49 protein-coding genes, 1 tRNA gene and 2 pseudogenes (1 of these 52 only partly in view) are annotated in these 56,619 nt (G+C 64.9%); 19 read left to right on the top strand and 33 right to left on the bottom strand.

Annotation, left to right across the window (positions count from 1 at the left end; translation table 11 throughout):
• Positions 1-283 precede the first annotated feature (283 nt).
• From FBZ93_RS30805 to FBZ93_RS30845, 9 genes and pseudogenes are all read right to left on the bottom strand, one after another.
• A pseudogene (locus FBZ93_RS30805) lies at positions 284-1,372 on the bottom strand (IS630 family transposase).
• 90 nt (positions 1,373-1,462) lie between these two features.
• Positions 1,463-1,939, bottom strand: coding sequence for a toll/interleukin-1 receptor domain-containing protein (locus tag FBZ93_RS30810; protein WP_433995457.1), 477 nt, complete (start codon positions 1,937-1,939; stop codon positions 1,463-1,465).
• A 255-nt stretch (positions 1,940-2,194) separates the two neighbouring features.
• Complete coding sequence (locus FBZ93_RS30815; protein WP_146991219.1) at positions 2,195-2,380, bottom strand: YjzC family protein; 186 nt, start codon at positions 2,378-2,380, stop codon at positions 2,195-2,197.
• 331 nt (positions 2,381-2,711) lie between these two features.
• Positions 2,712-3,188 carry a helix-turn-helix domain-containing protein gene (locus FBZ93_RS30820; RefSeq protein WP_208764082.1) on the bottom strand — a complete coding sequence of 159 codons (477 nt, stop codon included), beginning with the start codon at positions 3,186-3,188 and terminating at the stop codon, positions 2,712-2,714.
• A gap of 13 nt (positions 3,189-3,201) precedes the next feature.
• Positions 3,202-3,570 carry a DUF4258 domain-containing protein gene (locus FBZ93_RS30825; RefSeq protein WP_167529292.1) on the bottom strand — a complete coding sequence of 123 codons (369 nt, stop codon included), beginning with the start codon at positions 3,568-3,570 and terminating at the stop codon, positions 3,202-3,204.
• Positions 3,571-3,730: 160 nt separating this feature from the next.
• Positions 3,731-4,034 (bottom strand): annotated as a pseudogene (locus tag FBZ93_RS30830) (thiaminase II); the annotation flags it as partial.
• A 353-nt stretch (positions 4,035-4,387) separates the two neighbouring features.
• Positions 4,388-4,464: transfer RNA gene (locus tag FBZ93_RS30835), tRNA-His, on the bottom strand.
• 185 nt (positions 4,465-4,649) lie between these two features.
• Positions 4,650-5,087: a phasin gene (locus FBZ93_RS30840; protein WP_146991221.1), complete on the bottom strand. Its 438-nt coding sequence runs from the start codon at positions 5,085-5,087 to the stop codon at positions 4,650-4,652.
• 259 nt (positions 5,088-5,346) lie between these two features.
• Entirely contained in the window at positions 5,347-5,745 is a 399-nt protein-coding gene (locus FBZ93_RS30845; RefSeq protein WP_146991222.1) for a phasin family protein, read from the bottom strand.
• Between the two features lie 371 nt (positions 5,746-6,116).
• Between FBZ93_RS30845 and FBZ93_RS30850 the strand changes: the two genes are divergently transcribed.
• Entirely contained in the window at positions 6,117-10,169 is a 4,053-nt protein-coding gene (locus FBZ93_RS30850; protein ID WP_246667713.1) for a PAS domain-containing protein, read from the top strand.
• 314 nt (positions 10,170-10,483) lie between these two features.
• On the opposite strand, the gene FBZ93_RS30855 is transcribed toward FBZ93_RS30850, so the two are convergent.
• The 6 genes from FBZ93_RS30855 to FBZ93_RS30880 all read right to left on the bottom strand — a co-directional run bounded on the left by FBZ93_RS30855 (position 10,484) and on the right by FBZ93_RS30880 (position 16,566).
• A complete protein-coding gene (locus tag FBZ93_RS30855; protein WP_146991223.1) occupies positions 10,484-12,199 on the bottom strand; it encodes a vWA domain-containing protein in 1,716 nt (571 codons plus the stop codon).
• A gap of 344 nt (positions 12,200-12,543) precedes the next feature.
• Positions 12,544-13,071: a tautomerase family protein gene (locus tag FBZ93_RS30860; protein ID WP_146991224.1), complete on the bottom strand. Its 528-nt coding sequence runs from the start codon at positions 13,069-13,071 to the stop codon at positions 12,544-12,546.
• 99 nt (positions 13,072-13,170) lie between these two features.
• The gene (locus FBZ93_RS30865; protein WP_146991225.1) at positions 13,171-14,169 is read right to left on the bottom strand and encodes a GlxA family transcriptional regulator; all 999 of its coding nucleotides are present in this window, start codon (positions 14,167-14,169) and stop codon (positions 13,171-13,173) included.
• A gap of 368 nt (positions 14,170-14,537) precedes the next feature.
• Positions 14,538-15,182, bottom strand: coding sequence for a GNAT family N-acetyltransferase (locus FBZ93_RS30870; protein ID WP_146991226.1), 645 nt, complete (start codon positions 15,180-15,182; stop codon positions 14,538-14,540).
• Position 15,183: 1 nt separating this feature from the next.
• Entirely contained in the window at positions 15,184-15,834 is a 651-nt protein-coding gene (locus FBZ93_RS30875) for a 3-oxoacid CoA-transferase subunit B (RefSeq protein WP_074131751.1), read from the bottom strand.
• Positions 15,835-15,858: 24 nt separating this feature from the next.
• Entirely contained in the window at positions 15,859-16,566 is a 708-nt protein-coding gene (locus FBZ93_RS30880) for a CoA transferase subunit A (RefSeq protein ID WP_146991227.1), read from the bottom strand.
• A gap of 245 nt (positions 16,567-16,811) precedes the next feature.
• Here FBZ93_RS30880 and FBZ93_RS30885 point away from each other — a divergent pair, with 245 nt between their 5' ends.
• From FBZ93_RS30885 to FBZ93_RS30900, 4 genes are all read left to right on the top strand, one after another.
• Entirely contained in the window at positions 16,812-18,776 is a 1,965-nt protein-coding gene (locus FBZ93_RS30885) for an AsmA family protein (protein ID WP_146991228.1), read from the top strand.
• Positions 18,777-18,984: 208 nt separating this feature from the next.
• Positions 18,985-20,370 (top strand): ABC transporter substrate-binding protein, encoded by a 1,386-nt coding sequence (locus tag FBZ93_RS30890; RefSeq protein WP_146991229.1) that lies wholly within the window; start codon positions 18,985-18,987, stop codon positions 20,368-20,370.
• 206 nt (positions 20,371-20,576) lie between these two features.
• A complete protein-coding gene (locus FBZ93_RS30895; protein ID WP_146991230.1) occupies positions 20,577-21,446 on the top strand; it encodes a carbohydrate ABC transporter permease in 870 nt (289 codons plus the stop codon).
• Positions 21,443-22,294, top strand: a complete 852-nt coding sequence (locus FBZ93_RS30900; RefSeq protein WP_074131852.1) for a carbohydrate ABC transporter permease — start codon at positions 21,443-21,445, stop codon at positions 22,292-22,294. Before FBZ93_RS30895 ends, FBZ93_RS30900 begins: the two co-directional genes overlap by 4 nt.
• A gap of 229 nt (positions 22,295-22,523) precedes the next feature.
• On the opposite strand, the gene FBZ93_RS30905 is transcribed toward FBZ93_RS30900, so the two are convergent.
• Genes FBZ93_RS30905 through FBZ93_RS30915 form a run of 3 tightly spaced genes read right to left on the bottom strand, consistent with a single transcriptional unit; the run spans position 22,524 to position 25,350 of the window.
• Positions 22,524-23,339 (bottom strand): ABC transporter permease, encoded by an 816-nt coding sequence (locus FBZ93_RS30905; protein ID WP_146991231.1) that lies wholly within the window; start codon positions 23,337-23,339, stop codon positions 22,524-22,526.
• Positions 23,339-24,253, bottom strand: coding sequence for an ABC transporter permease (locus tag FBZ93_RS30910; protein ID WP_146991232.1), 915 nt, complete (start codon positions 24,251-24,253; stop codon positions 23,339-23,341). The genes FBZ93_RS30905 and FBZ93_RS30910 overlap by 1 nt, the downstream gene beginning before the upstream one ends.
• The gene (locus tag FBZ93_RS30915) at positions 24,250-25,350 is read right to left on the bottom strand and encodes an ABC transporter ATP-binding protein (RefSeq protein ID WP_246667730.1); all 1,101 of its coding nucleotides are present in this window, start codon (positions 25,348-25,350) and stop codon (positions 24,250-24,252) included. Before FBZ93_RS30915 ends, FBZ93_RS30910 begins: the two co-directional genes overlap by 4 nt.
• A gap of 428 nt (positions 25,351-25,778) precedes the next feature.
• Here FBZ93_RS30915 and FBZ93_RS30920 point away from each other — a divergent pair, with 428 nt between their 5' ends.
• The 3 genes from FBZ93_RS30920 (at position 25,779) to FBZ93_RS30930 (ending at position 28,354) form a co-directional block, all read left to right on the top strand.
• The gene (locus FBZ93_RS30920) at positions 25,779-26,384 is read left to right on the top strand and encodes a hypothetical protein (RefSeq protein ID WP_146991233.1); all 606 of its coding nucleotides are present in this window, start codon (positions 25,779-25,781) and stop codon (positions 26,382-26,384) included.
• Entirely contained in the window at positions 26,381-26,887 is a 507-nt protein-coding gene (locus tag FBZ93_RS30925) for a hypothetical protein (protein ID WP_146991234.1), read from the top strand. Before FBZ93_RS30920 ends, FBZ93_RS30925 begins: the two co-directional genes overlap by 4 nt.
• Before the next feature lie 237 nt (positions 26,888-27,124).
• On the top strand, positions 27,125-28,354 hold the full coding sequence (locus tag FBZ93_RS30930) for a tetratricopeptide repeat protein (RefSeq protein WP_146991378.1): 1,230 nt from the start codon (positions 27,125-27,127) through the stop codon (positions 28,352-28,354).
• A gap of 153 nt (positions 28,355-28,507) precedes the next feature.
• On the opposite strand, the gene FBZ93_RS30935 is transcribed toward FBZ93_RS30930, so the two are convergent.
• From FBZ93_RS30935 to FBZ93_RS30945, 3 genes are all read right to left on the bottom strand, one after another.
• Positions 28,508-29,974, bottom strand: a complete 1,467-nt coding sequence (locus tag FBZ93_RS30935) for a glycerol-3-phosphate dehydrogenase (RefSeq protein ID WP_146991235.1) — start codon at positions 29,972-29,974, stop codon at positions 28,508-28,510.
• 63 nt (positions 29,975-30,037) lie between these two features.
• A complete protein-coding gene (locus FBZ93_RS30940; protein WP_146991236.1) occupies positions 30,038-31,606 on the bottom strand; it encodes an ABC-F family ATP-binding cassette domain-containing protein in 1,569 nt (522 codons plus the stop codon).
• Positions 31,607-31,930: 324 nt separating this feature from the next.
• Positions 31,931-34,618 carry a sensor domain-containing protein gene (locus tag FBZ93_RS30945; protein ID WP_146991237.1) on the bottom strand — a complete coding sequence of 896 codons (2,688 nt, stop codon included), beginning with the start codon at positions 34,616-34,618 and terminating at the stop codon, positions 31,931-31,933.
• A 258-nt stretch (positions 34,619-34,876) separates the two neighbouring features.
• Here FBZ93_RS30945 and FBZ93_RS30950 point away from each other — a divergent pair, with 258 nt between their 5' ends.
• Entirely contained in the window at positions 34,877-35,980 is a 1,104-nt protein-coding gene (locus tag FBZ93_RS30950; RefSeq protein ID WP_146991238.1) for an NAD(P)/FAD-dependent oxidoreductase, read from the top strand.
• A gap of 92 nt (positions 35,981-36,072) precedes the next feature.
• Here FBZ93_RS30950 and FBZ93_RS30955 read toward each other — a convergent pair whose 3' ends face one another.
• A complete protein-coding gene (locus FBZ93_RS30955; RefSeq protein WP_050422666.1) occupies positions 36,073-36,258 on the bottom strand; it encodes a YdcH family protein in 186 nt (61 codons plus the stop codon).
• A gap of 240 nt (positions 36,259-36,498) precedes the next feature.
• Between FBZ93_RS30955 and FBZ93_RS30960 the strand changes: the two genes are divergently transcribed.
• From FBZ93_RS30960 to FBZ93_RS30970, 3 genes are all read left to right on the top strand, one after another.
• A complete protein-coding gene (locus FBZ93_RS30960) occupies positions 36,499-36,705 on the top strand; it encodes a YdcH family protein (RefSeq protein WP_024583705.1) in 207 nt (68 codons plus the stop codon).
• Positions 36,706-36,886: 181 nt separating this feature from the next.
• Positions 36,887-37,096: a hypothetical protein gene (locus FBZ93_RS30965; protein WP_146991239.1), complete on the top strand. Its 210-nt coding sequence runs from the start codon at positions 36,887-36,889 to the stop codon at positions 37,094-37,096.
• Positions 37,097-37,137: 41 nt separating this feature from the next.
• Positions 37,138-37,389, top strand: a complete 252-nt coding sequence (locus FBZ93_RS30970) for a hypothetical protein (RefSeq protein ID WP_050422668.1) — start codon at positions 37,138-37,140, stop codon at positions 37,387-37,389.
• Positions 37,390-37,487: 98 nt separating this feature from the next.
• On the opposite strand, the gene FBZ93_RS30975 is transcribed toward FBZ93_RS30970, so the two are convergent.
• Entirely contained in the window at positions 37,488-38,234 is a 747-nt protein-coding gene (locus FBZ93_RS30975; protein WP_146991240.1) for a GGDEF domain-containing protein, read from the bottom strand.
• A 145-nt stretch (positions 38,235-38,379) separates the two neighbouring features.
• On the opposite strand from FBZ93_RS30975, the gene purE reads away from it, so the two are divergent.
• Positions 38,380-38,868 carry a 5-(carboxyamino)imidazole ribonucleotide mutase gene (gene purE / locus FBZ93_RS30980; RefSeq protein WP_146991241.1) on the top strand — a complete coding sequence of 163 codons (489 nt, stop codon included), beginning with the start codon at positions 38,380-38,382 and terminating at the stop codon, positions 38,866-38,868.
• Positions 38,865-39,971 (top strand): 5-(carboxyamino)imidazole ribonucleotide synthase, encoded by a 1,107-nt coding sequence (locus FBZ93_RS30985; RefSeq protein ID WP_146991242.1) that lies wholly within the window; start codon positions 38,865-38,867, stop codon positions 39,969-39,971. Before purE ends, FBZ93_RS30985 begins: the two co-directional genes overlap by 4 nt.
• Positions 39,972-40,149: 178 nt before the next feature.
• On the opposite strand, the gene aqpZ is transcribed toward FBZ93_RS30985, so the two are convergent.
• Complete coding sequence (gene aqpZ / locus FBZ93_RS30990) at positions 40,150-40,872, bottom strand: aquaporin Z (RefSeq protein ID WP_146991243.1); 723 nt, start codon at positions 40,870-40,872, stop codon at positions 40,150-40,152.
• A gap of 264 nt (positions 40,873-41,136) precedes the next feature.
• On the opposite strand from aqpZ, the gene rpsU reads away from it, so the two are divergent.
• Complete coding sequence (gene rpsU, locus FBZ93_RS30995; protein ID WP_021078544.1) at positions 41,137-41,433, top strand: 30S ribosomal protein S21; 297 nt, start codon at positions 41,137-41,139, stop codon at positions 41,431-41,433.
• 114 nt (positions 41,434-41,547) lie between these two features.
• A complete protein-coding gene (locus FBZ93_RS31000) occupies positions 41,548-42,207 on the top strand; it encodes a tetratricopeptide repeat protein (protein WP_146991244.1) in 660 nt (219 codons plus the stop codon).
• 25 nt (positions 42,208-42,232) lie between these two features.
• Here FBZ93_RS31000 and FBZ93_RS31005 read toward each other — a convergent pair whose 3' ends face one another.
• The 9 genes from FBZ93_RS31005 to FBZ93_RS31050 form a co-directional block, all read right to left on the bottom strand.
• A complete protein-coding gene (locus FBZ93_RS31005) occupies positions 42,233-43,129 on the bottom strand; it encodes a hypothetical protein (RefSeq protein WP_146991245.1) in 897 nt (298 codons plus the stop codon).
• Between the two features lie 251 nt (positions 43,130-43,380).
• On the bottom strand, positions 43,381-43,665 hold the full coding sequence (locus FBZ93_RS31010; RefSeq protein ID WP_028340624.1) for a cupin domain-containing protein: 285 nt from the start codon (positions 43,663-43,665) through the stop codon (positions 43,381-43,383).
• A gap of 40 nt (positions 43,666-43,705) precedes the next feature.
• Positions 43,706-44,803, bottom strand: coding sequence for a calcium:proton antiporter (locus FBZ93_RS31015; RefSeq protein WP_146991246.1), 1,098 nt, complete (start codon positions 44,801-44,803; stop codon positions 43,706-43,708).
• A gap of 53 nt (positions 44,804-44,856) precedes the next feature.
• The gene (locus tag FBZ93_RS31020) at positions 44,857-45,663 is read right to left on the bottom strand and encodes an alpha/beta hydrolase (protein WP_146991379.1); all 807 of its coding nucleotides are present in this window, start codon (positions 45,661-45,663) and stop codon (positions 44,857-44,859) included.
• A 308-nt stretch (positions 45,664-45,971) separates the two neighbouring features.
• Positions 45,972-47,369, bottom strand: coding sequence for an NAD(P)(+) transhydrogenase (Re/Si-specific) subunit beta (locus FBZ93_RS31030; RefSeq protein ID WP_146991248.1), 1,398 nt, complete (start codon positions 47,367-47,369; stop codon positions 45,972-45,974).
• Positions 47,370-47,414: 45 nt separating this feature from the next.
• Positions 47,415-47,732 carry a proton-translocating transhydrogenase family protein gene (locus tag FBZ93_RS31035; RefSeq protein WP_016841609.1) on the bottom strand — a complete coding sequence of 106 codons (318 nt, stop codon included), beginning with the start codon at positions 47,730-47,732 and terminating at the stop codon, positions 47,415-47,417.
• A gap of 11 nt (positions 47,733-47,743) precedes the next feature.
• A complete protein-coding gene (locus tag FBZ93_RS31040) occupies positions 47,744-48,868 on the bottom strand; it encodes a Re/Si-specific NAD(P)(+) transhydrogenase subunit alpha (RefSeq protein WP_146991249.1) in 1,125 nt (374 codons plus the stop codon).
• 142 nt (positions 48,869-49,010) lie between these two features.
• Positions 49,011-49,163: an aa3-type cytochrome c oxidase subunit IV gene (locus tag FBZ93_RS31045; protein WP_050626031.1), complete on the bottom strand. Its 153-nt coding sequence runs from the start codon at positions 49,161-49,163 to the stop codon at positions 49,011-49,013.
• A gap of 250 nt (positions 49,164-49,413) precedes the next feature.
• Positions 49,414-51,330, bottom strand: coding sequence for a M3 family oligoendopeptidase (locus FBZ93_RS31050; RefSeq protein WP_146991250.1), 1,917 nt, complete (start codon positions 51,328-51,330; stop codon positions 49,414-49,416).
• Between the two features lie 142 nt (positions 51,331-51,472).
• Between FBZ93_RS31050 and FBZ93_RS31055 the strand changes: the two genes are divergently transcribed.
• The 3 genes from FBZ93_RS31055 to FBZ93_RS31065 all read left to right on the top strand — a co-directional run.
• Positions 51,473-52,963 (top strand): sigma-54-dependent transcriptional regulator, encoded by a 1,491-nt coding sequence (locus FBZ93_RS31055; protein WP_146991251.1) that lies wholly within the window; start codon positions 51,473-51,475, stop codon positions 52,961-52,963.
• Positions 52,964-53,271: 308 nt separating this feature from the next.
• Positions 53,272-55,566: a L,D-transpeptidase family protein gene (locus FBZ93_RS31060; protein ID WP_146991252.1), complete on the top strand. Its 2,295-nt coding sequence runs from the start codon at positions 53,272-53,274 to the stop codon at positions 55,564-55,566.
• A gap of 265 nt (positions 55,567-55,831) precedes the next feature.
• A protein-coding gene (locus FBZ93_RS31065) for a DUF882 domain-containing protein (protein ID WP_146991253.1) crosses the window boundary here: on the top strand, positions 55,832-56,619 show its 5' end (the start). 823 nt of this gene lie beyond the right edge of the window; the window shows 788 of its 1,611 coding nt (coding positions 1-788); the start codon lies at positions 55,832-55,834; its stop codon lies beyond the right edge, outside the window.

A 56,619-nucleotide genomic window follows, 5' to 3' on the forward strand; every position in this document is an offset into this window, starting at 1 on the left:
GCTCTTGCGTGCCATCATCCGAGCCTTCCTCGAGACCATCCCGGCGCCAAATATCGCCTGAGCCCGGCGGCGCGCCGGTTCTTCACGAACGACTTGGAAGGACACTTCCACGTCTCCGGGGTCTGGCAGGCTGCAAGTCTCCGCAAGATCAGTTAACCGCCATCAAAGATTGATTACCAAATGACTAATTGGCGTAAATTGGCTCCGAATCGCATGTCGGCATAGGGAGACGAACCCCAACCCCGGCGATAGAGCTAGTGTCCTGAACCAGAAATTCGCAGCATTACGACGGCCGGGCCTGAGAATTGTATAGGCAGAAGCGTTCGATGGAAGCGAGGATGTCGTCGGCGGACTTGATCCATTTGAATGGCTTGGGATCGGCATTGTGATGACTGATAAAGTCCATGATGTCTGCGTGCAGAGCCTGGACGCTGCGATAGATGCCGCGCCGGATCTTCTTGTCAGTGATGAGCGCGAAGAAGCGCTCGACCTGATTGAGCCAAGACGAACTGGTGGGCGTGAGATGGACATGCCAGCGCGGTCGTTTGGCGAGCCAGCTGCGAATCAGTGGGGCCTTGTGCGTGGCGTAGTTGTCCATGACGAGATGGACATCGAGACCGCGCGGGACAGCGGCTTCGATCTCGTTGAGGAACTTGCGGAACTCTGCGGCGCGGTGGCGCGAATAGCATTTGCCGATGACCTTGCCCGTCGCAATGTCGAGGGCCGCGAAGAGCGAGGTCGTGCCGTGGCGCGTGTAGTCATGCTGCGCCGTGTGGGCTGACCGGGGCGCATGGGCAACATGGGCTGGCTGCGGTCGAGCGCCTGGATTTGGGACTTCTCGTCCACACACAGGACGACGGCCCGCTGGGGCGGGGAGACGTAGAGGCCAACCACATCGCGCACCTTGGCCACGAAATCCGGATCGGTCGAGAGCTTGAACGTCTCCATCCGATGAGGCTGCAAGCCGAAGGCTCGCCAGATGCGCTGCACGCTTGAGACCGACAGCCCGCTTTCCTTCGCCATGCCGCGCGAGCTCCAATGGGTCGCATCCTTTGGAAGGCTCTCCAAGGTTCTTACGATGGTGGCTTCGATGCGGGCATCGTCGATCGATCGGGGGGCTCCTGGCCTTGGCTCGTCGTGCAAGCCCTCCAGGCGGTTCTGTACAAAGCGCCGACGCCACTTGCCGACCGTCATCTCGGCCACGCCGAGCTTCGCCGCCACCTCCTTGTTCTGGCGGCCGGCCTTCCGCACAGGCCAGAACGATCCGGGCCCTCAACGCCAGGCCTTGGGCCGTCTTGCGGCGGCCCGCCAGCGTCTTCAGCTCAGTCCGCTCCTCATCGCTTAGGATCAAGGCTGCCAGTTGCCGCGCCATCGAATGCTCCATCGCTGCTGCCTGCAAGCAGATGGCACAGAGATGCGACTCTGACGCGAATCTAAAGATGCGAACTTGTGACTCAGGACACTAGAGGGCGACAAGATCGGCGAGCTTGGCCGCGACGTCAGCCATTGACTCTTCTGCAGTGTCGAGGCCGGTTCGTGAGGCGAGCATAGGGCTGACTTCTCGGAGAGCTTCATACGTCGTCTGATGCACAACGGGAACAAGACGCGCACCAGCGAGGAGTACCGAAAGTTCTTTGTCGGCGATGCCTTCTTTTGGGAGGCGTTGCAGCAACGCAGGGGTCACCAATACAATCCCAATTCGCGAGTTCGCCAGACCCTTGTCGATGGCGCGGAGTAATGGCACGCCAAGGCCAACGTCCTTTTCGCTGAACCATACCTTGACGCCACGTGCCTCAAGCAGATCGTGCAATTGTTTGGCTGCCCCCTGCCGGTCGTCCCACGCATGGCAAAGAAAGACGTCCCGAAGGTCAAGGGACGCTTGCTTCTCGACGGCCTCGCGGACCGGCGTGAGCTCCCGCACCTCGGTTGGCGTGTACATCACGAACGACCCGGGTCGCGACCATCTCGCCCTTACGCGGCTGCCAGATCCGCCGCCACTACTTCGGCCGCCGCCCCCGCTGCTCCCCGAAGAGGAGTAGGACGGTGTGGAGTACGACGGCGAGTAAGAGGGGGTATAGGACGACGGGTATGACCTGAAGCCGCGATAGCGGCCACGGCATGCCGGACAATTCGCCGCAGCGCTCGCTGAGCGATGGCCTTCTACTGGTGCTGTGCATCTAGCCATGATGTCCTCTCACCGTCCGCTGCGATGCTTGGTCGGGTCGACAAGGACGTAGCCCATGCCCGGCGCGGGAGTCGGAGGAAGTGGCTCGCCACGGGTAACGGTGCGCTCCTCTCCGGTCCGTCCGCCACGCGGGCCAACTTGCTCGTATTGTCCCGATCGTGGGGCTTCTTCACCCGGTTTAAATGTCTTTGCCATGCGGCTCTCCTATGCGAGAGCCAGGATTGACCGCGGGCAACGACCTGAAGAATATCAGGTCGCCTTACCAGGCCTGTCCCATGACGGCTCTCGACTACATGGGGCGGTTTTAGAAGCCGTCAGGTCTGATCACCTGGCGGCTTCGTCGTTCAGGCGACATATTAGAAGCTCGCCAACGACCTATAAATATTATAGGTGAAGGAGCGTTTCAAGGCCGCAAAACAGCAAAATTTTTGAAGGCGCCAATGGCGAGCCCGGACAAAAAAAGGGCCCGATAACGGGCCCTCAAAACGCTCATACAGTCAAAATTCGCAATCAGGTGAGCGGAGGTCTACGCCTGCATCTGCTCGAGTTGTGGCACGTGTAACGGCTTCCAGTTGCTGTTATTTTTCTTAAAGCAGGTAGGCCCGTTTTCCTGTCGATCGAGGTCAGCGAGACGCTCGAGCATCTTTCGAATGTGAACGTCACCGCCGACGAACTCTGAATAGAGCGCACGCAGAAGCCGGTCGGCTGTGCCCGGTATGAACTTGCCTCGGTTCTTCTCCCAAAGCCTAAGGGTCTGCTCGGTCGCACCGATGATGCCGGCTAGATCCCGCTGGGTAAGCTCCATCTCGGTCCTGAGAAAGCGCACTTCGGCTCCGTTGAGAGGGATCGGGCGCGCGACCAAATACTTGCCGATAGCCTTGTGAAGACCAGCAGTATTTTGAATAGCCACACCCTCGCCGTACGGCGTTTTGTGAATAGTGAAGCCGTCGAGGAGGTAAATATTATCGAGGCCGCTTTCCGTGTAATGATATCTCCGGGACATGGACTGCTCCTCCTCAGAAGGTGGTGACGACAATCAATCGCGCTGGCCAGTCAATCGCGACAACACAGGTGATCTGCTCACCGGCAGTGAAGCGCGACAGATTGACTTGCCAATTGCCCTTCGCGTTGACGTACGGTCCTTCTGTAATGGTTCCTTTCTGGATGCACCGCTCGATCTGAGGGCGCGTGATGTTTCGTTGTGTTTTTCGCTTTTGGGCATGCCTGATAACGACGATGTTGTTGCTATCGGAAGCAAGCATCCGAATGAGTTTGAGCGCGTCGCCCTCGTTGAGGCGATCCGGCTGCCTCTCCGGCGGGAACGCGCGACGGATCGGAACGACTTGGGCCGAAGGGCGGGTAGATTGCGCTTCGGCAGCCTGCACCTTCTTTGGTCGCCTAGGCTTATCGTCCGGTTCATTCATACACGTATAAATATTATAGGTTACCGCCCTGTCAACACGTCCATTAGGGGATCGTTCCGAAAGACGATAAATTCCTTGCAATGTGACAAGCCAGAGACATGGCTCACAGCCTATTAATCCAAAGATCGCCTCGCATTCCTGTGTCGAGCTCGTGGCGTGTATAGGCCAGCATCTCGACGGCGGGAGGGGTTTGCTCAAGGTCGCTTAGGGATAAACTCCAACCAGCACAGAGCTTCACATGCAGCTTCATCCAGACATCAAGGATGGCCGAAAGGCCGGCCGCTGCGCAGGTAGTCCTGAACGAGGCAGTGACGAAACGCCGGTTCGGGAAGCGAGCCGTCTGCCAATCCGTTGGTGAAGGGATGCTCGGTGTAGGCCTGCCACTCAGCGCATGCTTCTGTCTTTAAACGCTCGAAGAAACTCACGATGCTTTCGCCTGGCTTGCTTTTCCATGAACGTCTTTGGCTCGCTACCGATAGCGCGTTGCGAACCCGGTGGACGCTGACTTGACAGGCAGCCGCGATCAGCCCCGGCGTAGGGGTCCGCTGGCCGCCGGGACTGACTTGCGTTCCCACGTTATCACACCGCGAATAGCGCAAGGACTCGGAAGCAGTTTCATCAGGTCGAGTGATGTCGCAAACGGTACTCGAACCCTATGACCTCGTCATTGCGAATGACTGCTTTTGGAACCAGACCGCGTTTCCATTGCCGCGGTAGCTATATGGTAGCTAGCGGTCGTAGGCGTCGCCTGAAGACTTTCGTAAGTTATTGATTTTACTGGTACAGTTGGGTGGGCTCGAACCACCGACCTCCTGTTCCACAGACAGGCGCTCTAACCAACTGAGCTACAACTGCATCCTGACGCACGGCCCCGCAAAGGGGGCGGCGATTTCGGGCGGAAACTAGGTGCAACGCCCGCCTTTGGCAAGCGCTTAACGCGCCGATTTCCGGTCTTATCTCGGGCCGCCTAACGGTCCACGACAACAAAAAGGCCCGGACCGACAAGGCCCGGGCCTTTCGCTATCTCAGGCAGATCGCGATCAGGCGGCCGGCTGCTGGGTGAACTTCGCGGCGCTGGCCTTGATCGGCTCGGCGGTCTCGCTGGCAACCTTCTGGCCGAGCTCGGCCAATTCCTTGGCCTGCGCGGTGTAGGTCTCGAACTGCTTGCGGGCGTGCGAGGTCCAGAGCTCGACCGCTTCGGTCGGCGACTTCACGCTGAACAGCTCCTGGGCGAAGTCGAGCGACGAGGTGGTGTTGGCCTTGAAGAACTCGATCAGCTTGGCCGAATAGGCGGTGGCGCCCTTGTTCATCGAGGTGAAGACGGCCTCCACGGTCGAGTTGTGGGTCTCGGCAGCGTCCTTGAACTTGGCGTAGCTGTCGCGGGCCTGCAGCACGCCCTTCTCGGCGAACGCGCGGACCTGCTCGGGAACTTCGAACGGGATGATCGAGGCGGAAAACGGATCGGACGGGTTGGTCATACGTGTAATCCTTCGCAACGGGTGAGTAGATGTGACCATTGCGGACGTCCCGGAGCCAGCAGGCCGGGAGCGCTGAAATGGATCACGCTGCCTTGATTCACGGGAGTGCCCTTCGTCGGGCCCGCCTAATAAACACCCATATCATGTCAATTTTGTGCAACGCAACGTAAGATCGCGTGCGACGCCAGATTTTTTATGTGGCGGAATATGGCGTTACCGCGCCCGGGCCGGCCAAAGCCGGCCCGGATCGGCGGTCCGGTCAGCTCTTCGGCTTGACCGCATCCATCGCGGCGCGGCTGACGGCCTGGCCCATCTCGCTGGCTTGCTCGGCGAGCGCGCGCATCTGGCCCTGCACATATTCGCTGTGCAGCCGCATCACCTCGGTGAGGTCCTTGGCCTTGAGCAGGGACTGCGCATAGTCGAGCGACGACTGCACGTTCTGTTCGGCATAGGACAGCGCCTTGGTGGACAGGTCCTTGGCGCCGGCGCGCATCGTGGCGTTGCGCTCCTCGATCTTGCCGGCGGTGTCGCGCGCGTTGGTCACGAACTGCTCGAAAGCCTTGCGGGCCTGATCGAAGCTCGCCTCCGCCATCGACCGCATATCCTTGGGGATCTCGAACTTGGGGATCTCGAAATGGTCACGCCCGTTGTCGCTCATGGTCGCTCTCCCTCGCTTGGTGATTTGGCCCGCCGGTTGGCCCTGCGGGCCAAGGTGGAATACAGGGTAGACTACAAGGTCGAATAGACGGCGCGATATATCGCGGCACTGCAATCGCAGGTGTGACGCGGCACCGCCCTGGTTCCGCAACACGCTGTCGCAGCCGCCTCTGCCGGACAACGCCAATCGGCTGTGGATCGTTCAGCCGGGTTAACGTTATCCCGCCTTTGGCGGGGGCAGTTTCGCCGCGGACATGGACCTGCCGCCCCCCGCTTGCGATACTAACCTTCTGTTAAGGCTGTCGTCCTGCGGCTGCCGGCGCTTCGGCAATGCGAGGAAAAAGCCAAACCTATGCGGTCAAATCTTGCGTGATGAGTGACGCGGAATTCCAGATCCAGGCGCTGGGCGATGTGAGGCTGGCGGACCATGCGACGGGCGCCCTGCCGGCATGGCTGTGGTCGGCCGACGGCGCACGGATTCTCTGGGCCAATCCGGTCGGTGCGCAGGTATTCGGTGCCGCCAATGGCGCCGAGCTGGCGAAGCGCGTCTTCGGTCCAGCCGACCCGCATCGCCGCCAGGTCGCGCGGCTCGGTTACAACCTCGCTGCCAACGGCGCGGTGCGGCTGGAGCGGCTGCGCGGCTTCGGCGCGGCGCCCGGCATGCTCGCGACCTGCGGCTGCGCGCGCATCGAGCTCTCGGACGGCAGCCACGGCATCCTGATGACCTCGCTCAACGCCGGTGGCCGCAGCATGCCGCTCGCCGAGCGCTTGCAACAGCTGGTGCAAAGCTTGGCGCGTCCGGCCGCCGCCTTCAACGGCGACGGACTTCTGATCGCAGCCAATGAGGCCGCGCGTTCGCTGCCGGGTCTGCACGATCTCACCGAAGCCGGGCTCGATGCCGCGCGCGGCGAAGCGCTGGCGCAGGGCCGCGTGGCGGCGAGCGTTGCAGTCGGCCGCGTCGTGCTGCAGCGGATCGGCCGCGGCGCCGATCGGGCGCTGATCGCACTGATCAAGCCCGCCCTGCATTTCGCCGCCAAAGCTGCGGCGCCGATCGTGCCGGAGCCGATTGCGCCTGTGGCGCCCGAAGCATCGGAATCTGCAGCAGCGGCGCCGCAAGAGGCCGCGGCCGTGGTGCCGGCGCAGGCGCCTGCCGCCGTCGAGCAACCAACAGCGCAGGTAGAAGCCACCGCGCCGGTCAGCGACGTGCCGGCCACCTTCACGCTGTTCGATGCGCTGGATCCGCAGTTGGAAGAGCGGGTCGCGATCGAGCCGGTCGTCAGCACGACCGCATCCGAGCCTGCGGACGTTGCTCCATCTCCGGCGTCAGAAGAGAGGCACGCAGAGACCGCGCCCATCGAGACTGCCGCATTCGACACCACGCCAGACGAAACTGCCGCGGTCGAGGAGCCGATATCGGAAGCGCTGATCGAAGTGCCCGCTGAGACACAGGTCGAAGCACCTGCGCACCTTGCTCCGCCTCTCGCGTCGGCAGAACAGACGCACGAAGCGCCAGCACCCACCGAGACCGCGCCCCTCGACACCTCCCCTGACGAAACCGCAGCGGTCGAGGAGCCGATATCGGAAGCGCTGACCGAAGTGCCTGCTGAGGCGGAGGTCGAATCGCCCGCGCACCTTGCTCCACCTTTCGCGTCGGCCGAGCAGGCGCACGAAGCGCCAGCGCCGGTCGAGACCACGCCTCTCGATACAACGCCTGACGAAACCGCAGCGGTCGAGGAGCCGATATCGGAAGCGCTGATCGAAGTGCCTGCTGAGGCGGACGTCGAAGCGCCCGCACCTGAGCCCGCGCCAGGTCTCGAAGAGACCGCACACGCGCCCGCTTCGGCAACACCGGCGCCGCCAGCCGATCCCGTGCCCTCGCCTTACGCGATCGCAGACATGCCTGCGGCAGCCGTCGAAGGGGAGCCCGCGACGCCGGCGCCGGCGCCATCCTGGCTCGACGAGCCGTTGCCGGTGCGGCGGCATCCGCTGCGGTTCATGTGGCAGATGGACCATGAGGCCCGCTTCTCGCTCGGCTCCGACGAGTTCACCCGCCTGATCGGCCTGCACACCGCAGCAGGCTTCGGCCGGCTCTGGAGCGACATCGCCGAAAGTTTTGGCCTCGATCCCGAAGGCCGTGTCCTGCAGGCGTTCGCCAGCCACGACACCTGGAGCGGCATCACGCTGAACTGGCCGGTCGACGGCGGCGGCCGGCTGCCGGTCGAATTGTCCGGCCTGCCGGTGTTCGACCGAAACAGGAATTTCGCCGGCTATCGCGGCTTTGGTGTGTGTCGCGACCTCGACGGCCTTGCGCGACTCGCCGCTTTGCGCCGCTATGAGTTCTTCAGCGGCTCGATCGCGCCGCGATCGCTGTCGGCTGGCGTTGCGCCCGCGCCGCGCATCGATGCGCCGCCCGCCCCCGCCGCGCCGCCGCATGAAAATCCTCCGCCGCATGCGGAGCCGCCGCCCGATACGACCGCAAGTGCACCACCCGAGGAATTGACCGAGCCGATAGCAGCAGAGATTTCAAACCAAGCCGATCCGGATCACGCCGTGGAAACGAACGAGGAAGCGCACGAAGTGCGCCAGGACCCGCCACCGAATGTGGTGCCGTTCCGCCCCGCCGGCGACACAAGACCGCCGTCGCTGACGCCGGTCGAGAACAACGCGTTCAACGAGCTCGCGCGCCAATTGTCGGCGCGGCTCGAGAGCGAGGCCGGCCTCACCGCGACGACGAATGAGAGCGCCACCATCGCGCCGGTTGTCGAAGCGCCGCCCGCGAACGAACCGCCGCAGGCGGAGGCGCCATCGCAGCCGGAGACGGTCGCGCAACCGGAGACGCCGGCCGAGGCGCCAAAACCCAGTTGGCTCGCCGCAGCCGAGCCCGCGCCGCGCGCGGACTCCCGCCGCGACCGCGCGCTGCTCGATCTCTTGCCGGTCGGCATCCTGATCTACCGGCTCGACCGCCTGCTCTATGCCAACCACGCCTTCCTTGCGCGGATGGGCTATGACAGCCTGCACGCGCTGGAAGCCGCCGGCGGGCTCGACGCGCTCTATGTCGAGCCGGGCGTCTCGCAGGCGAGCAGCAGCTCCGGCACCGGCACCCCGGTGACGATCTCCGCCAATCAGAACGGCCAGGCAGAGCAGGTGTCCGCCGAGGCGCGGCTGCACACCATCACCTGGGACGACGATTCCGCGCTGGCCCTGATCTTCTCGCGCACGCTCGACGAGGACGCCGCGCTCGCGGCTGCCCTGTCTGATCCCGAGCCGGAGGCGGCCGCCGAGCCCGTGCTTGCGCCACCGCCGCCGCAGGCCGGCCACGCCGACGCCGAGGAGCTCGGCGCCATCCTCGACACCGCGGCCGAAGGCATCATCATGTTCGATGCCGAGGGCAACATCCATTCCTGCAACCGCAGCGCCGAGGCGCTGTTCGGCTATGACGGCGACGAATTCATCACGCGCAATCTCGCCGATTTGTTCGCACCGGAGAGCCGGCACGGCATCTTCGACTATCTCACGAGCGTGAAGTCCGCCGGCGTCGCCAGCCTGCTCGACCACGGCCGCGAGACGCTCGGCCGCGTCCGCCAGGGCGGCCTCATCCCGCTGTCGGTGACGATGGGCCGCACCCGCGCCGACGGACCGAACTTCTTCGCCGTGTTCCGCGATCTCTCGCAGACCAGGAAGAGCGAGGGCGAAGTGCGCGAGGCGCGGCGGCTCGCCGAACGCGCCGCCAACGCCAAGACCGACATGCTGGCGCGGATCAGCCACGAGCTGCGCACGCCGCTCAACGCCATCATCGGCTTCGCCGAGGTGATGATATCGGAGCGCTTCGGTACGCTCGGCAACGAGCGCTATGTCGAATACATGAAGGACATCCGCGCCTCCGGCGAGCGGGTGATTGCGATCGTCAACGACCTGCTCGATCTGTCGCGGATCGAGACCGGCAAGCTCGACCTCGCCTTCACCAGCCAGAACCTCAACGAGATGGTGGAGAGCTGCGTCGCGGTGATGCAGCCGCAGGCCAACCGCGAGCGCATCATCATCCGCACCTCGCTCGCACATACGTTGCCGCCCGTCGTCGCCGACGCCCGCGCGCTGCGCCAGATCACGCTGAACCTGATCGGCAACTCGATCCATCTCGCCAATGCCGGCGGCCAGGTGATCGTCTCGACTGCGCTGTCGGATTTCGGCGAGGTGATGCTGCGCGTGCGCGACACCGGGCAGAGCCTCAACGACAACGAGGTCGCCGCCGCGCTGGAGCCGTTCCGCGCCCCGACGCCGTCCGATCAGGCCGGCTCCGGCGGCGTCAGCCTGTCGCTGACCAAGGCGCTGGTCGAAGCCAACCGCGCCAAATTCCAGATCAGGACCGGCGGCCGCACCGGCACGCTGATCGAGGTGACCTTCGCCCACGCCGCGGCAAGGGCGTGATGGGCGTCAGCGCCTAGCGCGTTCAGCATTCTCGCGCGGCGTGTGTCGGCTTCAGCAAGTTGGTAAGGGACGCACCAGCGGAAGGGTTCCCTCCCCCCTTGCGGGGGAGGGTTAGGGAGAGGGGTGCCACGCGGTATGCTCTCTCCAGGCTGGTCTCAGTTCGACGACGCGACCGAGATTGTGAAAGCGATGCTCTCGTCATCATCGCGCCCCGGGGCTTACCCCTCTCCCCACCCTCCCCCGCAAGGGGGGAGGGAGCCTGCGAAAGTGCTCACCTCACGCACGACACCACGCACTTGCCGAAGCGCCGCGCCTTACGGCTGCTTGATCTCCAGCGTCTGGCGCTTGCCGGCGGCGATCGAGAACGGCTTTTCCGCCTTCTGGCCGTCGGCATAGGTGGCGACCGCGACGTAGTCGCCGGCGCTGAGCGCGACGTTGACGGCGGCATCATACGTCACCGAAACGCGCTTGCGCTCGTCGTTGATGTCGCGCTCGGCGCCCAGGATATCGATCTCCTGGGCACCGTCGGCCTTAATCCCGACCACGCCGGCGTTGAGATTGACCGTGACGCGGCTCGGCGCGCCGGATTTCACCTCCGCGCTCGCCGTGCCCCTGGCCTCGCCGACCGTCACCTTCACCTCGTAGCTGCCGGTCGGCAGATCGAACTTCGATTCGGGATCGTATTCCTGCGCGACCTTCTCGCCCTCGTCGCCGTTCGAGTTCGCCGGCTGGTGGACCGCAACCACGATGTCCTTCTCGACCTTGGGCCCGCCCTCGGCATAGGTGGAGGTCACGATCAGCTTGCCGACATCGAGGGTGAGCTGGACGTTGCTCACATCGCCCGCGGCGACGGAGAATGGCTTGCTGGTCTTCGACTGCCCCTTGGTCAGGGTCAGCGTATAGCTGCCCGCGGCGAGCACGAAGCGCGGCACCGCGTCGTATTCCTGCGCGATCAGTCTGCCGCCCTTGTCAAAGACCTGCCAGACCACGTCGTCGACCTTGCCCGCGCCGCCTGCCACCGAGCCTTCGCTGGTGACGTAGCCGGCATCGAGGATGACGTCGAGCGTGGCGGGCTTGCCGCTCTCGACCTTGAGCGGAAACTCGCGCTTGAGCTGCCGGTAGCTCACCTCGACGATGTAATCGCCGGGCGCGATGTTGTCGGCGAACGGCGCGCCGTAGAAGGTGTTGACATGCGCGCCCTTCTCGGTCTCGGCGCGCTTGTAGACGCCCCAATTGACGTCCTCGTCGCTGATCGGATCGAGCCCTTCGGCGAGCCGCGCCACGCCGCGGATGTTCTTGCCGAGATAGGGATCGGCGGCCGCCGGCCTTGGCGGCGCCTCGCTTGCGACCTTGGTGCCTTGCGTCGCCGCCACCGCCTTGGTCAGCGCACCGGTCAGGCTCGCGGCGTTGCCGGCATCGAGGTAGACGCCGCCGGTCGCCCGCGCGATGCATTGCAGCTGGCTCTTCGCGGCGGGATCGGCGACGTCGAGGCCGATCACATGGGCGGTGAAGCCGATGCCGGCCTTCTTCAACTCGGCCGCGGCCGCGCACGGATCCGGCGCGCAGGTCTCGATCCCGTCGGAGACCAGGATCACATTGGCCTTGTTCTCGGTCGAGTGCAGCGCCTCGGCGGCGGCACGCAGCGAATCCGAGATCGGCGTCTTGCCTTTCGGGTTGATGCCGTCGATCGCAGCCTTGATCCTTGCCGGATCGAACTTGCTGACCGGCACCATCAGCTCGATGTCCTTGCAGTCGCCCTTCGAGCGATGGCCATAGACCATGACGCCGAGACGATCCGCCGGATTCCACTTCGACAGGATCGCATCGACCGCCTGGCGCGCAGCGGAGATCTTGCTCTGCCCGTCGACCAGGCCCCACATCGAGCCGGAAGCATCGAGCACGAGAATGGTGTCGGTCCCCGTATTGGTCCCTTGCGCCTGTGCCTGTGCCTTGGCGCCGTGAGGTGACAGCAGCGCCAGGCCAAGCGACAGCAGACCGGCAATGAACGAGCGGCGAAAAACCTTAATCACGGATCGATCCTCGATAATGGAGACAATCGGAGGGCAAAGACGGCTGCGTAGGCGCGGCGTGTCGTGAGATCACCGCGCTGCGTCAACCGCGCCCTCCATCAATCTCGATTTTGTTTTCTGTTGGCCGGATTGCCGACGCGACACAATGACGGCGTGCGCGCAACGAAACGCCAAAGCACCTTCTATTGGCGCAACTTGCGTCTGGACACTTGGACTATTGCGACAGCTGTTTGGACTGACGCGACACGCAGATGACGATTGAAATATATATCCAGAGCGGCGATCGTCATGGCCGCAGATGTGAGCGTCATCACGGATGACGCTCCTTTGCACGCTGCCATGCATTAATCGACGCCGCGGCCTGCCGCATCGAGCGCGCCCGCAAGCAGCTCCAGCGCCTTGACGCGCCGTCGCCGCGCAAGGCGCGCTGCGCCGACCTCGCGCTCGTGCTCGCCGGCGATGAAGGCCTGGATGTCCGGCAGCGGACGAATGACACCGCGGCTGCCCCACTGGCCGTCGGGTATCTCGGTTGGAAACACCCAGACCTGCGGCGCCACGTCCTCGAACGACCCGCCGGCGGCGCGCACCACGGCGGCGGTCACGTCCTTTACCAGAGCCGCGCGCGAGGCTTCGGTGTACTGCCCCTCGGGCACCGTCGGGACGATGCGATACCGCGGTGTCGGCGACGGCGCGCCCGCCACATAGACTGCGGCCGGCCGGTGCAGAAACACGACGGTGACGCTCTGCGCAACCTTGTTGGCCGGGTCGAATCCCTCGTGACCGATCAGGATATCGCCGAGCTCCTTGACGAGCCGCGCTTCCGCTTCCGGCTTCAGGGCTCCTTCGGGAATCGTCACGTCGATCATTGGCATTGAGAGACCTCCTGTTGTTGCCAACTCGAGGTCTATGCGCGGGGCGCCTCCCGCAGCAGTGGCAGTATCGTCATTCTCAGGGGCAATTCGGACACAGCGTCAGGCGACGCGCGCAAAGCGGCGCTGGTACTCGCGTGGCGAAAGTCCCGTCTCGCGCTTGAACAGGCGGCGAAAGGTCGACAGATCGTTGTAGCCGACGCGGGCACTGACGGCGTCAAGCTTCAGCCGCCTGGATTCGATCAGGCGCTTGGCCACATCGACGCGCAGCGCCTGCAGATATTGCAGCGGGGCCTCGCCGACCGCCAGCTTGAAGCGGCGGTTCAGGGTGCGCTCGCTGACCGAAAGGTCGCGGGCCAGCCGGGCGAGGCTGAAGCCCCGTTGCAGCGACTTCTCCATCAGGCTCTGCGCCCGCGCCACCATTGCGTCGGAATGCCTGACGTCGTGGGTGCGGCTGGCGTAGGACGCCTGCGAGACGCGATTGCCGTCGATCAGCATCAGCTTGCCAGTCTCGTTCGCCACGTCGGCGCCGGCGAACGTGTCGACCAGCCGCAGCGCAAGATTGAGCGACGTGGTCACCGCGCCCGAACAGATGATCCGGTTCTGCTCGGTGAGGATCTCGGCGACGCGCAGGTCCACCGCCGGATAGCGCATCGCGAATGTCCGCCCCTTCGCCCAATGGGTGGTCGCGACCCGGCCGTCGAGCAGGCCGGCCTCGGCGAGGATGAAGCTGCCCGTGCAATAGGATGCGAGCAGGGTGCCGCGCTCGTGCTGACGCCGCAATGCCGCCAGCAACGGCTCGATCACATCGAGCCGCGCGAAGAAGCGCTCGATGTCGCCGACAAACGGCCCCGGGATCACCACCGCGTCCGCCGAAGCTCGCGCGCTGATCGGCCCGTCGACGCCGATGACCTGACCGGACACCGTCTGCACCGGCCGGCCGCTCAGCGACTCGACGCGCCACCGCAGCTGCGACGGCTTGCAGTCGCCGCGCCGAGGCCGGCTTGCCGCCACCGAATTGGCGGCGGTGAACACGTCGACAATGCCGGCAACGCCCGAAGCCAGGATGCCGTCATAGACCCAAATCCGGATGAGCGGCATGACTGTGTCCGATTTTGCCCAGAATGGGGCAATCCTGCCATTGCTTGTGTGACCGGACAAGCCACACCAAAACTGTCATCGCCCGGCCTGACCGGGCGCTCCGGTACGCCGCGGCCTCTCCGATTGAACTCAAACGCCTCTGGAATACTGGATCACCCGCTTTCGCGGGTGATGACACCGAGGATTTGACGTCCTGAATCGAGAACAATCCCTATCGTCGTCCCTGCGAAAGCAGGGACCCATAACCACCGATGGTCATTGTTGCGCGATGCCGGGACGACGCGTTCCTCCCACTACACAAGCCGCGGAGTATGGGTCCCTGCTTTCGCAGGGACGACAGCGGTGTTTGTGGGCGCTGTGCGCCCCACTCAAATCGCCCGCGCAAATCTGCGAAAACCCGGCGCGCCGGTCAGCGCCTCGAATGCCGGATCGCGCTTCTCTTCGGCGAAGGCAAAGCCGGCCTTGGTGTAGCAGCGTTCGGCCGCGCCGTTGCCGATCACGAACGAGATCGACGCCCGCGCAAAGCCGGCGGCCCTGCCGTCGGCGAGCGCGCGGCCGATCAGCGGCTGCACCAGGCCGTTGCCGCGATAGGCTCGATCGGTTGCGACATGCTCGATCAGCCAATCACCCTCACCGCCCTGCACCCAGCAATTGCGGGCGTAGCTGCCGCGCGCCACGATGGCATCGGCATCGATGCCGAGCTGTGCCGCCACCTCCTCGATCGCCGCGCGTGCCGCAACAACCGTTCCGGACGCCGGCATCGCGCACAGCGCGGCCGCCGGCACGCCATCGACCTCGGCGATCAGGAAGTGGGCGACGTGATACCATGATTTCACCCGCGCAACGGCGAGCCGCGTCATGAAACCGAGGCACTCCGGCTCCGGCCGATCGAGCGCGATGTCGATCCAGCCGCGCGGAAGCGGGCCGCGCTGGGCGGCGAGGACAACACGGGCGATGAAGCCCGCGTCGTCGGATCGTGCGGGACGGATCGAGGATCGTCCCGCACCAACCATCTCAGGTGTTCTTCAGCGCGACGCGGAATTCCGCCTCGGTCTTGGCCTTGACCTCATCGAGCGTGACGCCGTCGGCGAGCTCGATCAGCGCCATGCCGTCCTTGCCGTGCTTGTCGATGGTGAACACCGCAAGATCGGTCACCACCATGTCGACCACGCGCTCGCCGGTCAGCGGCAGGTTGCACTGCTTGAGCAGCTTGGCGCCGTCCTTGGCGGAATGCTCCATCACCACCACGACCCGCTTGACGCCGGCGACGAGGTCCATGGCACCGCCCATGCCCTTCACCATCTTGCCTGGGATCATCCAGTTGGCGAGGTCGCCGTTCTGCGCCACCTGCATGGCGCCGAGGATCGACAGGTCGATATGGCCGCCACGCACCATGCCGAAGGAATCGGCCGAGGAGAAATAGCTGGTCGAGGGCAGCTCGCTCACCGTCTGCTTGCCGGCGTTGATGAGGTCGGCATCGACCTCGTCCTCATAGGGGAACGGGCCCATGCCGAGCATGCCGTTCTCGCTCTGCAGGCTGACGTCGATGCCCGCGGGGATGTAGTTCGAAACCAGCGTCGGAATGCCGATGCCGAGATTGACGTAATAGCCGTCGCGCAACTCCTTGGCGGCGCGGGCGGCCATCTGTTCACGGGTCCAGGCCATGGGGCTCTCCTGAAAGATTGGGGTTTAGGCGGCGGGCCGCGGACGGGTGTTGCGGAACTCGATCCGCTTGTTGGCCGTGCCGACCTCGATGATGCGCTTGACGAAGATGCCGGGGGTATGGATGTGGTCCGGGTCGATCTCGCCGGCCGGCACCAGATGCTCGACCTCGGCGACGGTGACCTTCGCGGCGGTCGCCATCATCGGGTTAAAGTTGCGCGCGGTCTTGCGGTAGACCAGGTTGCCGGCGGTGTCGCCCTTCCAGGCGTGGACGATGGCGACGTCGGCGAACAGGCCGCGCTCCATGATGTACTTCTCGCCGTCGAATTCCTTCACCTCCTTGCCTTCGGCGATCAGCGTGCCGACGCCCGTTTTTGTGTAGAAGGCGGGGATGCCGGCGCCGCCGGCGCGGATGCGCTCGGCCAGCGTGCCCTGCGGGTTGAATTCGAGCTCGAGCTCGCCGGCGAGATATTGCTGGGCGAACAGCTTGTTCTCGCCGACATAGGACGAGATCATCTTTTTGATCTGGCGCGTCTCCAGCAGGCGGCTGAGGCCGATGCCGTCGACGCCGGCATTGTTGGAGACGACGGTGAGGCCCTTGACGCCGGAATCGCGGATCGCGTCCGACAGGGTCTCGGCGATGCCGCAGAGGCCGAAGCCCCCCGACATGATCATGATGCCGTCCTTGAGGAGACCATCGAGTGCCGATTTGGCGTTGGGATAAACTTTGTTCATGCAGCGAATACCTGATGGAGGGCGCGGAACGGCTGTGACAATGCGGATTATTAGGCGAAATCTTCGCAATGCGTCAATCGCGGCCCCATGCGGCGACCGGCGGCAGCCTGCGGCGTCAACATGGCCTTGAAAGCGTCAAGAAAACCCTTCAAGTTGCGTGGGTTGGCAGGGGCCTCCCGGCGAGAGCCCGCTGTGTTCGACGACGACACGACAAAACTCAACCCGACCCGGATATGTCATTGACGATGGCCCAAGGAATTAAGCGCCTGGGGATGCCGATCGCGGCGCTTTTCGGCCTGGCGGTGGTCGGGCTGGTCGGAACGTCGTGGTTCCTCAACCGGGACGCGCTGCAGCGCGCGGTGGAAGCGCAGATTCGCGCCGTGACCGGGCTCGAGCTCGTCGTCAACGGGCCGATCGACGTTTCGGTGTTTCCCGGCAGCTACGTCTCCTTCCACAATGTCGGGCTGAAGGGCGCCGATACCGTCGGTCCAGCCTTGCAGGTCGACGTGCTGACCGCCAACCTGCGGCTGCTGCCGCTGCTGCTACGGCGGTTCGAGATCGCCGACGTCATGATGCTGCGCCCGCACATCCGTGTGGTGCGCGACACCGCCGGCGACAGCAATTGGACACCGTTCGTCGAGACCATCGCCAAGGCGATGACGCCCGGCGCCGAGAACCAAGTGTCATTCTCCGAGATCCGGATCCAGGACGGCGAGCTGAATTACCAGGATGGGACCAACAACATCTCCGAGCAGCTCGGCGATATCGACCTGTCGCTGGCCTGGCCGTCGATCTCGCGTTCCTTTGCCGCAACCGGCCAGTTCGACTGGCGCGGCGAGCGCGTCGACGGCTCGATCAGCGCCAGCGATTTCGTCGCGCTGCTGTCGGGCGACCGCTCCGGCCTCAAGGCACGGCTGGCCAGTGCGCCGCTGAAGGTTGCGTTCGACGGAACCGTCGCCAACCGCACCAGCCTGATGATGGAAGGCACCGCCACCATGGACTCACCGTCGCTGCGCAACGCATTGCGCTGGATGGGACAGGCGCCGCCCGGCGGCGGCGGCGGCTTCGGCCGCTTCGCACTGAAGGCCCGCGCCAATGTGGTCGGCGGCTCGGTCGCGCTCACCAACGTCAATGTCGAGCTCGACGGCAATGTTGCCGAGGGCGTGATGACCTACGCCAACAACGGCCGGCAGTCGCTGCAGGCGACGCTTGCCGCCGGCAATCTCGATTTCACGCCCTACATCTCGACCTTCCGCCTGCTGGCCAGCGGCCAGCGCGACTGGAACAGGCAGCTGTTCGACCTCTCCTCGCTGTCGTCGACCGATCTCGACATGCGCCTGTCGGCGGCCAAGGTGACGGTCGGCCCGTCCAAGCTCGGCCGCACCGCGTTCGGCGCCAATCTGCGCGGCGGCGCGCTGGCGCTGAGCGTCGGCGAGGCGCAGATGTATGGCGGCATCGCCAAGGGTTCGTTCGCGATCGCGCGCTCGGATGCGGTCGCCGACGTCCGGGCGCAATTCCAGTTCACCGATGTCGATCTGCAGGCCTGCGCCAGCGAGCTGTTCGGCATCAACAAGCTCTCCGGCCACGGCAACCTCAACGTCTCGCTGACGGCCTCCGGCTCGAGCCCGTTCGGGCTCGCATCGTCGCTGGACGGCACCGCCACGCTGAACGGGCATGACGGCGCGATCGCGGGCTTCAATGTCGAGCAGCTCTTGCGGCGGCTGGAGAAGCGGCCGCTGTCCGGCGGCGGCAATTTCCGCTCCGGCTCGACGCCCTATGACAATCTCAACATCTCGGTGAAATTCGCCGACGGCGTCGCGACCGCCGACGACATCCGGGTCGAGAGCCCCACGGCGAAGATCACGCTGACCGGCACCGCCTCGGTGCCGTCGCGCGAGTACGATCTCAAGGGCGTTGCCAGCCTGACCTCGGCGGCCGGCGGCGGCAACGGTTTCGATCTGCCCTTCGTGATCCAGGGCCCGTGGGACGATCCGCTGATCTTCCCCGATCCGGAAAGCCTGATCCGCCGCTCGCCGGCGTCCGCCCCGCTGCTCGACGCGGTGAAGGATCGCAAGACCCGCGATGCGGTGCGCTCGGTGATCGAGCGCTTCACCGGCGGCGGCGCGCGGCCCGCGGCCGCGCCCGATGCCGCGGCCGGCGCACCCGGCAACGGCGCGGCGACAGCGGCCGAGAACGCCAAATCCAACTGACGACATCGAATTGAAGAGGTCGAATTGAAGACGTCGAACTGACCAAGTCGAATCCATTCACTTTCCGCATGGATGCACCGGGACTGATCCACGCTCGCGCCGCGCACCCCTACAGAAGTCGTCGATCCGGCATCTTTATCGGGTCACGGGCATGCGCTAGTGTTTTCTCCAACCGGTTAAAAAAGCCGGCCTCATGAGGGAGAACAACGTGAGATCCAAGGTTATCGGTGCGCTATCGATTGCGGTCGCTGCGGTCGGCCTGTTTGCCGCAACTGCACCCGCGCTGGCCCAGGGCAAGACGATCACCGTCTGGTGGGGCAAGGGATTTTACAAATCCGAAGACGACGCACTGCTCGAGACGATCAAGAAATTCGAGGCCAAGACCGGCATCAAGGTCGAACTGTCGCAATATGCGATCCAGGACATGATTCCGAAGACGGTCGCCGCGCTCGATTCCGGCACCGTGCCCGACGTCGCCTATTCCGACACCTACGACGTGCAGGCCCAGGGCAAGTGGGCCTATGAGGGCAAGCTCGAGGATCTCTCCGACATCATGCTGCCGATGAAGGACGCCTTCGCGCCGAACACGCTGGAAGCGGCGCTGCTCTACAACGACGTCACCAAGAAGAAGTCCTATTACGGCTTCCCGCTGAAGCAGCAGAGCATGCACGTCCAGATCTGGGGCGACATGCTGGAGAAGGCCGGTTTCAAGGCCGCCGACATCCCGACCAAGTGGGAGGACTACTGGACGTTCTGGTGCGATAAGGTGCAGCCGGCGATCCGCAAGGCGACCGGCCAGCGCATCTACGGCGTCGGCCAGCCGATGGGCGTGGAATCCACCGACTCGTTCCAGTCGTTCTACACCTTCATGGACGCCTACCACGTCAAGCTGGTCGACGATGACGGCAAGCTCCTGGTCGACGATCCCAAGGTGCGCGACGGCCTGATCCACGCGCTCAAGGACTACACCGACACCTACATCAAGGGCTGCACGCCGCCGTCCTCGACGACCTGGAAGGACCCGGACAACAACGTCGCCTTCCACAACAAGACGATCGTGATGACCCATAATTTCACGATCTCGATCGCGGCGAAGTGGTTCGAGGATTCCACCAACCCGGCGCTGACCGACGCGCAGCGCGCCGCCGGCAAGCAGGCCTATGAGCACGACATCATCACGGCGTCGTTCCCGAAGGCACCGGACGGCTCGACGATCCGCTACCGCTCCGACGTCAAGACCGGGCTGATCTTCGCCAACGCCAAGAACAAGGCCGAAGGCAAGCAGTTCATCAGCTTCCTGATGCAGGAAGACAACGTGCGGCCCTATATCGAAGGTGCGCTCGGCCGCTGGTTCCCGGTGACCAAGGCCAGCCAGGCGAGCCCGTTCTGGCAGGCCGACCGGCATCGCAAGGCGGTCTGGAATCAGTTCACCGGCGGCACCACGCCGTTCGACTTCACCAAGAACTGGAAGTTCACCATCCTGAACAACGAGAACGTCTGGGCCAAGGCCATGAACCGCGTCGTCAGCGAGAAGGTGCCGGTGGACAAGGCCGTCGACGAACTGATCGCCCGTATCAAGCAGGTCGCGGGGTAGAAGTTGCGAAACCGGCCGTCGCGGCACAGTTCATTGGTCGTCCCTGCGAAAGCAGGGCCCCATACGCCGCGGCGGTCATTTTGAATGATGCTGGTCATCGGCTTTCGTGCGACAACGAAGGCTGGTGGCTTTGGGTCCCTGCTCCGTGCGCAACTGCGCACTAGGCAGGGACGACAGCGTAGGTACAGGCGACATCGAGTAACCGAATGGCGATCACGCTCTCCGCATCCGACACCCCCTCGCCGCCACTGTCGGCGCGGCTGTCGCCGCCGCAGGTCTGGGGCATCGTGCTGCTCGCGCCCTATTTGCTCGTGTTTCTCGCCTTCGTGGTCTATCCGGTCGGCTACGGCCTGTGGCTGGCGCGCCAGCCGGCGAGCTATGTCGCGCTGTACAACGACCCGATCTTCGCGCGCGCCGCGGTCAACACGCTGATCTTCCTGGTCATCGGCATCAACATCAAGATGCTGATCGCTCTGTTCCTGTCCGGCTTCTTCGCCCAGCAGCGGCCCTGGATCAGGTGGCTGTCGGTCATCTTCATCCTGCCCTGGGCGGTGCCGTCGATCCCGACCATCCTGTCGGTGCGCTTCATGCTCAATCCCGAATGGGGCGTGGTCAACCAGTTGATCTTCAAGTTCACCGGCGACGACGGCCCGAACTGGCTGAACGATCCGGCGGTCGCGCTGGCGATGGCGATCGGCGTGCACATCTGGAAGTCGCTGCCGTTCTGGACGCTGATCCTGCTGACCGGACGGCTCGCCATCTCGCACGACCTGTACGAGGCCTCCGACGTCGACGGCGCCAATTGGTGGCAGAAATTCCGCTACATCACCTGGCCGTCGATGCAGACGCTCTACATCACCTGCACGCTGCTCTCGATGATCTGGACGCTGGGCGACTTCAACAGCGTCTATCTGCTCACCGGCGGCGGGCCCGCCGACCTCACCCACGTGCTGTCGACGCTGGGCATCCGCTATCTCAGGCTCGACCAGCTGTCGCTGGCGATGGCCTCGATCGTCTGCGCCATGCCGTTCGTGCTGCCGCTGGTCTATTTCATGATGAAACGGTTGTCGCGATGAAGCTGCCCACCCTCCGCGAAGTCGGCACCGAAGCCAAGCTGCTGTTGATCGGCATCCCCGTCTTCATCTGGACCATGATTCCGATCTACCATATGTTCGTGTTCGCGATCTCGCCGAAGGAGGACGCGTTCTCCGGCAAGCTATGGCCGGCGCATCCGACCTTCCACAATTTCTCGATCGTGTTCCACCAGCAGCATTACTTCCTGCGCGACTTCTGGATCCAGTTCTGGAATTCGACCGTGATCGCGCTCGCGGTCGGCGCGCTGACCTTGTTCGTCGCCACCGCCGCCGCGTTCTCGATCTCGCGGCTGCGCGTGCCGGGCGGCCGCGCCGTGATGAACATGGCGCTGTTCACCTACTTCATCCCGGCGGCGTTCCTCGCCGTGCCGATGTACCGCACCATGGGTACCTACGGCCTGCTCAACAATCACTGGTCGCTGATCCTGGCGATGGTGACGATTGCCGCGCCTTACGCGATCTGGGTGCTGAAGCAGGCTTCCGACAAGCTGCCGGTCGAGCTCGACGAGGCCGCGACGATGGACGGCGCCACCACGCTGCAGCTGTTCCGCCTGGTCTATGTGCCGCTGATGATGCCCTCGCTGGTCGCGGTCGGCACCTACGCGATCCTGCTCGCCTGGAACGAATATCTCTACGCGTTCCTGCTGCTGTCGAAGGACACCGACATCACGCTGCCGGTCGCGCTCGGCAACTTCCTCGCCGCCGACGATTCGCCGTGGGAGCTGTTGATGACCACCGGCTTCATCTACGCGCTGCCGCCGGCTGCGGTCTACTACGCCTTCAAGCGCTACATGGTCGGCGGGCTGACCGCGGGCGCCGTCAAGTCGTGACGGCCTCAGAACCGAAGCTCTACAGACTGAAATAGCCGTCGTCAGGGTGCAGCATCCGGCCTTTTCACCCCGTCACCCTGAGGAGCCGCGAAGCGGCGTCTCGAAGGGTCGACGGCCCGGCTGCTGGCCGCGCATCCTTCGAGGCTCGCTCCGCTCGCGCCTCCAGCGACAAAGGCGAAGCCTTTGCGCGGGAATGACGGGTCGATGCTCGTCATTGCAATGACGGTCGTCAGAGCGGCGCGGCGCTCTCGGCCTGCGAACTCGACAGCTTCGAGGCGAACGAGGCGATCACGATGACCACAGCGATCATCGCGATCACCAGCGTGCAGATCGCGTTGATCTCGGGTTTCACGCCGAGCCGGACTTCTGAATAGATCCGGATCGGCAGCGTCGCCGAGCCCGGCCCGGTGGTGAAGCTCGCGATCACGACGTCGTCGAGCGACAGCGTGAAGGCCAGCATCCACCCCGCCACGATCGCCGGCACGATCAGCGGCAGCGTCACCATCAGGAACGCGCGCACCGGATCGCAGCCGAGGTCCATCGCGGCTTCCTCCAGGCTGCGATCGAGCGCGGTCAGGCGCGACTGCACCACGACGGTGACGAAGCACATCGTCAGCGTGGTATGGGCGATCGTCACGGTCCAGAAGCCGCGCTCGGCGTTCAGCGCCACGAACAGCAGCAGCAGCGACAGGCCGGAGATCACCTCGGGCATGACCAGCGGCGAATACAGCATGCCGGAGAACAGCGCCCGCCCGCGGAACCGTTCGCCCCGCGCCAACCCGACCGCGGCCAACGTGCCCAACAAGGTCGCCAGCGTCGCCGACACCGCGGCGACCGACAGGCTCATCCAGGCGGCGTCAAGCATGGCGCGGTCGTTGAAGAACTCGTGGTACCAGCGCAGCGACCAGCCGCCCCACACCGTCACCAGCCGCGAGGCGTTGAAGGAGTAGATCACGAGGATGACGATCGGCAGATAGAGGAACGCCAGCCCCGCCGCCAGCGAGGTCATGTTGAAGCGCGTCAATCTGGTCGCGGCGCGCGCCATCAGCGGCCCGCTTCCAGTTGCCGCCGTTGCAGGCGGTCGTAGAGCACGAGCGGCGGCACCAGCAAAAGCAATAGCGCGACCGCCGCGGCGGACGCGACCGGCCAGTCCTTGTTGGTGAAGAACTCGAGCCACAGCGTCTGCCCGATCATCAGCGTATTGGAGCCGGCGAGCAGGTCGGGGATCACGAACTCGCCGACGATCGGAATGAAGCAGAGCAGCGCGCCGGCGCCGACGCCCGGCAGCGACAGCGGAAACGTCACCAACCAGAACGCCTGCCGCGGCGAGGCGCCGAGATCCCCCGCTGCTTCCAGCAGCGAGGCATCCATCTTCGACAGCGTCGCATAGAGCGGCAGGATCATGAACGGCAGATAGGAATAGACGATGCCGAGATACATCGCGCTGTCGGTCGACAGCCAGACCACCGGTGCGGAAACGATGTGCAGCGTGAGGAGAACCTGGTTGAGCAGGCCGTCATGCTGCAGGATGTTGATCCAGGCATAGATGCGGATCAGGAACGAGGTCCAGAACGGAACGATGACGAGCATCATCGCGACGCCCTGCCAGCGCTGCGGCAGCCGCGCCATGCCATAGGCGATGGGATAGCCGATCAGCAACAGGATCAGCGTCGAGGTCGCGGCCACGACGAGGCTGCGTAGATAGGACAGGATGTACAGATTGTCCTGCAGCAGCAGGCGGAAATTGTCGAACGACAGTTGCGCGAACGCGGCAGCCAGCGCCGCACGGCCCTCGGCGAAATCGAACACCGGCGTATAGGGCGGCTGCGCGATCGCGGTCTGCGACAGGCTGATCTTCAGCACGAAGCCGAACGGCACCAGGAAGAACAGCACCATCCAGAGGTAGGGTGCAATCGCGGCGAGCCGCGCCGGCCGGGCGAAGATGCGGCGCGCGCTCATTGCTCCAGCACCAGGCAATCGTCGGCGGTGAACCACGCCACCACGCGCTGACCGGCGAGATAGGCATCGACATCGAGCCGCGCAGTGTTGGCCATCGACGAGCGCACCACCGCGCCGGATTCCAGCTTCACCCGATAGCTGGTGATGCCGCCGAGATAGTTGACGTCAATGACGACGCCCTCAAGCCGGTTGATCGCCTGCGATGCGCCCGCATCCGTCGCCGGCGCGCGGCGCGACAGCTTCACCTTCTCGGGGCGGATCGCGACGCTGACGACCTCCTTGGTCACCGGCGGCCACAGTTCGCTGACCGCGAGCGCACCAGCTTCCGTGGTGGATACCGTCAGGCGGCCGCGGTCGCGGGCGGTGACCTGGCCGTTGAACAGGTTGATGTCACCGACGAACTCGGCAATCCAGCGCGAGGCCGGCGCCTCATAGAGATTGCGCGGGGTTGCGACCTGCACCAGCCGGCCGGCGTCCATCACGCCGATGCGGCCGGCCATCGTCATCGCCTCCTCCTGATCATGGGTAACGATGATGAAGGTCATGCCGAGCCGGCGCTGCAGCTCCATCAACTCGCCTTGCGTGCTCTCGCGCAGCTTCTTGTCGAGCGCGGCGAGCGGCTCGTCGAGCAGCAGCACCTGCGGCCGGCGCGCCAGCGAGCGCGCCAGCGCCACGCGCTGCCGCTGGCCGCCGGAGAGCTGGTCCGGCTTGCGCTTCTCGAGCCCCTCGAGCTTGACCAGCGCCACCATCTCCGCGACGCGGGTTGCGATATCCTTGCGCGCCATGCCGGCGCGCTTCAGCCCGAAGGCGATGTTGTCGCGCACCGACAGATGCGGAAACAGCGCGTAGTTCTGGAACATCATGTTGACGGGCCGCTCGTGCGGCAGCACCTGGGCGATGTCGTTGCCGCCGAGCAGGATGCGGCCCTCGTCCGGCGTCTCGAAGCCCGCGAGCATGCGCAGCAGCGTGGTCTTGCCGCAGCCGCTCGGGCCGAGCAGCGCGAAGAATTCGCCGGCGCGGATGTCGAGCGAGAGCTTATCGACCGCGCGGAAATTCCCGAACGACTTGGCGACGCCCTCGATCCGCAGCAGCGGCATGTCCGACACGGCCGGTTCAGGCAACGGCTTTGCCGCCTCCGCACTCGCTTCGCCCGATGTCACGTCAAGAAGCCCCGATTCCCGGAAGGTCCAATCCTGGCGGCAAGCTAGCGGCGGATCGCCACCGGCTCAACCGCCTCACGGACGTCTCCCGCAATATTGTCGGCGTCGGCGCCTCTGGGGGGCGTGTACTCATCGACGCGTGGCGTCGGCTTTGAAGTACAAACCGGAAGACACTTGCTCAGTCTGAACCTTACCGCTTTTGACCCGTTGCGGAAGTCGCGCCCGCTTCATTCAAAATTGAGCATTCTGCGCGGTAAAGGTTGCCGCAACTCCTTTTACAACCTAATCGTGCTTAAGCGGCCCCATAGTCGACGGGTGCCGCGCGAAAGGGCGATGTCCGCCGCCGGCACCTGGGGTCCAATCACATGAAGCGAAAGCTTGTTTGGAGCAGCGCTCTAAGCGGGATCGTTCTTGCCGTCGCTGCAACAATTTGTGCCGCATCGATTAGCCATGCGCAGCCCGGACCACTTAAACCGGTGGCTGTGATTTTGCCAGATGTCGCGCTGCTCATTCATGGACCTTCCGGTGAATACTCCTACAAATTGACGAGTACAGCGGATGATTCCGTCACGCTCGAAGAATTTGATGATCGACGAATGCGTCTTGAGATCCGTCAGATACCAGACAAGAAGTGCATCTTTGTCTCTACGAGCCAGGAGAGGGATGGGTTCGATGTAATGCAATTAGACTTTACGAAATTCGACGGGACTTATCAGCTTTGGGAAGCTTGCAGAGGGGCGGCGTCTGCTCCTCCTGAAAATCGGTGCACCTACTCTCTTCATTTCAGTTCGGAGAAGCAGGCGTTTTGCGATTACCGGTTTTCAAAACTGGACTTTGATTTGAATAAGACACCGTTTCCTGAGGATGCCTGCCACTCTTACGCGCTCGGTGCGCGAGAAAAGAAGTTCTATACCAAGTACATCGACGCTTTTGAGCGCATCAAGGAGCAATGTGGGGGTAACAGCCGATGACCGAACGAGAGCAGAAGCTCCTGATCGCACTCGTCAAGATGGTAAGTCAGTATCTTGACGAACACGGCGACGAAGTCGACAGCATCTCCGAAAGCGCGGGCGAACATGCCCTCGAAGTTCTCGCTGACTTCGGGCTTATGGAGGCTCTGAATACTCGTTTTGGCCGTTGGACCGAGAAAGGAAAGCGGTTTCGGCGTGATGTAGCCGGAATTCCCGACAGGCAGGCAATGCCGGCAACGGGCAGTCGCGTGCAGTTACGTGGCGTAGTTACGCGAAGTTTGGAAGAGCTTGCTCCGCTTGCTGCGGAGGTTGCAGCCAACGCAGACTTATTGAAGCGATTTGAAGATGTGGCATTTGGGGACGACAGTCGCCGCACCTATGAGGTTGCTCAAGAGATTAATGCCTATGTTCGAACATTCTATCCGTCTCTGACAGACCATGAGGGCTTGAAGGTGCAACTGGTCCTCGCCGATATGATCGGCCGCCGCCAAGGAAAGTTCTAGTGTGGAGCCAAGGTCCGCAGTTGGCCCAACTCGGACCTCCGGCGATATCGGCTCTTGCGATGCCATTGAGGGCTAAGCGGACGTAAGCCCCGAAGGGCTCGTTGCCTTTATGAGTACATGCCTTAGACTTCGCAGCCGAACTCGGGAGGACAACCGATGATTTGCGACCGCTACGGCCTGCCGCTGACCACCAGTTCGGACCGCGCCGCCGCGTATTATGTCGATGGCGTCGATCGCATGCTGGCGGCGCTGCACGGCGCCGACGCAGCGTTCGAGGCGGCGATCGCCGAGGACCCGGATTTCGCGCTGGCCCATCTCGGCCGCGCCCGCGTCCACCAGCTCAACATGGAAGGCTCCACGGCCCGCGCCAAGGCCGGCGATGCGCGGCAGCTCGCGGCGGCCGCGACGTCGCGCGAGCGTCAGCACATCGAGATCATTGCGTCGGTGATCGAGGGCCAGGGCAAGAAAGCGATGACAGCGGCCGAACAGCATCTCACCGAATATCCGCGCGATGCGCAGATACTCTCGCTGTTGCTCGGCGCCTTCGGCCTCTACGCCTTCTCCGGCCGATCCGACCATGACGCGGCGCGGCTCGCCATCTCCGAGCGTTATATCAGCGACTATGGCGACGATTGGTGGTTCCTCACCTATCTCGGCTGGTCGAAGACCGAGGCCGGCGATCTCGTCTCGGGCCGCGCCATCACCGAACGCGGCTATGCGCTGAAGCCCGAGAATGCCGGCGCCGCGCACGCGGTGGCGCATGCGCTGTTCGAGCAGGGCGACGCGGCGGAAGGCCGCAGCTTCCTCTCCGCATGGCTGCCGGCGAATGACCGGACGAGTTTCCTGCAGGGCCATCTCGCCTGGCACCTCGCCTTGATCGCGATCGAGGAAGGCGACGCCGACGGCGCGCTCGATATCTACGAGCAGCACATCAAGCCGGCGGGCCGGCCCTACCCGCCGCTCAATATCTATACCGACACGGCTTCGCTGCTGTGGCGGCTGTCGGTCGCCGGCAAGGCAGGTCTCGAGGCGCACTGGCAGGATGTTGCCGCCTATGGCGACGGCTATTTCCCGAAGGCCGGCGCGCATTTCGCCGACGTCCACCACGCGCTGGTCGCAGCCACGACGAACAACGATGCGCTCGAGGCGCGGCTCGCCGAGATGGCGGCGCGCGATGCCGACGGCAAACTGGCGCCGGGCCCTGCCGCGATCGGCCTCGGCCGCGGCATCGCGGCCTTCGCGGCCGGCGATCATGACGGCGCCGTACGCATCCTGGCGCCGCTGATGCCGGAGCTGGTGCGGATCGGCGGCAGCCATGCGCAACGCGAATTGTGGGAGGACACCTTCATCGTCGCGTGCCTGCGCGCCGGCCAGGGCCGCCAGGCAACGAGCCTGATCGCGGACCGGCTGCATCGCCGTCCATCCCGGCGCGACCTTGCCTGGTCGCAGGAGGCAGCGCGGCAATAGCCGGCCGCTGTTCTCCTTCCCCCTGAAAGGGGGAAGGTCGGGATGGGGGTCAGCCGCGGGCGATGTTGCAAGCGGTGAGAGCAGATCCCCACCCGCTTTGCTCTCACGAGCAAAGCGACCTCCCCTTTTCAAGGGGAGGTTTGAGAGCCGCGCTCAATCCCGCTTCGCCATGAACGCCGCGAGCGCATCGCGGTCGGCTTGGGGCATGGTCAACCCGAGCTTGGAGCGGCGCCACAGCACATCGTCGGGAAAGCGCGCCCATTCCTTGCGCATGAGGTAGCGCACCTCGGCGCCAGTCAGTTCAGGACCGAAGGCGGGGCCGAGATCGGCCTTCTGTTTGGCGTCTCCCAGGACATCCCTGACGTTCAGCCCATAGGCGGCCACCAGCCGACGTGCGTGGTCCTCGTTGAGGAAACGCCAGCGGTCGCGCGCGATGTCGACCTCGGTTTCAAAACGCTGCCACGCGAATTCGCCGCCCGGCAGCGGCGCCGTTGCAGTCCAGCGCGGCCCCATCGGATAGAACCGGGTGAACTTCGAGACGGCCCGCTCGGCGCGGCGCCGCGACGTCGTGACGTCGCCGCCGAAGATCGTGAGCAGCGGCGCCTTGCCACGCCTGGAATCAAGCGACACCGCGCCATCGCGTCGACGCCAGCGCGCGGCCGCGACGACGGAATTGGCGCCGGAGATCATTCGCAGCACATCGGCCGGGGTGATTTGCTCGCGAAAATAGCGATTGGTCGCGTCGCAGAGATAGGCGACCTCACGCACGCCCATCGTGACGATGGCGGGATCGCCCTTGAAGGCATGACTGACGCTACCGATCAGGGTGAAGTCGCGCTCGTAGGGGCTGGCGAAGATCAGCTGTCCGTCGGAGTTCTGGAACGCATAGACATTGTCGCAATCGAACAGGCGGCGCACCACGATCTGGCTGATCTGCACGGTCGCGAGCTGCGGCGCCGGCACCCGCAACACGGTCTCGGCGACGGAAGCGGTCCATGCGCCTGACGCATTGACCAGCGCCCGCGCCGTGATCACCCGCCGATAGCCGCGGTCGATCGCAACCAGCCGCCAGGTGTCACCGCGCTCGGCCCGGGTCACGCGCGCGCCGGTGCGGATCTCGGCGCCGCGCGCCGCCGCGTCGACCGCGGTGAGCACGACCAGCCGGGAATCGTCGACGACGCAGTCGGAATATTCGAACGCGGTTCCGAACGGCCGCTTCAGCGCATTGCCGACCGGATGATGGGTGACGTCGAGGGTCGCAGAGCGCGGCAGGCCGCTGCGCGAGGCGAGATGCTCATAGAGCAGCAGCAACGACCGCAATTGCCACGGCGGCCGTTCGTCGGCATGCGCCGGGATCGCGAAGCGCATCGGCCGCACCAGATGCGGTGCGATGCGCAGCAACACGTCGCGCTCCCTGAGCGCCCTGCGGACACGGAAGAACGCGCGCCGTTCCAGACCGGCGAGATCGCCATGGACCAGTCGCGGCGAGGCCTGCGACGCGCCGGAGCCGAGATCGCCCTGCTCCAGCAGGATCACGCGCAGGCCGCGGCCGGCCGCGTCGCGAGCCACGCTCGTGCCGTTCAGGCCACCGCCGATGATCGCGACGTCATAGTCCGCCATGCACGACGCCTATCGCATTTCAATGCGAACGAAATACGTGCTCGCAGAAAAAAGCATCACGCATCAGCCTGCGCCAACGGAGGCGAAGAAGCCTTCCGGCCCATCGGCCTCGATCAGCTTCCTGCCTTCGATCACCCAGAACCGGTTGGCCACCGTCCGCACGAACTGGCGGTCGTGCGACACCAACAGGCAGCTGGCCTGCTGCGCCATCAGTTCCTCCTCCAGCGCCTCCTGGCCCTCGATGTCGAGGTGGTTGGTCGGCTCGTCGAGCAGATAGAAGTTCGGCTGGGTGAGCCGCAGCACCAGCATGCCGAGACGGGCCTTCTGTCCGCCCGACAGCCGCCCGATCGGACGGCCCTGCATCTCGATCGAGAGGCCGGCGCCGGCGAGCAGGCCGCGGGCCCGCTGATCGCCGACCTCGAAGCGGCGCGTCAGCATGCGCATCGGCGTGTCGCCATCCCTGAGATCGGCCAGCGCCTGGTCGCAATAGCCAAGCACCAGGGACTCGGTGGCGCGGATCTCCGCGGCCGCCGCCTCGGGGGTCTCGATCGCCAGCCGCAGCGCCGCGACGAACCGGGTCTTGCCGGCGCCGTTCGGCCCGAGCAGCGCAATCCGGTCGCCCCTGCAGATGAACTGCTGGCCGGTCCTGAACAACGGCCTGCCGTCGGGGGTGGCGATCGCAGCGTTGTTCAGCCTGATCAGGACCTTGGCGTGGGTGTCGCGGTTGGCAAGCCGGATCGTTCCTGCGGATCGCTCCATATGCGCCGGCTTCGCCGTTTCCTCCAGCCTCTCGGCGCGCTGCTTCAACTGCTTGGTCTTCGACAGCAGGAGATCGCTGCCGGAATTGATGCCGAGATTGTTGAGCTTGGCGGCCTGCTGTCGCAGCTGCCGGACGGTCTTCATGTCGCGCTGATAGCGCCGCTCGTCCGAGGCATCGAATTCGTCGACCGCCGCCCGCGCCGCGGTGTAGGGCAACGCGAACAGCTGCGACCGTTCCGGGCGCAGGAACAGCGTCCGGTTGGTGGTCGCGTCGAGGAAGGCGCGGTCGTGGCTTGCGATCACCACCGGCATCTCGCGCGGCAGCGCGTTCAGCCAAACCTCGAGCCGGGCGATCTTGGCGAGGTCGAGATGGTTGGTCGGCTCGTCGAGCAGCAACACGTCCGGCTCGGTCACCAGCACGCGGGCGAGCAGCGCAAGCCGCAGCCAGCCCCCGCTCAGCTGCCCGAGCGGCCGCGCCCACAGTTCCTCGGGCACCTCGAGCGATTGCAGGGCGACGTCGACCCGCCAGCCTTCGCTGCCGCGTTGCTCGCCGGGCAGCGCGTCAAGGACGGCGGCATGGAACGCCGTGTCCAGCAAGCCCAGTGGCGCATCCTGCGCGACATGGCCGACGGTCAGGCCGCGCGCGCGGGTGATGTCGCCTTCATTGGGCTCCACCGCGCCGGTGATACAGCGGAGCAGCGTGGACTTGCCGCGGCCATTGGCGGCCACGAGGCCAATCCGGTCGCCGGCATTGACGACGAAATTCAGTTCGGAAAACAGCGGCGCGTTCAGCGTCACGCCGAGATTGCGTACATTGATGAGGGACACGATCAATTCTCTGGTCTTGCCGGCGATCACGACATCCCCGGGCATGCCTGCATGCCCTTGGGCATCCAGCCATCGGATGTGCGTGTCGAAGCGCGGCGAGGGATTTGAGTGCAGGCACGAACGCTCAAACGTTCGACGCCGCACGGCCACGAAGGGCAGACCAGGAAGAGATTTTAGGCGAGTTTCCGGTCAGCCCTGCAAACGCATTTGCAGGGCGTTGACGGGCCACGCTTGAGGTGGGGATCGTTATATCGCGCCACGACGTAGCCCTCCTTTCTCGGCCGAAATGATGTGGTGCTTCGACGGTAACCGGACGTGCAACGGATGGCAAGCGCAGCCGGCGGAGCCGCCCTAACGGTTCAGGCCAGTTTACCCGGCTCGACGCACGGATTCCGCCAGGTGGTCGCCGCCGACCAGCGCGGCAAATTGACCGATCGGGGCCGGCCGGCCGATCAGATAGCCCTGAACCGCATCGCAGCCCTCTTCGGCGAGGAAGGCGAGCTGCGCCTCGGTCTCGACACCTTCGGCGACGATCGACATTTCGAGGCCATGGCCGAGATCGATCACCGCGCGCACGATCGCGGCCGATTGCGGATTGCGGCCGAGATTGATGACGAAGGCGCGGTCGATCTTGATCTTGTCGAACGGAAACGCCTGCAGATAGCTCAGCGAGGAATAGCCGCTGCCGAAATCGTCCATCGAGATGCGGACGCCGAGCGCCTTCAGCCGCCGCAGCAGCGACAGGCCGCGGTCGAAATCCTCGATCAGCACGCCTTCGGTGATTTCGAGCTCGAGGCGGTCGGGCGTCAGCCCGGTCTCGAGCAGGATCGAATGGACGAGGCCGACGAGGTCGCCATGAGTGAATTGCGCCGGTGACAGGTTGACCGCGACCTGCATCGGCACCGCCCAGGAGGCCGCCTCGCGGCAGGCTTCGCGCAGGATCCATTCGCCCATCTCGACGATCAGGCCGCTTTCTTCCGCCAGCGGAATGAAGTCGCCGGGCGGCACGAAGCCGCGCACCGGATGGTGCCAGCGCGCCAGCGCCTCGAAACCGATGATCTTGCTGCCCGCAACGCTCGGGCCCGCGGCAGCCTGCGGCTGGTAGTAGAGCGACAATTCGCCGTTCTTGATCGCGACCGACAATTCCTGGTGCAGCACGCGGCGATCGCGGATCTGCTGGTCCATCTCGGGCTCGAAGATCGAGATCGTGCCGCGCGACTTCGCCTTGGCGCGGAACAGCGCCGCGCCGGAATTGGCTAGCAGCGAGGCCGCGTCGGATCCATTATGCGGGAACACGGCGATCCCGGCGGTGAGCCCGGTGCGCACCGATTTGCCGTCGATCGCGAAATCCTCACCCAACGCCTCGGCGGCCTGCTCGGCCAGCGCAATGCCGGCGACAGGCTGCTGGCCGTCGATGATGAGGCCGAATTCGTCGCCGGACAGCCGCGCCACCACGCCGCCGCGCGCCACGGTCTGCAAACGCTGCGCGACCTCGATCAGCACCTTGTCGCCCATCGCATGGCCGTAGACGTCGTTGATCTCCTTCAGCCCGTCGAGGTCGACGCAGAGCACGGCGAACTCCTCGTCGGTGCCGTCGCAGGCCTCGATCATCTGGGTCAGCGCCTGCAGGAAGGCGGCGCGGTTCGGCAGATCGGTCAGGCCGTCATGATAGGCCATGTGCGCCATGCGCGACTCGGTCTGGCGCCGGTCGGTGACGTCCTCATGGGTCTTGATCAGATATTGCGGCTCGCCACCGTCATCGAGCACGGTCATCCGGCGGGTCAGGAACAGCCGCAGACCATCCTTGGTCGAGATCGGGTGCTCCTCGGCGATCATGCTGCGCTTCCGGATCGCGGCCTCGTCGCGGGCGATGATCAGCTTGGCTTCGCGCGCGTTGAAGATGTCGGACGCGGTGAGGCCGGCGGCATCCTCGCGGCGGCGGTTGAGGATCGTCTCGGCGCTGCGGTTGGCCAGGAGGTAGCGGCCGTCGCTGACGCGCTGCACGATCAGCGAGACCGGGATGTTGTCGACCACGAGCTCGAGGAATTTCTTGTTGTTCTCGAGCTCGCGCGACAGCGAGCGGCGGTCGGTGACGTCCTCGAACAGCGCGATCAGGAACTCCGGTTCGCCGGCCTCGTTGCGGGCGATCACCCGGTTCGACGCCAGGATGCGCTTCTCGGTACCGCGTTCGACGAAGAATTCGCTGCGGTGATAGCCCTCCGGCGCGTCCAGCGCCGCGCGGTCGGCCGTGTCGATGCTGAGCGCGGTCTCGGGACGGAATATCTCGTCGGCGCGCTTGCCGACGATGTGATCGCGCGAGAACCGCGAGAAGCGCTCGAATGCGCGGTTGGCGAAGATGTAGCGACCGTCCTCGATGTTCTTGGCCGCGACGCAGACCGGGACGTTGTCGAGCACGGATTCGAGGAACTGGGTGGTCGAGGCCAGCTTGCGCGACAGCTTGCGCTGGTCGGTGCAATCGAGATGGGTCGCGACCGAGCCGCCGTTCGGCAGCGGAAAATATTTCACCAGCACCGACTTGCCGCCCGGCAGTTCGGTGACCAGCCCCTCGGGCTCTGCGGCCCTGGCAAAGAAATCGTCGACGCTGACGTCGAGCACGCCGCGATCGCGGCGCAGCTCCAGCAGTTCGGTGCCGGTCATGTGGCGCCTGATGTCGGCGCGCGACAGGCCGTAGATGTCGAGATAGCGGTCGTTGCAGAACACGATGCGCTCCTGCGCATCGGTCATCACCACGCCCTGGTTCAGATGGTTGAGGGCCGAGGACACGAAGGCGTTGCGCCGCAATTGCGCGCGCTTGGCCTTGCGCAGGGCGGAGAGCACCCAGAGCCCAACCGCGCCGAGGAAGGAGGCAACCACCACGCTGCCGATCAGGAGCTCCCAGACCACGCCGGGATCGAGGTCACCGAGATAGCTCGAGGGCGCGAAGGCGGCGGAGGCGGCGCGGGCAGCGCCGAACGGCACGACGGCGGCGATCAGGCAAAGGACCGCCCTTGCCGGAATCGAATTCTTCCCGCCCCCCTGCCACTTCCTGCCAGCCATCGATCACCCGCGGATTTCCCGGGCGAGTGTCCGGCTCCGGCGGTTTGGATCGGGTAAACGCGTACGGATGCAACGGGACAATGCGAGTTAATTTACGGCAATTGCCCTGACATGATTAATGCTCCACTAACGCGGCATGGCTCCCCGACAATTTGAGATGGCCCAACCACTTGCCCGGAACGCGCGGATCGGCTGAACGATGTTGGCGGCCATCGCCAGGGCGTGGCTGCGGGGAAATATTCGGACCTGAAGGACGTGATGGACAGGGTTGATTGCGTGATCGTCGGTGCGGGGGTGATCGGCCTCGCCGTGGCGCGCCGGCTGGCACAGGCCGGCCGCGAAGTGATTGTGATCGAGGAGGCTGATGCGATCGGCACGGTGACCTCGTCGCGAAACAGCGAGGTGATCCACGCCGGGATCTACTACAAGGCCGGCAGCCTGATGGCGCGGATGTGCGTCAGCGGCAAGCGGGCGCTCTACCGCTACTGCGCCGACCACGGCATCCCGCACAAGAACTGCGGCAAGCTGATCGTTGCCACCACACCTGCCGAGACCGAGAAACTGCAGTCGATCCGGGCCCATGCCGCGGCCAACGGCGTCGACGACATGCAGCTGTTGTCCGGCGAGGCGGCACGCGCGCTGGAGCCGGCGCTGAACTGCGACGCGGCGCTGCTGTCGCCCTCGACCGGGATCATCGACAGCCATGCCTACATGCTGGCGCTGCGCGGCGACGCCGAGGCGGCCGGGGCGGCGTTCGCCTTCCATACGCCGCTGCTCCACGCCAGGGCGACGGCCAACGGGTTCGAGATCGAAGCCGGCGGCGCAGCGCCCATGACGCTCGCCTGCGATCTGCTGGTCAATGCCGCCGGCCTCGGCGCGACGGCGGTCGCGCGCAGCGTCGAGGGCATGCCGATCGAATTGATTCCAACGGCTTATTTGGCCAAGGGCAATTACTTCAGCTGCAGCGCCAGGGCGCCGTTCTCGCGCCTGATCTATCCGGTTCCCGAGCCCGGCGGACTCGGCGTGCACCTGACGCTCGACATGGCCGGACAGGCACGGTTCGGCCCCGACGTCGAGTGGATCGATCACATCGATTATGCGGTCGATCCGGCCCGGGCCGAGCGGTTCTATCCGGCGATCCGGAAATACTGGCCGACCCTGCCGGATGGCGCGCTGATGCCGAGCTATTCAGGAATCCGGCCCAAGATCGTGCCGCCGGCGGTGGCAACCCAGGATTTCCTGATCCAGGGACCAGCCGATCACGGCGTCGCCGGCCTGATCAACCTGTTCGGGATCGAGTCACCAGGGCTGACATCGTCGCTCGCGGTCGCCGACCATGTCGGCGCGCTGGCGCAGGTCTGAGCAAATGCAGCATGGCCCCCGGGGGACGCGCGCTTTGGCGCTCATCCCTCGGTGAAAGGCCAGATTATTTGCGAATTTACAGGGGGACCGGCTTAGTGGACCGTGTCGTCGGCGGAAAGTCTCAACCGCTCGATTTGATCCTTGACCATCAGCTTGCGGCGCTTCAGCTCGCAAATATGCAGGTCGTCTACTGAGGGGTGAACGAGCGCTTCATGCAGTTCGTTCTCGAGTATTTTGTGTTTACGCTCCAGCTCAACGAGATGGGCCTGTATCGCCATTGCGAACTCTCCTCGGTGCGTTAAACCTCAGGTTCGATCCGGACTCCTGAGTGTACACAAGTGGGCGGCGCTGTCGATGGGGGACGCGAAATGCCGCACGCACTCATTTCGGTTTATCTGTAACCAATCGTGATTGTGGAACCGGTTCGGCTTGCGCGGCGCGCGCGCAGGGAGGATATTCCGGTAAGCGGCTGCTTCGGCCGCAACAACCTCATCGTGCTTACCAGTTAATACACAACCATGAACGATCAGGATGAGCGCGAACTCCTCGCCGAGCTTGCGCGTCTGCAACAAGAGCACCGCGACCTCGATGCCGCGATCGACGCGCTGCATCAGTCGCCAGCGCCGGATCTCCTGATGCTGCAGCGCTTGAAGAAGCGGAAGCTGCAATTGCGCGACCGCATCGCCTTCATCGAAGATCAGATCACGCCCGACATCATCGCCTGACGCGCGCCGCTGGGTGCGGCGGCCCGCCGGTTCAGGTCGGCCCGTGGGTTTTCCCCGTCATCCACAGCGCCTCGTTGGCTTCACGTTCGCGGCAACGGACGCGTGCGCGGTTTTCGCCGCTTGACTCCAAAAGAACAAAATAAGAACATTCCAGCCGCCAGCCATCAGAGGGAGTTTCGCCATGTCCGCACCGCCGTCCCTGCCCGAGCACACCCACTACGAGAAGGCCTGCGATCAGGCGATCGCGATGTGCGACGGCAACCTGCGCAGCACCATCAAGGCGCTGATCATGGCAAACGAGTATCTGGAAGCCGAGCTCGAGGAATTGCAGGCCGCGATCACGGCCGGCTGCGTGCCGGCGCGAAGCCATGCGGCAAGCGACGCCGCCTGATCCTTGCCCTGACCTTGGCCTGACCTTCACGGAGCACAGCAATGGCGGACGTGACCTATTACGTGGCACTGCCCTTCATGCAGGACGACGACGGCACGCCGGTCGCCGGCAGCGCCGAGGAATGCCAGAGCTCGGCGATCGCGCTGCGCCGGGCGGAGACGATGTCGCGGATGCCCGGCAGCATCGGCGCCGTCGCGTTCAGCCGCACCGGCGATCCCGCGATCGGCGAATTCGGCGATGCCAAGCTGCTCCGCGCTTACGGCAATGTGCCGGAAGATCTCAGCGCGCTGTAATCTCTCAAGCGCGATGGGATCGGCTCGAATCATCGTTGCGCCTTTGCTTGAGCATGATCTTTTTCGGAAAACCGCTGCTCACTTTTCCGGATCATGCTCTAGGATTCATGGCGCCGCTGCGCCTTGCGCACATACATCGCGCGATCGGCCTCATCGAGAACGCGATCGATATCCGAATGCGCGGTGAGGATCGCAACGCCTGCGGACGCGCCCGCGGAGACGCGGCTGTCACGGAACACGAAGGTCAGTCGATCGATCGCATCTTCCAGCGCAGCCGCCTTGGCACGCGCATCGATCTCGCTGAGATTCCACAGCAGCACCGCGAACTCGTCGCCACCGAGACGGCCGACCACGTCGGAGGCGCGCACCTGGTCCGATATCGCGGCAACGATCTTCTTCAGCACTTCGTCGCCGGCCGCATGCCCGAAGGCATCGTTGATCGGCTTGAGGCGATCGACATCGAGCACGATCAGCGCGCCGGAGGCCTGATAGCGCTTGATGAAGGAGAGCGAGCGGACGAGCTCGCGCTCGAAGCCGCGCCGGTTCAGGATGCCGAGCAGGAAGTCGGTCTCGGCCGAGGCCTGCAGCTCCTCGATCCGGGCCTGGGCCCGCGCCAGTTGCGCCCGCAACCGGCAGATGGTGGATTTGTCGCCGGACGCGACCGGGCCTCGCATGGAAGCTCCGGTTCCAGCCGCTTTGGTTCCGGTCCCCTTGCTTCCAGTCCCCTTGCTTCCAGCACCCTTGATTGCGGTTCCGCCCGGCCCCGGTTTGCGCGCGGCGGACGCGCCTTTCCGTCGTTTTGCGGCCCCTGAGGCGGCCGCCGTCGTCTTCTTCTTCATGCGCATCCTTGTTGAGGCCTGCTTATGAAGGCTTGCCGGGATTCACCAAGACAGGATAGTCCATTCTAACTCCCTTGCCACGCCTTGGATGAGAACCGGGCCGTCCCTATAATCGGCCTATGCTTTTGGATTCCTGCACAGAATTGAAGAGATGACCGCTCCGATCGCCATCATCATGGGAAGCCAGTCCGACTGGGAAACCATGCGCCATGCCGCCGAGACCCTGGCCGCGCTTGGTGTTGCCTGCGAAACGCGCATCGTTTCGGCGCACCGCACCCCCGATCGGCTCTATGCCTTTGCCAAGGGCGCCAAGGCTGCCGGGCACAAGGTGATCATTGCCGGCGCCGGCGGCGCCGCCCATCTGCCGGGCATGACGGCCGCGCTGACGGAGCTTCCGGTGTTCGGGGTTCCCGTCGAGTCGAAGGCGCTGTCCGGCCTCGATTCGCTGTACTCGATCGTGCAGATGCCGGCCGGCGTCCCGGTCGGAACACTGGCAATCGGCAAGCCCGGTGCGATCAACGCCGCGCTGCTCGCGGCGAGCGTGCTCGCACTTAGCGATCCCGCTCTGTCGGCCCGGCTTGCAGCCTGGCGCAAGCAGCAGACCGATGCGGTCAAGGACCATCCGGAGGGCGCGGCGTGACGGCTTCGAACGGAGTGAAGCTGAAGCCGGGCGACACCATTGGAATCCTCGGCGGCGGACAATTGGGCCGGATGCTGGCGATGTCCGCGGCGCGGCTCGGGCTGCGCTGCCAGGTGTTTTCGCCGGACCCGGACTCGCCGGCCTTCGACGTGGTGCAGCACGCGACCTGCGCGGAATATGCCGACGTCGAGGCGCTCGAACTGTTCGCCAACGACGTCGACGTCGTCACCTATGAATTCGAGAACGTCCCGGCCGCGACCGCGATGGTGCTCGCCGCGCGCCGCCCGGTGCTGCCCGCGTACAAGATCCTCGAGACCACGCAGGACCGGCTGATCGAGAAGGATTTCATCAGCAAGCTCGGCATCGGCACCGCCGATTATGCCGACGTCTCCTCGGTCGCGACGCTGCGCGCGGCGATCGAACGGATCGGCCTGCCTGCTGTCATCAAGACCCGCCGCTTCGGCTATGACGGCAAGGGCCAGGCCATCATCCGCGCAGGCGACGACATCGAGCAGGTCTGGGAGGATCTCGGCACCAAGTCGGCCATCCTCGAGGCCTTCGTGCCGTTCGAGCGCGAGATCTCGGTGATCGCGGCGCGCTCCGCGTCCGGCGACGTCGAATGCTTCGACGTCACCGAGAACGAGCATCGCGACCACATCCTGAAGATCTCCCGCGCGCCGGCCGCGATTCCCGAGGCGCTTGCCGCGCAGGCGCGCGCAATCGCCGAGAAGATCGCCACTGCACTCGACTATGTCGGCGTGCTCGCGGTGGAATTGTTCCTGGTCCCCGGCAACGGCAAGGCGGCGACGGTGCTGGTCAACGAGATCGCACCGCGCGTGCACAATTCCGGTCACTGGACGCTCGACGGCGCCTCGATCTCGCAGTTCGAGCAGCATATTCGCGCCATCGCCGGCTGGCCGCTGGGCAAGCCGGTGCGCCATGGCGAGGTCACCATGACCAACCTGATCGGCGACGACATCCTGAGCTACGAGCAGTGGCTCACCGTTCCCGGTGCCACCGTGCATCTGTACGGCAAGGGCACGCCGCGCCCCGGCCGCAAGATGGGGCACGTCACCGAAGTGACGCCGCCCCGCAAGCCATGAATTCCGCTGGAGCGCGATGAGATCTTCATCGCGCTCTGTCGCTGTCGGGATCGTGGCGAGCACGATCCCATTAGAGCATCGGCTCTGATTGAATCAGAACCGATGCTCTAGTTTTGTGCTTTGACGCGTTTTCTTCACGCGAACCGGCGTCCACTTCGCTCGAAAACGCTCTAGCAGATCACGCAGTCTTGACGCCGGCGACGACGCCGGTCGGCTCGTCGCTGAGCCAGCGATAGATCACGCCGCCGAGCGCACCGCCGATCAAGGGCGCGACCCAGAACATCCAGAGCTGCGCCAGCGCCCAGCCGCCGACGAACAGTGCCGGACCGGTGCTGCGCGCCGGGTTCACCGAGGTGTTGGTGACGGGGATGCTGACGAGATGGATCATCACCAGCGCGAGGCCGATGGCGAGCGGCGCGAAGCCGGCAGGCGCCTTGCCGTGGGTCGATCCCATGATGATGAACAGGAACATCATGGTCATCACGACCTCCATGATGAAGCACACCACCATGCTGTACTGGCCCGGTGAATGCGCGTCATAGCCGTTGGAGGCGAAGCCCTTGCTGACATCGAAGCCGGGCGCGCCGCTGGCGATCACATAAAGCAGCCAGGCGGCGATGATCGCGCCGGCAACCTGCGCGATGATGTAGGGCAGCACCTGGCCGCCGGGGAAACGCCCGCCCGCGGCGAGCCCGACCGTCACCGCCGGATTGAGGTGGCAGCCCGAGATATGGCCGATCGCATAGGCCATGGTCACCACGCTCAGCCCGAAGGCCAATGACACGCCGACCAGGCCGATCCCGACCTGCGGAAAGCCCGCCGCGATCACCGCGCTGCCGCAGCCGGCGAATGTGAGCCAGAACGTACCGATCAGCTCGGCCGCATACTTCTTCATATCCATGTGCCATCTCCCCTATTTCCAATGCCCGGGTCATCCAAAACGCCGGGAGCGGCCCTCAACCGGGCGCCAAATCACCCAAATCAGGGCCGCACGATGGCATTTTCGCCCCATTTCGTGGCTTTACTAGGCCCGAAAGTCACTCGACCGGTGGACATCTGCGCGTTTGTCTGATACATGCGCGCGCCTGGGGTTAAGAGGCAGGCCTTTTGCCGCCCCTTCACCTCGCCAGAATTCCGAACCGATCAATTCAAAAGAGGATGCCGCGTGCAGGTTCTCGTCCGCGATAACAATGTCGACCAAGCCCTGAAGGCGCTGAAGAAGAAGATGCAGCGCGAGGGCATTTTCCGCGAGATGAAGCTCCGCGGTCACTACGAAAAGCCCTCTGAGAAGAAGGCTCGCGAAAAGGCCGAAGCCGTGCGCCGCGCTCGCAAGCTGGCGCGCAAGAAGCTGCAGCGCGAAGGCCTGCTGCCGATGAAGCCCAAGCCGGTGTTCGGCGCTGGCCCCGGTGGCGACCGCGGCGGCCGTCCCGGTGGTGCTGGCGCTGGTCGCGGCCCCCGCTGAACCGTTTTGCCGATCTGGAAGTCTAACAGCGCGGGCCACGGGCCCGCGTTGTCGTTTTGATGCAGGCCGCGTTCCGGGGTTGCCCATGCAAGATTACCGGCAAGAGCATTTTGCATGACGGATGCTCCGGCACCCCGCCCCCTCTCTCCGGCACCACCGCGCCGCCGTCGCGCGCCGCAGCTCATCATCGCAGTGGCTCTCGGCCTGCCGCTTGCGGGCTGCTCCTTCGACCTCGGTTCATGGGGCTCGGACGACAAGCCGAAACCGGCCGCTGCCGCCGCCGACAAGCCGGCTGCCGACACCATCACGCCACAGGACATCAACAGCGCCAGGGATCACGCCACGCGCGGCCAGGTGCTGGCGCATTCCGGCAAGGTCGACGAGGCGCAGGCCGAGTTCGAGCAAGCGCTGACCTCCGACCCCTACAACATCCAGGCGCTGTACGGCCGTGGCCTGATCTATCAGGGCCGCGGGCAACATCAGCAGGCAATCGACGATTTCACGGCGGCGAGCGGGCTGTCGCCGCAGAAGGCCGAGCCGCTGGTCGGCCGCGCCACCAGCTACCTCGCGCTCGACAAGGCCAAGCAGGCCGCCACCGACCTCGATGAGGCCGTGCAGGCCGATCCCAGCAATGTTGCGGCGTGGAGCGCGCGCGGCCAGGCCTATGAGCGGCTCGGCGACAAGGCCAAGGCGGCGGCGTCCTACAATCGCGCACTCGCGCTGCGGCCAAATGACGGCGGCGCGCGCAGCGGGCTGGCGCGCACCGGCGGCTAATCTCAATCTTGCTTCGGCGGGACGCTTACTTCGGCAGAACGGCGTGGAACATCGACTTCATGCCGGAGAACATGTCGTCGGTCACCGAGGTGTGCTCGTTCTTCGGCGCAGCCATAGCCGCGTCGGCGCGCAGGTCGAGCGGCGCCTGGATCACCGGGACCGGAATGTCGGCCGGCGGCGTCAGCCGGTTCGAATCCTGCGCATTGGCGGCGTAGGGCGGACGCGGCTGCGAGGATTGATCGGCGTTGTCGCTGGACGGGTTCGACACCATGATCGGCGGCGGCAACGGCCGGATCGCCGACGAAGCAGTGGGGCGCTGCGCGTCAGGCAGGCGGGCAACATCGGTGCGCTGCGCATCCTGGGTACGCGCGGCGTCCTGGGAGCGCGCGGCTTCCTGCGGACGCTCCTTGCGCAGCCGTTCGATGGCGGCGCGCGCCAGATCGTTGGCGTCGCGGTTTTCCTCCGGCGTGGCAGCGGCCTCGACTGGCGCGGCCGACGCGGCAGGCGCGGCCGGCTGCGGCGCGGCGGGCGTCACCTTCGCGACCGCCTTCGGCGCCGCCGGGTGATGGCGGGTGTCGGCGGGGATGCTGGCGGTATCGGCCGGCGCGTCGGACTTCTGGTCGGCGGATTTCTCGGCGGGCTTCTCGGTGACGGTGGCCTTCTCCGACGCCGACCGCTCGATCAGCGTGCGCTCCGACATGCCCTTGGCCTTCACGCCGGCTTCCGGAAGGCTGCTGACCACGGTGGCGGGCTTGGCGGCGGCTTTCGGATCGGCTTTGGGATCAACGGCGGCGGTCAAGGCTGCGGCTGCCGGCGCGTCCGGCTTGGCCACGATATAGTGATTGACGATGTACGCCCCGATGATGGTCGCTGCCACCGAGGGTAAGATGTCCATCACGAATTTCTTCAGGTAACTCAGCATGACCTGCCACTCCCCGCCCCGTTATTTCATGCTGGAACTTTGAGGCACATTCAGGGATCAACTGCGTCGGATCGGTGGCAAACCCCCGTTCCGACGTCACCTTTGGTGTCACTTTGGTTTCAGCCGGAGGCGCCCCCTGCGTAGGCCGCATCCACTTCTTAATTCATCGTGCAGCCGTTAACGGCTTATGAATTTCCACAGCCGCGCCCGCTCGGGGCTGCCATTCTGCGCGCGCAGGGTTACCGCCCGCATCAGGGCTTGAGTTCGACCTCCAGGAACACGATCTCGCTGGCGGTCTCGTTAAGCACGTCGTGCTGGACCCCGGCCTTGCGGAAATAGGACTTGCCGGCCCCGAGCTGCGCCTTCGAGCGCTCGCCGTTCGGCGCCACGATGGTCATTTCCCCGGCCGTGATCGGAACGATGACGTAGTCCATCTCATGGGTGTGGTGGCCGGTGGCGCTGCCCGGCGCAAGTCGCCATTCGGTTACGCGAACCTCCGCCGTATCCACCTGCACATCCGATTTGGCACTGAGCATCGTCATTTTCTCCGAGTTTCTTGTTTGAGCGGATCATGCGCTACGGCACGAAAACCATGAACACGAACACCGCGAACACCACCATGTGAACGAGCCCGAACAGGATGTTGGTGCGGCCGGTTCCGAAGGTGAGCATGCTGACCATGAAGGTGAGCAGCAGGATCAGCATATGCTGGTTGCTGAGCCCGAGCACCAGCTGCTTGTCGAGCACCGAGGCGGCGATGGCCACCGCGGGAACCGTGAGGCCGATGGTCGCGATCGAGGAGCCGAGCGCGAGGTTGATGCTCTTCTGAAGGTCGTTCTTGCGCGCCGCCGCCACCGCGGCAACGCTCTCCGGCAACAGGATCAGGGCCGCCACCACCAGGCCTGCAAAGGCCGGCGGCGCGCCGATCTTGACGGTGACGACGTCGACCACCAGCGAGAATTTCTTGGCCAGCAGCACCACCGCCAGCAACGACACCAGCAGCAGGGCAACGCTGATCGCCGTCATGCGGTCCGACATCACCTCGCCATGTGCCGCCGCCTCATTGGCGCCGCTGACGAAGTAATCGCGGTGGCGGATGGTCTGGGTGTAGAGGAACACCGCATAGAGCAGCAGGGTCACGACGCTGATCACGGCGAGCTGGGCCGTGGAGTAGATCGGGCCCGGCGCGGTCAGCGTGAAATTCGGCATGTCCAGCGTGATGGTCGCGAGCACGAACAGCACGCTGAGGTAAAGGTTGGCGCCGGTGATCTGGAAATCCTGCTCACGGTAGCGGATGCCGCCGATGAAGATGCAGAGCCCGACCAGGCCGTTGCAGACGATCATCACCACCGCAAACACGGTGTCGCGCGCCAGCGTCGGCGCCGGCGTGTCGCCCAGCATGATGGTCGAGATCAGCGCCACCTCGATGATGGTCACGGCGAGCGTCAGGAGCAGCGTGCCAAAGGGCTCACCGATCCGCTCGGCAATCATCTCGGCATGGTGGACCGCCGCAAACACGGTGCCGAACAGAATCACCAGCAGCACGGCCGCGAACACCCAGCCGGCGGCCGATGGCGCGAAACTGTAGCCGGCGGCCGACACCGCGGCAAACAACAGCACCGCCAGAACGGGATACAGCCAGGCCGATCGCGGCATCGGTCCGTGTGCGCTCATCGTGGGGTCCCCTCACTTCGATGGGACGATTATGCGATAGACAATCGCCGCCGTCAGCCTCTTGCGGCGTCGATGAACCGCCGCGCGGTCGCCATCGCACCGAAATCGTCAAGATTGTCGTGCCCGCCGCCGGGCAGGCGCACGAACTGCTTGGGCTCATGGGCGAGGCCGAACAGGCGCTCGCCGAATGCGATCGGGATCACCGGATCGTCGGTGCCGTGCATGATCAACAGCGGCGCCGTCACGCCTGCGATTCGTCGGTCGGAGTGGAATTGATCCCGCATCAGCAGGCTGATCGGCACATACCAGAAATGCGCGCCGGCGACGTCGGCCGTCGACGTGTACGGCGCCTCCAGGATCAGCTTGCCGACGGGGTGCTCGGCGGCGAGCGCGACTGCAACGCCGGTGCCGAGCGAGAATCCCCAGGCCACGATCTGCTCGGCGCGGTACCGCGCGGTAGTGAACGCGTAAGCCGCTGCGGCATCCTGCAGCAGCCCCTGCTCGCTCGGAGATCCGCCCGAGCCGGCGTAGCCGCGGTAGGACAGCGCCACCAGCCCGGTGCCGTCGGCGGTGATGCCCTTGAAGCGCGCCACGCGGCCGGCAAGGAAATCGCCATTGCCGGGAAAGAACAGCACGACACCCCGGCCCGGCTTCGCCGGCACGTGCCAGACGATGACCTTCTCGCCGTCGGCGGTGGTCAGCACGTGCTCTTCGGCTTCGGGAAGGCCGGCGGCTGCCGGCGCGGTGCGCCCGACCGGCGGGATCGGAAACAGCAATTCGCGCTGCTTGACGTACAGCACCGCAAGGCCAGCGAGATAGCCGACCGCGGCGACGATCAGCAGCCATTTCAGGATCGTCAGAACCACGCGCAATCTCGCCTGCAGCTCTAGGTTTAGTGTGTCGGATAATGTGAGACCCCATTGCTACTTTGCATGGGGTTGTTTTCGCAGTTTTTAGTCCCGGCCTAGGTCTTTAGTGGTCGTCGAGATAGGCCTGCGCCTGGAATTAGCAGCTTTTCGACCTCGAGCCTGATGCTGTCGGGAACGGGCCGGCAAGCGCAAACATTCGCATGCGTCACATGCCACCTGATGCGCTGCTCGCGTGTGGCGAGGAGCGGCATGCGATGTTCTCGATGCCACTCCCGGTTCAGCGCCATTCGCCGCCCGCCTTACATCGCCTTGACGATGTTCTCGGTGACCTTCTTGGCGTCGCCGAGCAACATCATGGTGTTGTCGCGGTAGAACAGCGGATTGTCGATGCCGGCATAGCCCGAGGCCAACGAGCGCTTGATGAACATCACGGTGCCGGCCTTCCAGACCTGCAGCACCGGCATGCCGTAGATCGGCGAGGTCTTGTCCTCTTCCGCCGCCGGGTTGGTGACGTCGTTGGCGCCGATCACGAAGGCGATGTCGGCCTGGGCGAACTCGGAGTTGATGTCCTCGAGCTCGAACACCTCGTCATAGGGCACGTTGGCTTCCGCCAGCAGCACGTTCATGTGGCCGGGCATGCGGCCCGCCACCGGATGAATGGCGTACTTCACCTCGACGCCTTCCTTCTTCAAAAGGTCGGCCATCTCGCGCAGCGCGTGCTGGGCCTGCGCCACCGCCATGCCGTAGCCGGGCACGATGATGACCTTCGACGCGTTCTTCATGATGAAGGCCGCATCATCAGCCGAGCCGAGCTTGGCGGGCTTCTGCTCGCCCGAGCCGCCGCCGGCAGCCGCGGTCTCGCCGCCGAAGCCGCCGAGGATCACCGAGATGAACGAGCGGTTCATCGCGTGGCACATGATGTAGGACAGGATCGCGCCCGACGAGCCGACCAGCGCGCCGGTGATGATCAGCGCCGAGTTGCCGAGCGTGAAGCCGATGCCGGCCGCGGCCCAGCCGGAGTACGAGTTCAGCATCGAGATCACGACCGGCATGTCGGCGCCGCCGATCGGGATGATCATCAGCACGCCGAGCGCCAGCGCCAGGATCGTGATCATCCAGAAGTCGAACGCGCTGCCGGACAGCACGAGGCCGACGATGAAGAACACCAGCGCCAGCGCCAGCACGATGTTGATGACATGGCGGAACGGCAGGATGATCGGGGCGCCGCTCATCCGTGCCGACAGCTTCAGGAACGCGATCACCGAGCCGGTGAAGGTCAGCGCGCCGATCGCGACGCCGAGCGACATCTCGACAAGGCTCTGCGGATGGATGTTGCCGGGCGTACCGATGTCGAACGCCTCGGGCGCGTAGAACGCACCGGCGGCGACCAGCACCGCGGCCATGCCGACCAGCGAGTGGAACGCGGCGACCAGCTCAGGCATCGAGGTCATCGGCACCCGGCGCGCGATCACGGCGCCGATGCCGCCGCCGATCGCGACCGCGAGAATCACCAAGAGCCAGGCGACGCCGCCGGCCGGCGGATGGCTCGCCAGCGTGGTGCCGACGGCGATCGCCATGCCGATCATGCCGAACATGTTGCCCTGGCGCGACGACGCCGGGCTCGACAGGCCGCGCAGCGACAGGATGAACAGCACCCCCGCCACGAGATACAACAGTGCAGAGAGATTGGCACTCATCTCAGGTCCCCCCAAATTCTTAACTCACCCCGAGGTGGTTGCCGTTTACTTGGCTTTCTTCTTGTACATCGCCAGCATGCGCTGGGTGACCAGGAAGCCGCCGAAGATGTTCACGCAGGCGAAGATCAGCGCCACGAAGCCGAAGCCGCGGGCCCACCCCGAGCCGCTCGACACCATGCCGACGCCGACCGCGAGCAGCGCGCCGACCACGATCACCGACGAGATCGCGTTGGTCACGCTCATCAGCGGCGTGTGCAGCGCGGGGGTCACCGACCACACCACGAAATAACCGACGAATACGGCGAGCACGAAAATCGACAGCCGGAACACGAACGGATCAACGGCCTGCGCGAGATGCTCCATGGCTTCTCTCCTTACTTCGGCTGGAAGTTGGGATGGATGACGGCGCCGTCCTTGGTCAGCGCGGTGGCCTTCACCAGCTCGTCGTCCCAATTGACCGCGAGCGCCTTGTTGGCCTTGTCGACCATCGTCTCGATGAACGAGAACAGATTGCGCGCATAGAGGCTCGAGGCCGAAGCGGCGACGCGGCCGGCGACATTGGTGTAGCCGACGATCTTGATGCCATCCGTCTCGACGACCTCGCCGGGCTTGGCGCCCTCGACATTGCCGCCGCGCTCGACGGCGAGGTCGACCAGCACCGAACCGGGCTTCATCGACTTCACCATCTCGCCCGAGACGAGCTTCGGCGCCGGACGGCCCGGGATCAGCGCGGTCGTGATCACGATGTCCTGCTTCTTGATGTGCTCGGCAGTGAGCGCGGCCTGCTTGGCCTGGTACTCCTTGGACATCTCCTTGGCGTAGCCGCCGGCAGTCTGCGCATTCTTGAACTCCTCGTCCTCGACGGCGAGGAACTTTGCACCGAGCGATTCCACCTGCTCCTTGGTGGCGGGGCGGACGTCGGTCGCGGTGACGACGGCACCCAGCCGCCGCGCGGTCGCGATCGCCTGCAAGCCGGCGACGCCGACGCCCATCACGAACACCTTGGCGGCCGGCACGGTGCCGGCGGCGGTCATCATCATCGGGAAGGCGCGGCCGAAGGCCTCGGCGCCCTCGATCACCGCGCGGTAGCCGGCCAGATTGGCCTGCGAGGACAAGACGTCCATCACCTGTGCGCGGGTGATGCGCGGCATCAATTCCATCGCGAAGGCGGACACGCCGGCATCGGCCATCGTCTTCAGCGCGGCCTCGTTGCCATAGGGATCCATGATCGCGATGACCAGCGCACCGCGCTTGTATTTGGAGAGTTCGGAGGCCTCGGGCCGCTTCACCTTGATGATGATGTCGGCGTCCTTGAGCGCATCGGCGCTGACGGTGGCGCCCGCCGCGGTGAGCTCCGAATCAGGCAGGCCCGACTTGATGCCCGCGCCAGGCTCGACCGCGACCTCGGCGCCGAGCGCCTTGAACTTCTTGATGGTGTCCGGCGAAACCGCAACCCGCGGCTCGGACGGATCGATTTCCTTGGCAACGGCGATCTTCATGGGCCCTCCGGCGGCGCGAGCGGCGCACGCGTCTTCAAACTAGCGTTATTTTCGCCAGATTGGATACCCCGGTTTTTGCAGCCGGGTTCAACAGGAATTCCGGCACCGCCGCGGGACGGCGGCGCCGCTAGCCGATCAAGGATCAGACCAGGAAATAGGCCATCAGGATGAGGAGGATGGCGACGCTGATCGTGCCCCATTTGACCAGCATGAGAAACCCTTCATAGGTCTGCTCATGCGCCACGTAATCGTTGCCGTCGGCGGTCGTATAGGCCACTTCGCTATGGTCTGCCATCGCTGTCCCCAGTCAGAAATTCGCGTTCTGCGAGCCATTACCGCAAACGGATTGGCAGGGCAACGGCGCGGTCCCTATCGGGTGATTTGGAGCGCAAATCGTCCCCGATTCACCCCTCGAGCGACGGCCCTGCGGCCGCCCTCGGGCAGGACTGATCTCCCAAATACAGCCGTCATGGGATGGTCATGCCGTGAGGCGCAAAATAGCGCCGAACGAATCCGACCCGGGCCGGCCGGAAGGCCGATGGGCCTCAGCCCATCGCCTCCAGCTCGTCGATCATGCCGGCGATCACGGACAGGCCGCCGTCCCAGAATTTCGGGTCCTTGGCGTCGAGCCCAAACGGCCGCAGCAGTTCGGAGTAATGCTTGGTGCCGCCGGCGGCGAGCATGTCGAGATAGCGCTCGGCGAAACCCTCGGAGGCGTGCTCGTAGACCGCATAGAGCGAGTTCACCAGGCAATCGCCGAACGCATAGGCGTAGACGTAGAACGGCGAGTGGATGAAATGCGGGATGTACATCCAGAACGTCTCGTAGCCCGGCTTGACCTCGATCGCCGGCCCGAGGCTCTCGCCCTGCACGCTGAGCCAGAGCTGGCCGATCCGTTCCGCGGTGAGCTCGCCATTCTTGCGCTCGGTGTGAACCGCGCGCTCGAATGAATAGAACGCGATCTGCCGCACCACGGTGTTGATCATGTCCTCGACCTTGCCCGCGAGCAGCGCCTGGCGCTGTTTTGCGTTCCTGGTCTGCGACAACAGACGCTTGAAGGTCAGCATCTCGCCGAACACGCTCGCGGTTTCCGCCAGCGTCAGCGGCGTCGGCGCCATCAGCGCGCCGTTCTTCGCCGCCAGCACCTGATGGACGCCATGGCCGAGCTCATGCGCCAGCGTCATCACGTCGCGCGGCTTGCCCTGATAATTCATCAGCACATAAGGGTGCGCCGACGGCGTGGTCGGATGCGAGAACGCGCCCGGCGCCTTGCCGGGACGGACCGGCGCATCGATCCACCGATCATCGAAGAAGCGCTCCGCGATCTCGGCCATTCTCGGCGAGAAACCGTTATAGGCCGACAGCACCATGTTGCGCGCCTCGGGCCAGGCGATCGTGCCGGTCGCAGCGAACGGCAGCGGCGCGTTGCGATCCCAGTGCGGCAGCTTCTTCTTTTTGAACCAGCCGGCCTTCAGAGCGTAATAGCGGTGCGACAGCTTCGGATAGGCCGCGCGCACCGAGGCTACCAGCGCATCGACCACCTCGCGCTCGACGCGGTTGTTGAGATGGCGGGAATCCGCGACGTCCTGGAAGCCGCGCCAGCGGTCGGAGATCTCCTTGTCCTTGGCGAGCGTATTGGTGATCAGCGCGAAGGTGCGCTCATTGTCCTTGAAGGTCCTGGCGAGCGCCTGCGCCGCCGCCTTGCGCTTGTCGCCGGCCTTGTCCTGCAACAGGTTCAGCGTCGGCTCGATCGCAAGCTCCTTGCCCGCGACCTTGAAGCGCAGGCCGGAGATGGTCTGGTCGAACAGCCGGTTCCAGGCCGCGTAGCCGCTCTGCGCCTTTTCGTGGAACAGCTGCTCGACGCGATCCTCGAGCTGGTACGGCTTGTCCTTGCGCAGATCCTCGATCCACGGCCGGTAGTGGCCGAGCGCAGGTTCGGCCATCGCGCGCTCGATCACATCATCGTCAACGCGATTGAGCTCGAGCGAGAAGAACAAGAGATGCACCGACGCCGCGGTCAGCCGCTCGGAGACGTCGCCGTAGAATTTCGAGATCGCCGGGTCGACGCTGTCGCCGGCATGGACCAGGCCAGCATAGGAGCCGAGACGGCCGGCCAGGTCGTCGATCGCCTCGTAGCGGCGGACCGCCTCGGCGAGCCACTTCCCGCCGCCGTCCCTGGCGGTATTTTCGGCAAGCTTGCCCTTGTAGTCGGTCTCAAACGCGACGCAATCTGCATCCATTTTCTGCAGATCGCGTGCGACCTCCGGGGCATCGATGCCGGCGTAGAGATCAGCCAGATTCCATTCGGGAAGCTTGCCGGTCTTGCTTGCTGCCGTTTTTGCCGCCGGGCCGCCTGCGGTGGATTTGCGTTGGGCACCCGTCTTGCGCAACGCGGCTTCCTTGCGGAGGGCGGCCTTGCTGACGGCAGTCTTGTTGGACGCAGTTTTGGAGCGCGAGGTCATCTTGTTCGTAACCTTGGTTCAGTCGGAAAGATGTCGGCGGCGGCGGATTAAGGGCGGGTTGGCAACGTTTAAGAGTGCGTTAATCGGCATCGGCGACATTGCCCCGATTCGAGACAAATAATCGTAGCGTGCGGGGAAAACCATGGCTGCCACCATTTTGATCGCCGATGACGACGCAGTACAGCGTCGTTTGGTTGAAAACATGGTGCAGAAGTGCGGCTATGAGCCCCTCGTCGTGGACAGTGGCGACGCAGCGATAGCGGCCCTGACCGCATCCGAGACGCAGGCGATCGATGCCGTCGTGCTCGACCTCGTGATGCCGGGCCTCGACGGTCTCGGAGTCCTCGCAAAGATTCGTGAAGCTGGTTTGAACGTCCCGGTCATCGTGCAGACCGCGCATGGCGGCATCGACAATGTGGTGTCGGCGATGCGCGCCGGTGCCCAGGATTTCGTCGTCAAGCCGGTCGGCTTCGAGCGGCTGCAGGTCTCCCTGCGCAACGCCCTCAACGCCTCGGCGCTGAAGGGCGAATTGCAGCGCATCCGCCACAGCCGCGAGGGCCGGCTGACCTTCTCCGACATCATCACCCGCAGCGAGGCGATGGCTGGCGTGCTGCGCACGGCGCAGAAAGCGGCATCCTCGACTATCCCGGTGCTGATCGAGGGCGAGTCCGGCGTCGGCAAGGAACTGTTCGCACGCGCCATCCACGGCAGCAGCGAGCGTAAGGCCAGGCCTTTCGTCGCGGTGAACTGCGGCGCGATCCCGGACAATCTCGTCGAATCGATCCTGTTCGGCCATGAGAAGGGCGCCTTCACCGGCGCCACCGAGCGCCACCAGGGCAAGTTCGTCGAAGCCCATGGCGGCACGCTGTTCCTCGACGAGGTCGGCGAATTGCCGCTGGCGACGCAGGTGAAACTGTTGCGCGCGCTGCAGGAAGGCACCGTCGAGGCGGTCGGCGGACGCAAGCCGGTCAAGGTCGATGTCCGCATCATCTCGGCGACCAACCGCAAGCTGCTCGATCTCGTGAAGGCCGGCCAGTTCCGCGAGGACCTGTTCTATCGCCTGCACGTGCTGCCGCTGACCATTCCGGCGCTGCGGCAGCGGCGCGAGGACATCCCGCATCTGCTGCGGCATTTCCTGGCGCGGTTCTGCGCCGAGGAGAATCGCAACATCACCGGCATCAGCGGCGATGCGATGGCGCATCTGGCGCAGCTCGATTGGCCCGGCAACATCCGTCAGCTCGAGAACACCGTGTATCGCGCCGTGGTCATGAGCGACGGCGACCAGCTCGGGCTCGCGGACTTCCCGCAAGGCTCGACGTATCCGGTGCCGGAAGGAAAGTCCTTGCAGGGCGAGCCGCTGGTGGTGTCGCCGTCCACGGCGCCCGCCATGATATCCGGTAACGAAATACCGGTTACGACCACCCTCCCGACCGCCGGCGGCCTCTCGATGCTCAATGCCGCGGGCGAGGTGCGCCCGCTGGAAGATCTCGAGAACGAGATCATCCGCTTTGCGATTTCGCATTATCGCGGACAGATGTCGGAGGTCGCGCGGCGTCTCAAGATCGGCCGCTCGACCCTCTACCGCAAGCTCGACGAGGCCGCGGCCGGCACGCGCGCAAGCGACGTCGGCTAAGCCCTGAGGCCGCCGAGGCCATTACCAGGGAACCTTTTGAACCGTGTCGTGGCGGTGACAGACAAAGGCTGTGGCGCGTGGCAAAAACGCACAGCCCGAGCGAAATCAGCTGCTTCGAGGTCAGTTTGTCGTGAGTTGCCCCGCATGGCGCTGGCTGCAAAAGAGGGGCAAATGTATCGTCTGCGTCAATTGCGTGCAGGCATACGAGTCGTTTGAGAAGCCGGCGCTTTCGCGCAAGCTATGAAACCGGATATCGATTTGAACTGTTCCAGATTCTTAAGGGGCAGTTCCACCCAGGGGGTGTGAAAATGCGTGACTGTTCGAACAACCGTCGAGGATTTGACCGCGTCTTGATGGCCGTCGCGGCGACCTTCCTCACGGTGTCCGCGAGCTCGGCCTTCGCGCAGGACACGCCTCGCTCCAGCGCCTCGGAACTTGCGATCGACGCTGCGATCCCGCGCCCCGAACCGGCCAACGTGCCGCCGCCCACTGCGAGCGATTTCAAGCCCGACACCACCGCCGCGCTGCCCGACGCAGCCAAGCCGGCCGACGTGAAGCCGGCCGATGTGCAGGCCACCGAGGCCAAACCCACCGACGCAAAGCCTACTGACGCAAAGGCCACTGACGCAAAGCCGGCAGAGCCGAGCGCGACGGCAAAGGCCGTCGAGCCGAAGCCCGCCGATGTCGCCACCGCGCCGGCGACGAAGCCCGCCGACGCGCCGAAGGCCGATGCACCAAAGACCGACACCGCGGTCGCGCCGCCTGCGGCCGCACCCGCTCCTGCCACCGCAACGGCGCCCGCCGCAGCTCCGGCTCCCGCGACGGCCGCAGCCCCCGCGACCGAGCCCGTGAAGGCCGCGAGCAATGTTGCCGCCGAGGATCAGCCGGTCGCCGACAAGCTGCGCGACCTGCTCGCCAACAAGTCGCTGCGCAGCTTCGATCGCAAGAACGAGCGCGCGGCCGCCGAGAAATTCTATTCGGCCCGCGAATACGCGCCTGTGTTCACCAAGGCCGGCAAGCTGACCGATGCCGGCAAGGGCGTCATCGCCCGCCTGAAGGACGCGGCCGCCGACGGCCTTGATGCATCCGACTATCCGGTGCCGGACTTCGCCGCAGCGACGACGCCCGATGCGCTGGCCGACGCCGAGCTGAAGCTCGCGGCCAGCATGCTGGACTACGCGCGCCAGGCCCAGAGCGGCCGCATGCACTGGTCGCAGGTGTCGGCTGATATCCTCTATCCGGAGCACCCGATCGATCCGGCGGAAGTATTCACGAATGTGACCTCCGCCAAGGACGCCTCGGCGGCGCTCGACAGCTACAATCCGCCGCAGAAGCTCTACAAGGAGCTGAAGAAGAAGCTCGCCGAGCTGCGCGGCCAGGGCGACGGCCCTGTCATCACGATCGCGGACGGCCCGGCGCTGAAATATGTGCCGGCGCGCAAGAAGCAGGCCGCGGTCGAGATGGACGATCCCCGCGTGCCGGACCTGCGGGGCAAGCTCGGCGTCACCGAGAATGCCGACAGCACGAAGTATGATGCGACCGTCGCGCGCGCGGTGGAGAGATTCCAGAGCAGCGTCGACCTCAAGCCGACAGGCGTGCTCGACGAGCGCACGGTGAAGGCGCTGAACAATCCGAAGCGCGACCGCCAGATCGACACCGTGATCGTCAACATGGAGCGCTGGCGCTGGCTGCCGCGCCAGCTCGGCGCCGCCAGTGTCGGCAACGCCTATGTGATCCTCAACATCCCCGACTATACGCTGAAGGTGATGCAGAACGGCGCGCCGGTCTGGACCACGCGCGTCGTCACCGGCAAACCCGGCCAGCACGCGACGCCGCTTCTGACCGAGACGATGAAGTACATCACGGTCAACCCGACCTGGAACGTGCCGCCGTCGATCATCTACAACGAGTATCTGCCGGCCCTGCAGCAGGATCCGACGGTGCTGCAGCGCATGGGCCTGAAGCTCGAGCGCAACCGCGACGGCTCGATCCACATCTCGCAGCCGCCCGGTGAGGCCAACGCGCTCGGCCGCATCCGCTTCAACTTCCCGAACAAGTTCCTGGTCTATCAGCACGACACGCCGGACAAGTATCTGTTCGCGAAGGACGAGCGCGCCTTCAGCCATGGCTGCATGCGGGTGCAGAATCCGGATCAGTACGCATCCGTGCTGCTCAACATCGCCGAGCCGAACCAGCACTACACGCCGGAGCGGATCCGCAGCATGTACGGCTCGAGCGAAGTCGATCTGAAATTCCCGACGCCGATCCCGGTCAACATCACCTACCAGACCGCGTTCGTGGACGACGCCGGTAAGCTGCAGATCCGCAGGGACGTCTACGGCCGCGACGCCACCATGCTGTCGCTGCTCAAGAACAGCCGCGGCAAGGATCTTGAAACGGTGGTGGCGCACGCCCAGCCGAGCTATGCGCGTCCGTCGAGCAGCAGCCTGCCCGCGGGCGTCAACGTCGCCGGCGATAACAGCGGCTTCGGCTCCTCCGGACCGAACTTCTTCGAGCGCCTGTTCGGAGGATTCGGACAACCGGAGCCGCAGCCGGCCCGCCGCGGTCAGGCCCAGCAGCAGCGCCGGGTGATCACCCGCTGATCTGCTTCACCGCCGCATAGCGATAAATTTTGAAGCAAAATCAACGATCTCGCTCAAAAGGCGAGATCGTTTACGTTAACCATTTCCCGGGTCGGCCTCGGAACTGGGCTATCTTTTGCCACACTCCCCCAGTTAGTTAAGCCTAACTTGGGGGCGGGTCGGTAAACCTCGGTTAACCCTCCCGCTTTAAGAAAGCGTTCACCGTCTTCCGCAGGGGGTCTGCGAAAGGTGCCGACCGAACGCTCGTCGACTGGGTGGGCTCATAGTGCTGGCTGTCTTCGCACGCCGCTACAATCCGCTGTCGTTGCCTAAGGCCGGGTACCAAGTCGGCCTGACCGCGCTATTGCTGTTGGCCGGCGCGGGGTCGGTGCATGACGCGACGGCGCTGAACCAGACCCGCACTCTCTCGTTCCACCACACCCATTCCGGCGAAGACCTCACCGTCACCTTCAAGCGCGATGGCCGCTACGATGAAGCCGCGCTGAAGCAGCTCAACCACTTCCTGCGCGACTGGCGCTCCCAGGATGAGACGGTGATGGACCGCCATCTGTTCGACATCCTCTGGGAAGTCTATCGCGACGTCGACGGCAAGCAGCCGATCCAGATCATCTCCGCCTATCGCGCCCCCGCCACCAACGCCATGCTCCGCCGCCGCTCGTCGGGCGTCGCGCGCCACAGCCAGCACATGCTGGGGCATGCGATGGATTTCTTCATTCCAGGCGTGCCGCTGGAGCAGATCCGCTACGCCGGCCTGCGCCTGCAGCGTGGCGGCGTCGGCTTCTATCCGACCTCCGGCTCGCCGTTCGTGCATCTCGACACTGGCGGCATTCGCCACTGGCCGCGCATGACCCGCGAGCAGCTGGTCAAGGTGTTCCCCGACGGCCGCACTGTCCATGTCCCGACCGACGGCACGCCGCTGAAGGGCTATGAGCTCGCCAAGGCCGACATCGAGCGCCGCGGCAATGGCGACGATGCCGCCACCATCAGCAAGCCGACGCTGTTCGCGAAGCTGTTCGGGGCCGGCAAGTCGGGTGACGACGAAGACGAAGGCGC

Source organism: Bradyrhizobium macuxiense, assembly GCF_007993935.1.
GTDB classification, from domain to species: Bacteria; Pseudomonadota; Alphaproteobacteria; order Rhizobiales; family Xanthobacteraceae; genus Bradyrhizobium; species Bradyrhizobium macuxiense_A.

Excerpts from the sequence above, each read along its gene's own strand:
- FBZ93_RS30910 (WP_146991232.1), bottom strand. The coding sequence starts at position 24,253 with ATGAGCGCGCGCCGCATCTTCGCCCGGCCGGCGCGGCTCGCCGCGATT.
- FBZ93_RS30975 (WP_146991240.1), bottom strand. The coding sequence starts at position 38,234 with ATGCGCATGAAGAAGAAGACGACGGCGGCCGCCTCAGGGGCCGCAAAA.
- FBZ93_RS30845 (WP_146991222.1), bottom strand. The coding sequence starts at position 5,745 with ATGAGCGACAACGGGCGTGACCATTTCGAGATCCCCAAGTTCGAGATC.
- FBZ93_RS31040 (WP_146991249.1), bottom strand. The coding sequence starts at position 48,868 with ATGAAGATCGCCGTTGCCAAGGAAATCGATCCGTCCGAGCCGCGGGTT.
- FBZ93_RS30865 (WP_146991225.1), bottom strand. The coding sequence starts at position 14,169 with ATGCCGCTCATCCGGATTTGGGTCTATGACGGCATCCTGGCTTCGGGC.
- FBZ93_RS31015 (WP_146991246.1), bottom strand. The coding sequence starts at position 44,803 with ATGAGCGCACACGGACCGATGCCGCGATCGGCCTGGCTGTATCCCGTT.
- FBZ93_RS30920 (WP_146991233.1), top strand. The coding sequence starts at position 25,779 with ATGAAGCGAAAGCTTGTTTGGAGCAGCGCTCTAAGCGGGATCGTTCTT.
- FBZ93_RS31050 (WP_146991250.1), bottom strand. The coding sequence starts at position 51,330 with ATGACCTCGCGCTCCAAAACTGCGTCCAACAAGACTGCCGTCAGCAAG.
- FBZ93_RS31000 (WP_146991244.1), top strand. The coding sequence starts at position 41,548 with ATGACGGATGCTCCGGCACCCCGCCCCCTCTCTCCGGCACCACCGCGC.
- FBZ93_RS30850 (WP_246667713.1), top strand. The coding sequence starts at position 6,117 with ATGAGTGACGCGGAATTCCAGATCCAGGCGCTGGGCGATGTGAGGCTG.
- FBZ93_RS30970 (WP_050422668.1), top strand. The coding sequence starts at position 37,138 with ATGGCGGACGTGACCTATTACGTGGCACTGCCCTTCATGCAGGACGAC.
- FBZ93_RS31005 (WP_146991245.1), bottom strand. The coding sequence starts at position 43,129 with ATGCTGAGTTACCTGAAGAAATTCGTGATGGACATCTTACCCTCGGTG.
- FBZ93_RS31030 (WP_146991248.1), bottom strand. The coding sequence starts at position 47,369 with ATGAGTGCCAATCTCTCTGCACTGTTGTATCTCGTGGCGGGGGTGCTG.
- FBZ93_RS30960 (WP_024583705.1), top strand. The coding sequence starts at position 36,499 with ATGAACGATCAGGATGAGCGCGAACTCCTCGCCGAGCTTGCGCGTCTG.
- FBZ93_RS30915 (WP_246667730.1), bottom strand. The coding sequence starts at position 25,350 with ATGCCGCTGCTGCGGATCGAGGGCGTCGCCAAGTCGTTCGGGAATTTC.
- FBZ93_RS30880 (WP_146991227.1), bottom strand. The coding sequence starts at position 16,566 with ATGAACAAAGTTTATCCCAACGCCAAATCGGCACTCGATGGTCTCCTC.
- FBZ93_RS30895 (WP_146991230.1), top strand. The coding sequence starts at position 20,577 with ATGGCGATCACGCTCTCCGCATCCGACACCCCCTCGCCGCCACTGTCG.
- FBZ93_RS30955 (WP_050422666.1), bottom strand. The coding sequence starts at position 36,258 with ATGGCGATACAGGCCCATCTCGTTGAGCTGGAGCGTAAACACAAAATA.
- FBZ93_RS30925 (WP_146991234.1), top strand. The coding sequence starts at position 26,381 with ATGACCGAACGAGAGCAGAAGCTCCTGATCGCACTCGTCAAGATGGTA.
- FBZ93_RS30860 (WP_146991224.1), bottom strand. The coding sequence starts at position 13,071 with ATGCCAATGATCGACGTGACGATTCCCGAAGGAGCCCTGAAGCCGGAA.
- FBZ93_RS30930 (WP_146991378.1), top strand. The coding sequence starts at position 27,125 with ATGCTGGCGGCGCTGCACGGCGCCGACGCAGCGTTCGAGGCGGCGATC.
- FBZ93_RS30940 (WP_146991236.1), bottom strand. The coding sequence starts at position 31,606 with ATGCCCGGGGATGTCGTGATCGCCGGCAAGACCAGAGAATTGATCGTG.
- FBZ93_RS30935 (WP_146991235.1), bottom strand. The coding sequence starts at position 29,974 with ATGGCGGACTATGACGTCGCGATCATCGGCGGTGGCCTGAACGGCACG.
- FBZ93_RS31055 (WP_146991251.1), top strand. The coding sequence starts at position 51,473 with ATGGCTGCCACCATTTTGATCGCCGATGACGACGCAGTACAGCGTCGT.
- FBZ93_RS31045 (WP_050626031.1), bottom strand. The coding sequence starts at position 49,163 with ATGGCAGACCATAGCGAAGTGGCCTATACGACCGCCGACGGCAACGAT.
- FBZ93_RS31010 (WP_028340624.1), bottom strand. The coding sequence starts at position 43,665 with ATGCTCAGTGCCAAATCGGATGTGCAGGTGGATACGGCGGAGGTTCGC.
- FBZ93_RS30815 (WP_146991219.1), bottom strand. The coding sequence starts at position 2,380 with ATGGCAAAGACATTTAAACCGGGTGAAGAAGCCCCACGATCGGGACAA.
- aqpZ (WP_146991243.1), bottom strand. The coding sequence starts at position 40,872 with ATGGATATGAAGAAGTATGCGGCCGAGCTGATCGGTACGTTCTGGCTC.
- FBZ93_RS30810 (WP_433995457.1), bottom strand. The coding sequence starts at position 1,939 with ATGTACACGCCAACCGAGGTGCGGGAGCTCACGCCGGTCCGCGAGGCC.
- FBZ93_RS31060 (WP_146991252.1), top strand. The coding sequence starts at position 53,272 with ATGCGTGACTGTTCGAACAACCGTCGAGGATTTGACCGCGTCTTGATG.
- purE (WP_146991241.1), top strand. The coding sequence starts at position 38,380 with ATGACCGCTCCGATCGCCATCATCATGGGAAGCCAGTCCGACTGGGAA.
- FBZ93_RS30820 (WP_208764082.1), bottom strand. The coding sequence starts at position 3,188 with ATGTCCCGGAGATATCATTACACGGAAAGCGGCCTCGATAATATTTAC.
- FBZ93_RS30900 (WP_074131852.1), top strand. The coding sequence starts at position 21,443 with ATGAAGCTGCCCACCCTCCGCGAAGTCGGCACCGAAGCCAAGCTGCTG.
- FBZ93_RS30885 (WP_146991228.1), top strand. The coding sequence starts at position 16,812 with ATGGCCCAAGGAATTAAGCGCCTGGGGATGCCGATCGCGGCGCTTTTC.
- FBZ93_RS30950 (WP_146991238.1), top strand. The coding sequence starts at position 34,877 with ATGGACAGGGTTGATTGCGTGATCGTCGGTGCGGGGGTGATCGGCCTC.
- FBZ93_RS30945 (WP_146991237.1), bottom strand. The coding sequence starts at position 34,618 with ATGGCTGGCAGGAAGTGGCAGGGGGGCGGGAAGAATTCGATTCCGGCA.
- FBZ93_RS31035 (WP_016841609.1), bottom strand. The coding sequence starts at position 47,732 with ATGGAGCATCTCGCGCAGGCCGTTGATCCGTTCGTGTTCCGGCTGTCG.
- FBZ93_RS30905 (WP_146991231.1), bottom strand. The coding sequence starts at position 23,339 with ATGGCGCGCGCCGCGACCAGATTGACGCGCTTCAACATGACCTCGCTG.
- FBZ93_RS30840 (WP_146991221.1), bottom strand. The coding sequence starts at position 5,087 with ATGACCAACCCGTCCGATCCGTTTTCCGCCTCGATCATCCCGTTCGAA.
- FBZ93_RS30870 (WP_146991226.1), bottom strand. The coding sequence starts at position 15,182 with ATGGTTGGTGCGGGACGATCCTCGATCCGTCCCGCACGATCCGACGAC.
- FBZ93_RS30875 (WP_074131751.1), bottom strand. The coding sequence starts at position 15,834 with ATGGCCTGGACCCGTGAACAGATGGCCGCCCGCGCCGCCAAGGAGTTG.
- FBZ93_RS30965 (WP_146991239.1), top strand. The coding sequence starts at position 36,887 with ATGTCCGCACCGCCGTCCCTGCCCGAGCACACCCACTACGAGAAGGCC.